Source organism: Burkholderiales bacterium (assembly GCA_035560005.1).
Classification (GTDB): domain Bacteria; phylum Pseudomonadota; class Gammaproteobacteria; order Burkholderiales; family Eutrophovitaceae; genus DASRFY01.
Genome location: DATMAN010000009.1, coordinates 1 through 55,670 on the forward strand (window position 1 = coordinate 1; position 55,670 = coordinate 55,670).

Consider the following 55,670-nt stretch of genomic DNA (forward strand, 5'->3'; position numbering starts at 1 on the left):
GCCGACCCGCCAGCTGGTGTGCTTGCACATCGGCTCGTTGGCGAGCAGTCTGCCGCGCAGCAGCTCCGGTCCTTGCATATCGGCCATGTCCATGTCAGCCCTTGAGCAGGAAACCCGGCACGCCGCTGATCGACCCGGCCCCCATGGTAATCACGACATCGCCCGCCTTGGCAGTGGCCAGAATCGCCGTGGGCAGTTCCTGAATCGATTCGACGAAGATCGGTTCCACCTTGCCGGTCACGCGCACAGCGCGCGCCAGAGCCCGGCCGTCGGCCGCGACGATGGGCATCTCGCCGGCGGCATAGACCTCGGTGAGCAGTAGCACGTCGACCGAAGAGAGCACCTTGACAAAGTCCTCGAAGCAGTCACGCGTTCGCGTGTAGCGGTGCGGCTGAAAGGCGAGCACGATACGTCGGCCGGGAAAGGCGCCGCGCGCGGCCGCAAGCGTGGCCGCCATCTCGGCCGGGTGATGCCCGTAATCGTCGACCAGCGTGAAACTGCCGCCGCCGGGCAGCCGAAGTTCGCCGTAGCGCTGGAAACGACGTCCTACGCCCCTGAACCCGGCCAGCGCGCGCACGATGGCCTCATCGGTGGCACCCAGCTCCATGCCCACCGCGATCGCGGCGAGCGCGTTCTGCACGTTGTGACGGCCCGGCAGGTTGAGCACGATGGAAAGGTCGGGCAGTGCCTGCTCGTGGCCGTTGGCACCCGTGCGGCGTGTGACCCGGAAGCGCATCTGCCCGCCGGCATCTGTCACGTCGACGGCCCGGACCTGCGCTTGCTCCGAAAGCCCGTACGTGGTTACCGGCTTGGTGATGATGGGAATCAGGCTGCGCACATTGGCGTCGTCCACGCATAGCACCGCCATGCCGTAGAAGGGCAGGTGCTCGACAAACTCGAGAAAGGCGTGGCGCAGCCGCCCGAAGTCGTGGCCGTAGGTCTCCATGTGATCGGCGTCGATGTTGGTCACCACCGCCAACACCGGCTGCAGGTAAAGAAAGGAGGCATCCGACTCGTCGGCCTCGACCACGATGAATTCGCCACTGCCGAGCCTGGCGTGCGAACCGGCCGCCTCGAGCCGGCCTCCAATCACGAAGGTCGGATCCATGCCGGCTTCGGCAAGCACGCTCGCCACGAGACTCGTCGTCGTGGTCTTCCCGTGCGTGCCCGCTACCGCTACGCCCTGCTTGAGCCGCATGAGCTCCGCCAGCATCATGGCGCGCGGCACGACCGGAATGCGCCTGAGCCGAGCGGCCGCAACCTCGGGATTGTCAGGCTTGACCGCGGTGGAGACCACCACGGCATTGGCCGCCGACACGTTCGCCGCGTCGTGACCGACGTGAATCCTGGCCCCCAGTTGCCGTAGTCGCTGCGTGGCCGCGCTCTCCTGCAGGTCCGACCCGCTGACCTCGAAGCCGAGGTTCAGCATCACCTCCGCAATGCCGCTCATCCCGGAACCGCCGATCCCGACGAAGTGCACGCGCTTGACCTTGTACTTCATGCGGCGGCCTCGCAGCAGTCCGCGACCTGGCGTGCGGCGTCCGGCTTGCCCAGCGCCCGCGCCCTAGTGGCCATCTGCAGCAGGCGTTCGCGAGTGAAGCCCAGCAGCAGATCGCACAGGCGGCGGGGCGTGAGTTCGCTTTGCGGCAGCAGCACCGCAGCTCCAGAGTCGGACAGATGGCGCGCATTCGCGGTCTGGTGATCGTCCACCGCGGACGGAAAAGGGACCAGCACGCTGGCCACGCCCGCAGCCGCCAGTTCCGCGACCGTCGTAGCGCCCGCCCGGCAGATCACGAGATCGGCATCGGCATAGGCGCCCGCCATGTTCTCGATGAACGTAACCACCCGCGCCTCGATACCGGCTTCGCGATAGGCCACCTCCAGTTCCTGCAGATGTGCGCGGCCAGACTGATGAGTGAGCCGCGGGCGGACCGATTCGGGCATTAGCGCAACGGCGCGCGGCATCGTCTCATTGAGCACGCGTGCGCCCAGACTGCCGCCGATCACCAGCAGCTGCAGCCGCCCCGAGCGTCCCGCGAAGCGCTGCTCCGGCGGAGCCAGCCCGGCGATCGCCTTGCGCACCGGGTTACCGGTCCAGACGGATTTGGGCAGCACACCCGGAAAAGCAACCAGCACGTGATCGGCGACTTGGGCAAGCACCCGGTTCGCGAGTCCAGCGACCGCATTCTGCTCGTGGATCACCAGCGGGCGCAGAAACAGTGCCGCCATCATTCCTCCGGGAAAGGTGACGTAGCCGCCCATGCCCAGCACGACGTCGGGCCGCACGCGAAATAACACGCGCGCGCTCTGAAAGAAGGCGATCAGGAGATTCAGCGGCAGTAGCGCGAAGCGCAGCAGCCCCTTGCCGCGCAGTCCGCCGAAGCGGATCCACTGCACGGGGTAGCCGTACGACGGCACGATCTGACCCTCCATGCCGCCGCTCGCGCCCAGCCATACCACGCGCCAGCCGCGCGCCGCGAGTTCCTCCGCCACCGCGAGCGCCGGGAAGATATGGCCTCCGGTTCCGCCGGCCATGATGAGAATGGTGCGCGACTGCGGGCGCGACGCGATCACAGCGAGTACCCCTTCATCATCTGCCGATTCTCGTAGTCGACCCGCAACAGCAGGCCGATCGCCATGCAGTTGGCGAGCAGGGCGCTGCCGCCGAACGAGATGAAGGGCAGGGTAAGGCCCTTGGTCGGCAGCAACCCCATGTTGACGCCCATGTTGATAATGGCTTGCGTACCTAGCCAAATGCCAACGCCCTGCGCCACCAGCGCCGAGAAATACCGCTCCAGCCTCGCCGCACGGTTGCCGATCGCAAAAGCGCGCAGCGTAAGCCAGGCGAACAGCGCAATGACCAGGGTCACGCCGACGAGTCCGAGTTCTTCGGCGATCACCGCCAGCACGAAATCGGTATGTGCCTCTGGCAGGTACAGCAGCTTCTCCACGCTCGCGCCGAGCCCCACGCCCCACCACTCGCCGCGTCCGAAGGCAATCAGCGCGTGCGAGAGCTGATAGCCCTTGCCGAACGGATCGGACCAGGGGTCCATGAACCCCAGTACGCGCTGCATGCGATACGGCGAGGTCCAGATGAGCGCGATGAAACCGAGGATCAGCAGGATCTTCAGCACTGCGAAAAGCCGCCAGTTCATGCCACCGAGAAACAGCACGCCCATGGCGATCGCCGTGATCACGGCAAAGGCGCCAAGGTCCGGTTCCTGCAGCAGCAGCGCGCCGGTCAACAGCATGACCAAGAACATGGGCAGGAACCCCTTGCGAAAGCTTGACATGTGCGCTGCCTTGCGCACCGTGTAGTCCGCCGCGTAGAGCACCACGAACAGCTTGGTCAGCTCGGAGGGCTGCAGGTTGAGCGCGCCGAGCGGGATCCAGCGCTGGCTGCCGTTGACCTCGCGCCCTACCCCCGGAATGAGCACAACGACCAGCAGTCCTGCGCCCAGAAGGAACAGATACGGCGCGACCGCCTGCCAGAAGCGCATCGGCAACTGCAGGGCGATCGCACCCGCGGCCACCGCCGCCGACGCGAAGATCGCGTGGCGGACCAGGAAATAGTGCGGGTTGCCGCCGGAGAGCCGACTGCTTTCGGCGATGGCGATGGAGGCCGAATAAACCATTACGAGCCCCAGCGCGAGCAGCAGCGCGCAGATCCAGACCACGACGGCATCGAAGTCGGGCTCCGACGGAGCGTGCTGAACCCGCGCGCCGAGCAACCCATTCACCGCCGCGCCTCCAGGCTTCTCACCGCCTCCAGAAAGACCTGTGCGCGGTGTTCGTAGTTGCGGAACATGTCGAAGCTAGCGCAGGCCGGGGAGAGCAAGACCGCATCCCCTGGACGCGCCAAGCGGAACGCCTGGTGCACCGCTTCGCGCATATCGATCGCCCGCGTGGCGGTGACTCCGCTGCCCTCGATGGCGCGGGCGATGAGCTCACGGTCCCGGCCGATCAGTACGACGGCGCGAGCATGCTTCGCGACCGCCTCCTTGAGCGGCGAGAAATCCTGTCCCTTCCCGTCCCCGCCGAGTATGGGCACGCACGGTTGGGCCATGCCCTGCAGCGCGGCCACGGTGGCGCCGACGTTGGTGCCCTTCGAGTCGTCGTAGAAAGACACGCCAGCGATCTCGGCAATCCTCTGCACTCGGTGCGGCAGACCGCGAAAATCGCGCAGCGCCCTGAGCAGCGGCGGATAGGACAGGCGGATTGCACGGCACAAGGCCAGTGCCGCCAGCGCGTTGGCGGCGTTGTGCAAACCCGCGACCTGCAGCTCCGAGACCCTCATCAAAGTCTGCGTCCCTTGCGCGAGCCAGGTCTGCCCGTCCGCCTCGCGCAGGCCCCAGTCACGTTCTCCCGCGGGCTGGTCCAGTCCGAAGGTGAACACGCAACGCCCTGGCAGCGCCATCGCCCGCGACCATGGGTCCTGGCGATTCACGATCTGCACGCCGCTGCCGAAGTAGACGCGCGACTTGGCCTGCGCGTATTCGCGCATTCCGGGATAACGGTCGAGATGGTCCTCGCTCACGTTGAGCACCACCGCTACGTCGGGATTGAGCGATTGGGTGCTCTCCAACTGGAAGCTCGACAGTTCCAGCACGAACACGTCCGGTCGGCGCCGACGGCCAGTGTCGATTTCGCTGATGGCATCGAGAATCGGCAGTCCGATGTTCCCGGCGATCAGGGTGCGAATGCCAGAGGCCTTGCACATCGCTCCCACCATTTCGGTGACGGTGCTCTTGCCGTTGGAGCCAGTGATGGCGATGACCCGGGCTCCGGCGAACTCCTCGCGAATGCGCGCGAACAGCTCGATGTCGCCGACGATCGGCACGCCACGCTCCTGCGCCTTGCGCACGAGCGGCTCGAACAGCGGCACGCCGGGACTGATCGCGACGATCTCGGCATCCTCGAACGTGCGCGGTTGAAACGGACCGAGGTGCATGGCGACCTCGGGCAGTTCCGCGCGCAGTTGCTCTGCCAATGGAGGAGTTTCGCGCGTGTCGGCGACCGTCACGGAGGCACCTCGGCGGACCGCGAAGCGCGTCATCGACATCCCGCTCGCGCCCAGGCCCAGAACGAGAACCCGCTTATCTTTCAGATCCAGGGCCACGACGCTCCTTCATCGCGGCCTGCAGGCGCAGCAAACGCACCGCCCCGACGTCCTCCTCTTCGTCGGCTGCGATTTCCTCGAGCGCCATCTGTTGCAGCAGCAGTCTCGGGGGTACGTCGGCCTCGCGCCGCAGGAACAATCGACTGAACTGTTCGAAAGTCATGGTTTCCTTAACCTCTTATCGGCGGATGGGTTGTCATGGCCCGGACGCCGCCGGGCGGCGGAACGGCGCCCGGCGCACCCCTAGGCGCCTTGGCCGTTGTGGAAGACGATCCGCATGGCATATCAGCGCAGCTTCAGCGTCGAGAGTCCAACCAGCACCAGCATCATCGTGATGATCCAGAAGCGGACCACGACCTGGTTCTCTTTCCAGCCTTTGAGCTCGTAGTGGTGGTGCAGCGGTGCCATTCGAAAGATGCGCTTTCCGGTGAGCTTGAAAGAGGCGACCTGCAGCATGACCGACAGGGTCTCGATCACGAACACGCCGCCCATGATTAGCAGCACGATTTCCTGCCGCACGATCACTGCGATGGTCCCCAGTGCGGCACCCAGCGCCAAGGCGCCCACGTCTCCCATGAAGACTTCGGCCGGATAGGCGTTGAACCAGAGAAAGGCGAGACCGGCACCGGCCATGGCCGCACACAGGACCGTCAACTCTCCCGCGCCGGGGATGTGGGGAAAGCCCAGATAGCGCGAGAACACCGCGTGCCCCGCCACATAGGCGAAAACCCCGAGTGCGCTGCCGACCATGACGGTGGGCAGAATCGCCAGCCCGTCCAGCCCGTCGGTCAAGTTCACCGCGTTGCTGGTGCCCACGATCACCAGATAGGTGACGATCACGAACCCGGTCATGCCCAGCGGATACGCCACCTGCTTGAAGAAGGGCACGATCAGCTCGGTCTGTGCGGGGACGGTCGCGCTCAGGGACAGGTACAGCGCGGCAGCCAGTCCGAGCACCGATTGCCAGAAGAATTTGGCGCGCGCCGACAGTCCCTTCGAGTTGCGCTGAACCACCTTGCGGTAGTCGTCCACCCAGCCGATGGCCCCGAAACCCAGTGTGACGATGAGCACCACCCAAACGTACTTGTTGGTGAGATCGGCCCACAGCAGCGTGGTGATGGCGATGGACACCAGGATGAGGGCACCGCCCATGGTTGGAGTGCCCGCTTTGGTCAGATGCGTCTGCGGACCGTCGTCGCGCACCGCCTGTCCGATCTTGTACGCGGTGAGCCTGCGGATCATTCCCGGGCCGACGAAGAAAGACATGACCAGCGCCGTGAGCGTGGCTAGGACAGCCCGCAAGGTGATGTAGCTGAAGACATTGAACGCCCGTACGTCCTGCGCCAGCCACTGCGTGAGCCAGAGCAGCATCAGCGTCCCTCGCGCGCGCGCTCGGAGGCGCTGATGAGCGCTTCCACCACGCGCTCCATGCGCATGAAGCGCGAGCCCTTGACGAGTAACACGGTCTGCCCATCGATCGCAGACTTCAGAGCATCGAGCAATGCCTCGACCGAAGCGAAGTGCACCGCGCCCGCTCCGAAGCTGCGCACCGCGGCCTCGCTCGCCTCGCCCAGCGCGAAAAGCCGTTCCACACCGGCGCGTCGGGCGAAGCTGCCCACCTCGGCGTGCATCGCGCCGGCTCCTTCGCCCAGCTCGCCCATGTCGCCCAAGACGAAGAGCCGCCTCGCGCTGTAGGCCCCGAGCACCGTCAGCGCCGCCTTCGTCGATTCCGGATTGGCGTTGTAGGTATCGTCGATCAGCAGCGCGCCGTTGGGCAGTCGACGCAGCTGCAACCGACCCTTGGTTCCCTGGTACCCGGAGAGTCCCGTGGTGATGGCCGGCACGGCAATCTCGAGCGTCCAGGCGGCGGTCGCGGCGGCCAATGCGTTCTTGACGTTGTGCAGGCCGGGTACGGCCAGGCGCACGACGAACTCCTCACGGGGCGTGTTCACGGTGACCAGGCTCCCGCCCTCGCTCAGCTCGTAGCGCGCGCGCACGGTGGCGCGCTTGTCCAGTCCGAAATCGACCACGCGCCGGCCCTTGGCCAGCCCGCGCCAGTAGTCTGCAAACGCGTCATCGCCGTTGATGATCGCCGTGCCTTGCCGCTGCAATCCCGCGAAGATCTCGCCCTTGGCGCGCGCGATGCCTTCCACCGATCCGACCTCTCCGATGTGAGCCGTGCCGGCGTTGTTGATCAGTGCCGCGCTCGGACGCGCCAGCCGGGACAGATAGGCGATCTCGCCAAGGTGGTTCATGCCCATCTCCACCACTGCATAGCGATGTGCAGCGCGCAATCCGAGCAGCGTCAGCGGGACGCCGATATCGTTGTTCAGATTGCCTTGTGTGGCCAGTACGGCGTGTTCGCCGGCGTAAGCGCGCAGCGCGCTGGCGAGCATGTCCTTCACGGTGGTCTTGCCGTTGCTGCCGGTGATCGCGACCAGCGGAATGTGAAACCGTTCGCGCCACCAAGATGCGAGCCGGCCCAGCGCCAAGCGCGTATCGTCTACGATCAGCAGAGTCAAGCCGGCGGCTGCCGGGACCTCGCTCACCATGGCCGCCACCGCGCCCGAGCGCCTCGCCTGCTCCACGAAACGATGACCGTCGAAGCGCGGGCCTTTGAGCGCGACGAAAAGATCGCCTTCGCGGATGTCCCTGCTGTCGGTGCTCACCCGCCTCACCGGCACGTTGCCTCCGACCAGCCGGGCATCGATTGCGCGCGCGGCTTGCGTCAGGTCAAACACGGCGCGCCTTCCTGCGGCCGCGAGCGAGCATCGCCCGCGCGATTTCGGCATCGTCGAATGGCACTCGCTCGCCGCGGATTTCCTGGTAAGTCTCGTGGCCCTTCCCGGCGAGCAGCACGATGTCGCTCGGCCGCGCCTGCGACAGGGCATCGAGGATCGCGCGCTCGCGGTCCGGTTCCGCGTGATAGCCCGCGTGCGCGCCGGCGACGATTTCCTCGATGATGGCGCGCGGGTCCTCCGAGCGCGGATTGTCGCTCGTGATCACGCAGCGGTCGGCAAGCCGCGTGGCGATCTCCCCCATTACGGGGCGCTTGCCTCGGTCGCGATCGCCGCCGCAGCCGAACACGCAGTGCAGCCGTCCTCCCGGCGGCAGCAGGCCGCGCAACGTCTGCAGCACCTTCTCCAGGGCATCGGGCGTATGCGCGTAATCCACCACGACCAGCGGTGCATCGTCGAACCGGACCGTCTGCATTCTTCCGCGCACCGGTTGCAGCCGGCCCAGAGCCGCGATCGCGTCCTCCAGCGCGACTTCACAAGTCATAAGCACGCCCAACACGCCGAGAAGGTTGTGGGCGTTGAAGGCGCCCAGAAGCGGGCTTGCCAACCGCGCCGCGCCCCAAGGCGTGGTGATCTCCAGCTTCAAGCCCTTGCTCGACAGGTCGAGCTTGTGGCCGGCGATCTCCCCACTGTTCATGCCGTAACTGAGGACGTTGATCCGCGTGCGGTCGATGCGCCTCGCGAGCCGCATGCCGAAATCGTCGTCCAGATTCACCACCGCGTGCTTTAGCTCCGGCCATTCGAACAGTCTGGCCTTGGCTTCGCCATAAGCTTCCATGCTGCCGTGATAGTCGAGGTGGTCGCGCGTGAGGTTGGTAAACAGCGCAACGTCGAAACGCACGCCGTTCACGCGCCCCTGTTCGATTCCGTGCGACGAGACTTCGATGGCGACCGCCCGGGCGCCCTGTTCGCGAAAGGCGCACAGTTGGGCCTGCAGAGACACCGGATCCGGCGTCGTCGTCGGACCCGTAGCGACTGCCCCGGGAAAGCCGCTGCCGAGGGTTCCGATTACCGCAGCGCGACGCCCGAGGAATGTCATGGCCTGCGCGATCCAGTGCGAACAGGAAGTCTTGCCGTTGGTGCCGGTGACACCCGCCACCCAGAGTTGCCTGGAGGGCTCGCCGAAGAACTGCGCGGCGACGAAACCCGCGCGATGGCGCAAGCCGGGCACGGGCCAGTTGGGTATCGCGATCGCGGGACGCGTCTGCAGTCCTTCGGGTTCCCACAGCACTGCGCAGGCACCGGCGGCGACGGCTTGCGCGATGAAATGCCTGCCGTCGTATCGTTCCCCGGGATAGGCGAGGAAAAGATCTCCCGGTCTGACCTTGCGGCTGTCGATGGCGATGCCGCCGGGCACGACCCCGAGCGCGCGGAGCGTACCCAAATCGAAGCGATCCTCCGACGCGGTGGACACCGCGGGGCGCTGCGCGTTCATGCCGCCTCGCGTACCAGCCAAGCCGTGCGCGCGGGCAACGTATGCTGCAGCGCATCGGGTGCGATGTCGAGCAGGCGCAGCGCTCCGGCCATGATGCGGCTGAAGACCGGCGCGGCAACTTCGCCGCCGTAGTATTGGCGTCCGGCGGGCTCGTCGATCATCACGGCGATCACCAAGCGCGGGTCGGACACCGGGCCGATGCCCACGAAAGACGAGATATAGCGGTCGGTCGCATAGGCACCGTCGAGCGGCTTGTGCGCCGTTCCGGTCTTGCCGGCGACACGATAACCGGTGACCTGCGCCTGCAACGCCGTGCCTCCCGGCTGAGTGACCGACTCCAGCATCGCGCGCACCGCGCGCGCGGTGCGCGCCGAGAGGACGCGCTGCGCTGTCACGGCGGTTTCGCGCCGAACAAAGGAAATCTGGGGCAGTAGTCCGTCGGTGGCGAATACCGCGTACGCCCTCGCCAGCTGCAACAGGCTGACGGAGATGCCGTGGCCATAGGACACGGTCGCCTGCTCGATCGGTTTCCAGTGCTGATAGGCGCGCAGCCGGCCCGCTACCTCTCCCGGAAAACCCGAGCGCGGCGCCGCTCCGAACCCAACCGCCGTCAGGAGACTCCACAGATCGCGCGGCGGCATCGCCAGCGCGATCTTGGCCGAGCCCACGTTGGAGGATTTCTGGATGACTTGCGAGACGCTGAGCAGTCCCTCCGGATGCGGGTCGCGTATCGTGCGATTACCGATTCTCATCCACCCCGGGGCGGTATCGATCACGCTGCGCGCGCTAACCAGTCCTGCCTCCAGCGCCGCCGCCGCGGTGAACGGTTTGAGCGTGGAGCCCGGTTCGAACAGGTCTACCACCGCCCGGTTACGGGTGCGCTCGGCGCTCAGGGTCTCGCGGTTGTTGGGGTTGAAGCTCGGCCAGTTGGCGAGTGCCAGCACCTCACCCGTCTTTGCATCGAGCACCAATACGCTGCCCGCGCGCGCGCCGTGCTGTGCCACCGCCTCTTTCAGCTCGCGGTATGCCAGATACTGGATGCGTGAATCGACAGCAAGCTGCAGGCTCTTGCCCTGCTGGGGCGCCGCAATGTTTTCCACGTCCTCCACGATGCGCCCCAGCCGGTCTTTGATGACCCTCCGGCTGCCCGGCTTGCCGGCAAGCCACTCCTGATAGGCCAGCTCGATCCCTTCCTGGCCCTTGTCGTCCACGCTGGTAAAGCCGAGCAGATGAGCAGTGACCTCCGCCGCCGGGTAGTAGCGCCGGTATTCCCGCCTGAGAAATATCCCGGGAAGACCGAGGCTGACGATCCTGGCGGCCTCGTCGGGGGGCAGATGGCGCTTCAGATAGACGAAGTCGCGGCTTTCGCTCGAGAGCCGGCGCTGCAGCTCCTTCGGCGCGAGCTTGAGCAGTTTCGAGAGCTTCGCGCGCTGCTCGGCGGAGAGTTTCGCATCGGCTGGGGAGGCCCACACCGACTCCACCGGAGTGCTCATGGCGAGCGGTTCACCGTTGCGGTCCACGATGGCACCCCGGTGCGCCGCGATTTCGATGACGCGGCTGTAGCGCGACTCTCCTTTTTCCTGGAGGAAGTCCTTGTTCAGCCCCTGGAGATAAAAAGCCCGCGCCGCCAATACCATGAAGGCCGCGAATACCAGCAGCAGGAGCAGGCGTGCCCGCCACACGGGCAGGCGCACGCCTAGGGCCGGGTTCACGGAGGCTCTCATGGCTTGGACGGCGCGGGAGGGGGAGGAACGACACGCACCTGCGCGGCCAACGGCACTCGCATCTGCAGAGCGCCGGCGGCAATGCGCTCGACGCGAGAGTGGGTAGCCCAGGTGCTGCTTTCGAGTTGGAGCCGGCCGTATTCGACTTCAAGCTGCTGTGCCACGGACTGCTCCTTCTGTAGTTCGACGTAGAGCTTGCGGCCCTGATGGCGCGAGGCAACCAGCGCCAGCGCGCAGGCAATCAGTATGAGCAGCAGCACGAGATTGACGCGGATCACGCGGCCACCCGCTCGGCAACCCGCATGACCGCGCTGCGCGCGCGCGGATTGGCGCGAATTTCCGCGTCGCCGGGCCTCGTCGCGCGGCCGATCAGCTTCAGTCTGGGCGCGGGCATCTCGCGGGCGCGCAACGGCAAATGCCGGGGCACTTCGGGCTGCGCCTCGGATCGCATGAAGCGCTTGACGATGCGATCTTCGAGCGAGTGGAAGCTGATCACGACCAGCCGCCCACCCACCCTCAGGGCTTCGACGCACTGCGGGAGGGTCACCTCCAGCTCTTCGAGCTCCTGATTGAGGTAAATCCGTATAGCCTGAAAGGTGCGCGTCGCCGGGTTCTGGCGTGGTTCGCGCGTGGGAACGGCTTCTGCCACGATCTGGGCAAGTTGCCGTGTACGGTGAACAGGCTGCCGCGATCGAGCCGCAACAATCGCTCTTGCAATCTGCTTAGCAAACCGTTCTTCGCCATAGCGCCGGATGACCTCCCCAATTTCTTCTTCCCGTGCCTGCCCGAGCCATTGAGCGGCGGACACGCCCGATCCCGGATCCATGCGCATGTCCAGTTCGCCGTCCTGTTGAAAGCTGAAACCGCGCTCGGCATCGTCCAGTTGTGGCGATGACACGCCGAGATCGAGCAGCACGCCGTCCACCAGGGCCGCGTCGTGCTGCTTGAGCACACTGCGCAAGCGGCTGAAGCGTGCATGCACGACGCTCAGGCGCGCGTCGCACAGCGCCTGTCCCGCCGCGACCGCGTGAGGATCACGATCCATGGCGATCAAGCGGCCCCGCGGCCCCAGGCGCGCGAGAATCTCGCGGCTGTGCCCGCCGCGCCCGAAAGTGCAGTCGATGTACACCCCCGCAGGCTGGATCTGAAGCGCCGCGAGCGCTTCGGTGGCGAGTACCGGCTGGTGCGAGGTCATGGCGAGCGCTCACAGCGAGAAGTTCTCCATTCCCGGTGGCAGCTTCTCGGGGGCATTGGCGAGCTGCTCAAGTTGTTGCTCCCAAGCGCTCTGACTCCAGATCTCGAAGTGGCTGCCTTGGCCCACCAACATCAGCTCCTTGTCGAGGTTGGCAAATTTGCGAAGCGCTGGAGAGATCAGCAACCGACCAGCGCCGTCCAGCTCGAGTTCTTCCGCGTAGCCGATCAGAAGCCGCTTCCATAGGGAGAGCTGGGGATCGAAGCTGGGGAAGGCCATGATGCGGCTGCGGATTGGCTCCCACGCCGCGAAGGGATAGAGCAGCAGGCACTTGTGAGGATGTGCAGTGAGCACAAGCTTACCTTCGCTGCCAGCCTGCAAGCGGTCCCGGTGCTTGGTGGGCACCGCCAACCGGCCCTTTGCGTCAAGGCTGAGAGAGGTCGCTCCCTGAAACATGTTCCCCCTGTGCGGGATGCCACGGTTTTTACTGCTTTTCCCACTTTTTCCTACTTTCCCCCACTCTAGTGCAAAGAAACGCCATGGTCAAGCAGTCACTGCTGGGATTTTTTAGGCGGGACAAAGACTTACAAACAGGAGTTGAGTCGTCGGCTGACGACAAGACACTCCTCTTGACGGAACAGTAGCTTAGATCATCAATCTGAAGTGGTTTATAGAAACGAACCGCAGCAACACCCAACCAAAACGGTACGGCGGGAAGCCAGCCTGTAAGCCGGGTTCTGTCCTGCACCTTTCGGCGCAGTGGCAGCCATTCATCTAGGCCGCCGGTTACCCGGCGGCTCGAGCGACCTACCCGGGAGCAGCGCGAGCCACGCTCTCGCTCCCCTATTTGGTCTTGCTCCGGATGGGGTTTGCCTTGCCGTGAGGTGTTACCACCTACGCGGTGAGCTCTTGCCTCACCTTTTCACCCTTGCCCGTACCTGTCGCCAGGCCGTCGGCGGTTTGTTTTCTGTGGCACTTTCCATCGCCTCGCAGCGTCCGGCCGTTAACCGGCATCCTGCTCTGCGGAGCCCGGACTTTCCTCCATACCCGCGCAAGGGGTACGGCGACTGCCCGGCCAGCTTCCCTGCCGCATCCTAATCGACTTCGGACCAGCCCAGGGCCGGGACGTTCCCCCGCGGTCCACTCAAGGGGTAGCTAAATGAGCCGGGGGCCGTTGCGGGAAGCTCCTCTTGAAATCCCGACTGATACGAGCTATTCGGTAAAGCAAAGAAGGCAAAACGGAGCCGCGCAGGCTCTCAGGGAGCCACCGCTTTCGCAAGGAGAGGCCCACCATGAGGCGGAGGTTATATTTCGTACTGCCCGATTTGCCGAGCGCCGAGCAGGCGGTCCGTGACCTGCTGCTCGCGCGTATCGAGTTCCGACGTATCCACTGCCTCGCCAAGCGCGGGGTGTCGCTGGGAGAGCTTCCCGAAGCAGGGGTTCTGCAGAAAACCGACTTGGTCCACGGCGCCGAAATGGGCATCGGATTGGGCGGCCTCGCAGGAGTCGTGCTGGCCGCGCTCGCGATGCTGTTCTCGGCCGAGGCGCGGCAATTGTCGCTGGCATTCATACTCGTAGCCGGTCTCGGTGGCGCCGTTTTCGGAGCCTGGGTCGCAGCCATGGTCGGCGCCGGTGTACCGAATTCAAAGCTGCGTCCGTTTCAGTCGGCGCTCGACTCCGGTCAGATCCTGCTCATGGTCGACGTGCCCTTCACGCGTGCTGACGAGATTCGCGAACTGATCGCCCGGCGTCATCCCGAAGCGGTGCCCGGTGGCATCGAGCCGACGATTCCCGCTTTTCCGTGAATCCGAACCGCGGCAGACTAGCGCCGGGTGGAGTACCGTCATCACGGCACCAGGGGTGCGAGAAAGCTGGATGTGTGCCGCTCCGGGGCCCCGCCCACGGCGGAGCTTCGTCTAAGCGCAGCTCCCCCGAAGGATCGTTCGACCGCGGCGCGAACGCGATGCCGTTCGCGCCGTTGTTCCTTCGCTAGAAGCGCAGCGCCAGCTTGGCGCTGTAGGTCCAGGCATCGCCGGTGCGATCCGCTTCGCCGGCGACGCTGAAGATCCCGAGCGCGACGTTCAGGCCAGCGAAGTACTTGTTCAGCCCGAAGTCCTCTTCGCTCGGCGCTGTCGTCGGCAAGTTCTTCGGCGTGCTGGTCACCCACACTCTGCCCACTCCCGCATAGGGCGTGAGAAACGCAAAACCCTTGGAGATCGACAAGTCCAGCGCGCGGGTGTCGATGTCGAGCTGCTCCACCCCGGTCAATCGGGTCAGGCTGCCGCGCAGCGCCAACGCCGGCAGCGCGGTACCTCCCTTGACAATCGCGTAGCGCAGTTCAACGCCCCAGAGTCTGACATCGACCTCCGGCACCGCGCTGTAGGAAGCTCCCACGTCGAAGCCGAAAGGCAGCCCTTTGTGCACGTGCAGCCTCGCGATCGGGAGGGCGGCGGGCACATCCTCCGAGGTGGCTTGCTCGAGCGCGTCCGCAGCCTGCAGATCGGTCACGCTCACTTCCACGCCGAGGTCGAAGCCGGCAGCTCCCAGCGGCTCGGCCGGCACCAGCGGCTTGTAGGAAAGCGCCGCCCCGAGATCCTCGGACAGGGCGCGGAACTGCGCCTGCTGCAGATTCTGCAATTGATCGATTTCCGCCGCCGCGACGCTTGTAGCCATCATAACAACTGCAATCGCCACCGTGACCCAGCGCATATCCGACCTCCTTCAGTGTGATTGATCCATCAGCCGCCACGCCACCTGCTGGCCCGCGCGCAGCGGCACCAGCTCGCTCTCGCCGAAGACAAGCCGTTCCGGTACCGTCCACGGCTGCTTCTGCAAGGTGATCGTCTCGGCGTTGCGCGGCAGACCGTAGAAATCCGGCCCATGAAGACTGGCAAAGCCTTCCAATCTGTCCAGTGCGCCGGCCGCCTCGAAGGCTTCGGCATACAGTTCGATCGCCGCGTGCGCAGTGTAGATTCCAGCGCAGCCGCATCCGGCTTCCTTCTTTGCGCGCTCGTGCGGAGCACTATCGGTTCCCAGGAAGAACTTGCGGTTGCCGGACACAGCTGCCCGCACGAGCGCCCTGCGGTGTTCTTCCCGCTTCAGCACCGGAAGGCAATAGTGATGCGGCCGCAGCCCACCTTGGAACAGCGCATTGCGGTTGAGCAGGAGATGATGGGCCGTGATCGTGGCCGCGATGTTGGCGGGCGCTGCTTGTACGAATTCCACCGCATGCGCCGTGGTAATGTGCTCGAGAACGATCCTCAGCGCGGGCAGGCGCTCGACAAGTTTGGGAAGCTCGCGCTCGATGAAGACGCGCTCACGATCGAACACATCGACCGACGCATCGGTCACTTCGCCGTGGATGAGCAAAGGCAGACCCTGCACCGCCATTTCCTCCAGTGCGGCGAAGCACTTTCGGATATCGGTCACTCCCCACTCGGAATGCGTGGTGGCGCCTGCAGGATAATACTTCACCGCGTGTACGATACCGCTCGCCTTGGCCCTGCGGATTTCTTCGGGTCGGGTGTTGTCGGTCAGATACAAGGTCATCAGCGGCGCAAACCTGTGCCCGTGCGGAATTGCCTCCAGGATCCGGGCACGGTAGTCCAGCGCCTGAGCGGTGCTCGCGATCGGCGGGTTGAGATTGGGCATTACGACGGCGCGGCCGAAGCGGCGCGCCGTGTCTGCCACCGCGCTGCGCATCGCGGTCCCGTCGCGCAGATGCACGTGCCAGTCATCGGGACGAGTAATGCAGAGCCGATCCATCTTCCTTTGCTCGATGCCGGACTCAGCGAAGGCCTGCCGACCAGTTCGCCAGTTCTTCAGGCTCGCGGCTTGCGCTTCGTTTCGCCATTCGTCGCTCCTCGCTTCTCGTCGCTTTTTATCTCAAGAGCCAGCCTGTACAGCCTTGCTTTCGGGGCTCCGGTGATCTTTGCAACGAGCTTTGCAGCCTGCGTGGTCGAAAGCTCTCCCAGCAGCGCGCGCAGCATGCGCTCGGCATCCGGGTCGATCGACGTTTGCGGGCGTACGTGCGCTCCCTCGACCAGCAACACGAATTCTCCACGGCCACGTTCCCGGTTCTCCGCAATCCAGCCAACGGCCTGCGCCAGCGTGCATTCATGCACTTCCTCGAACAGCTTGGTCAGCTCACGGGCGATCACCACGCGGCGGTCCGCGCCGAACGCGCGTGCCATGTCCTGCAACGTCTCGACGACCCGATGGGGCGCCTCGAAGAACACCATCGCGTCCTGCGCGCTCGCGAGCGCTTCGAGCGACCTCGCGCGCTCGCTCCGCTTGGCTGGCAGGAACCCCGCAAACAAGAACCTCGGCCACGCGATCCCGCAGACCGACAGCGCGGCGGTAAGCGCGCTCGGGCCGGGCACCGGCATGACGCGGAAACCTCGCTTCCTCGCCCATGCGACGACCCGCGCGCCGGGGTCGCTCACGCCCGGAGTCCCCGCGTCGGTCACTAGCGCAACCGATTTGCCGGAGGACAGCAGCTTGCCGATGCCCTCGGCGGCTGCGCGCTCGTTGTGCTGCCGAACGGAAATCGGACGCGCGGAGATTCCGTGCCGGGCGAGCAGCTTCTGCGTCTGGCGCGTATCCTCCGCGGCAATCACGTCGACGCTCGCCAAGACGTCGAGTGCACGAAGCGTGACATCGCGCAGGTTTCCGATGGGCGTAGCGACCACATATAATGTGCCGCCTCTCACCTCGTCTTCAGCGTTATGCAACTTCGCTTGGTCCCGTGGCTGCTGCTCGCGCTACTATACTGGGCGAGCGTTCCGTTCGCCATTCAGCCGGCGGCCGCGCAGGAGGAGCCATCGCGGCCGGATGGCGTTTTGCTCACACAGCCGCACATCGCGATCATTCTGCCTTTGCAGTCCGTATCTTTCGGCAAGCACGCCGACTCGGTGCGGCTGGGCGTGTTCGCCGCGGCCGGCCTGCAACAGGATGCACTGCCGGTGGTGGTGTACGCGACCACCGAGGAACCGGCGCGCATTCTCGACGCGTATCGGCGCGCCATTTCCACCGGGGCGCTGGCCGCGATCGGCCCGCTGACGCGCAACGGCGTCTCCTCGCTCGCCTCGAGCGGGCAGGTCTTGGTGCCGACCATCGCGCTCAATGCGCCGGAAACGGACATCCGCCTTCCGCCGCAACTCTACGTGTTCGGGCTGCAGATCGAATCCGAAGCACGGCAGGTTGCGAGATACGCGCTCAAGCAGGGTGGCAAATCGGTATTTGTCGTCATGCGCGACGCCGCACTGGACCGCCGCATCGCGCAGGCCTTCACCGATGAGTGGAGACGCCTCAGGGGCACGATCGCGGAACAGTTCGTCTACACGACGGAGGTCGCCGCTCTGGCCAAGCTGCGCGAGCGGCTGGCCACCACCTCCGCCGACACCATTTTCTTGACGGTAGACGCCGCCCGCGCCCGCTTTGCGCGTCCCTATCTCGGGAGCCGGCAGAGCATCTATGCCACTTCGCTGGTGTTCGCGTCGAACGCGGATCCGCTGGAACTGTACGATCTGGACGGCGTCCGTTTCCTCGACATGCCCTGGCTGCTGCAGCCCGATCATCCCGCGGTCATGAGCTACCTGCGGCCGGAGATCCAGACCCGGGCACTGGACCAGGAGCGCTTTTACGCCTTGGGGATCGACGCCTATCGCATCGCGCGCGCGCTCCTCGACGATCCGGGCTGGCGCGGACCGCTGGATGGCGTCACGGGTACCATCGCTCTCGAGGCAGGGCAGCACTTTTCGCGTGCGCTCGTTCCGGCCCAGTTCGTAGGCGGCACGGTGCGCCCGCTGCACGCTGCGCCGCAATGAGCGACGCGGGCCAGCAAGCGGAGGACGTCGCGCTCGCCTATCTCGAGCGGCAGGGAATGAAGCTGCTCGAGCGCAATTATCGCTGCCGGCTCGGCGAGATCGATCTGGTGATGCGTGAAGGCTCGGCGCTGGTTTTCGTGGAAGTGCGACTTCGAACCTCCAGCCGGTTCGGTGGGGCGCTCGAAAGCATCACCGCCTTCAAGCGCCGGCGCCTGCTCAGCGCCGCCAAGCATTACATGTCGGCTCGCGGTGCGCTGGCGGAATGCCGTTTCGACGCCGTGTTGCTGGACGGCGACGGCAAGCTGTGCTGGCTGCGAGACGCCATCAGTGAGTGAGCATTCGATTCGGCAGGCCTTGTGCAATAATTCGCCTGCGCAAACGACCTGGCCGTGCAGATGGATCTTCTTGCCCGCATCAACCAGCACTTCGCTGACAGCGCGCACCTGAAGCTCCGCGCCATGGAGCTGCTGTCGGAACCGCTAGCGCGGGCTTCGGAGCGCATGGTCCGATGCCTGATGAAGGAGGGCAAGATCCTGGCTTGCGGCAACGGCGGGTCGGCCGCCGACGCGCAGCACTTCGCGGCAGAACTGCTGAACCGCTTCGAGATGGAGCGGCCGCCGCTTGCCGCGGTCGCACTGACGACCGACACGTCGACCCTGACTTCGATCGCCAACGACTACGACTACAACCAGGTGTTCTCCAAGCAGGTCCGGGGGCTCGGCCATCCGGGCGACGTGCTGCTCGCCATTTCCACCAGCGGCAATTCACCCAACGTGATCGAGGCGATCCGCGCCGCCCACGACCGGCGAATGACGGTGATCGCGCTGACCGGAAAGGGCGGAGGCAGAACATCGGAAGAGCTGAATGCCGACGACATTCACATCTGCGTCCCGGCGGACAAGACGGCGCGTATTCAGGAAGTACACCTGTTGTGCCTGCACTGCTTGTGCGATGCTATCGATTGCCTTCTACTCGGAGCGGAGTAAATGAGAGCCAGCCTGCACGTTCCCCTGCTCGTCGCGACCGCGATCCTTTCTCTTCAGGCTTGCGCGCCGTTACTCATCGGCGCCGGAGTCGGCGCCGGCGTGATGATGGCGGAGGATCGCCGCACTGGCGCGACGATGCTGGAAGACCAGACCATCGAAATCAAGGCTGCGAACCGGATCAAGGAGCGTTTTGACGACCAGGTGCGCGTGAACGTGACCAGCTTCAACCGCTTCGTCCTGCTCACCGGTCAGGTTCCGAGCGAGGAGATCAAGAATGAGGTCGCTCTCCTGGTGCTGGAAGTGCCCAACGTACGCAATGTTCAGAACGAACTGGCGATCGCCGGGGCAACCTCGCTCATGGCCCGCAGCAACGACGGCCTGCTCAGCACGCGCGTCAAGGGTCGCCTGGTTCAGAACAAGAACGTCAGCGCCAACCACGTGAAAGTGGTGACCGAAAGCGGGACCGTGTATCTGATGGGCCTTGTCACCCGAGCCGAAGCGGAAGAAGCGGCTCAGACGGCCGCCACCACCGGAGGCGTGCAGCGGGTAGTCAAGGTGTTTGAATATCTTGACTGACCGACCTGTGCTCGCGCGCCATGCCGTAGATTTCCAGCGTCCGCTGTCGCGCGTGGCTGTGATCGACTAGCGGCGCTGGATAGTCCTTCCCGACGAGGCAGCCTGCCGTGTGCTGCACGTCGCGCGGCATCATCCAAGGTTCGTGGATGTATTCCGCGGGCACCCGGGCGAGCTCCGGAAGATAACGCCGGATGAATTCGCCTTCGGGATCAAACTTCTTCGATTGCAGCACCGGATTGAGGATACGGAAATAGGGCTGCGCGTCGCAGCCGGTGGACGCCACCCACTGCCAGTTGCCGTTGTTGGCCGCCAAGTCGAAGTCGTTCAGGCGGGCGGCAAAGTAGCGTTCGCCCAAGCGCCAGTCCACGTGCAGATCTTTGACCAGAAACGACGCAGCGATCATGCGCAGGCGGTTGTGCATGTAGCCGGTCTGGTTGATTTGGCGCATCGCGGCGTCGACGATGGGGTACCCGGTGCGCGCCTCGCACCAGGCGGCGAAATGGCCAGGCGGGTTGGGGAAGCGCAGCGCCTCGCGGCGCGGCTGAAAAGCCCGTTCGCTGACGTACGGGAAGTGGTGCAGGATCGCGAAATAGAATTCCCGCCAGATCAGCTCGACGAGCCATGCGCGCGCGCCATCGCTGTCGTGCGACCAGGCTGCGCGCACCAGCTCCCGGATCGACGCTGTGCCGAAGCGAAGGTGCACCGACAAGTAGGAAGGACCGTGGAGCGCCGGGTAATCGCGCCGTTGCTGGTAGGCGTCGATCCGCGCGAGAAATTCGTCGAACAGCACCCGCGCACCGGACGTCCCGGCCGGTAGGCCGAGCCGTCCCAGATCGGTCGGCACGAACCCCAGATCCTCGAGTGTCGGCATCCTGGATTCGGGCGCAGGAGCCAGTGCATCCCGGTGGCGCTCGACCGGCCAGGACCTCAAGTACGCCGGCGCGATTCGCGCGAGCCACGCGCGCCTGTATGGCGCAAAGACGGTGAACGGCGTGCCCTGAGTGGTCAGAATCTCGTCGGGATCGAAAATAACCTGATCCTTGAACAGATGCAGCGTGCGCCCGTCGGCCAGGAGCCGCGAGCCCACTGCTTCGTCGCGCGCCCTGGCCGCTGGTTCATAGTCGCGGTTGGCGAACACCGCGCCCGCGGACAGTCGCGCCGCGATGTGCGGAATCGCATCGCGCGCCCGGCCGTGAAGCACGTGCAGGCCGCCTCCGATGCGCTCCAGGGCGAGCTTGAGCTCGCGCACGCTGCTCCAGATGAACTCCACCCTGCGGTCGGCGCGAGCGACCAGCGCGTCGAGAATTTCAGTGTCGAACACGAAGACACAGTGCACGCGGCGCGCGCAGCGCAGCGCCAGGGACAGCGCGGCGTGGTCGTACGCGCGCAAATCCCTGCGAAACCACATCACCACGTCGTCGTAGCGGCTCATCACGCAAGTCTGTGCGGCAGCCTGGCGTAGAGTTCTACGGCGTCCGGATAGTCGTGGCGATGGGTCGCCCTGCCATCGGAGCCGAAGCGCAGTTGGCCGACCCCGCACAACGAGTGTCCCCCGCCCCGCAGCCGCCGGATTGCGAAGCGGAATTCCCAGGGCAGGCACCAGGTCCCCCGCGTTATCCACTGCCCCAACCGAAAACTCGGCTCCGAGATTCGGTTGAACGTGTGCGGGAAAATCCACTCAATCCGTGCCACTTTGCGCATGTCGTGAAACGCATCGCTCTTGGCCATGAGGCTCAGCTTGGATCAGCTCCGCGGCAGGCGGCGCCTGCGCGTGGAACCGGCCGAACCCGAGCCGGGGAGGGAAATTTCCCGGGTTCTTGCCAGATGCTTTCGCACTGACCCAAGCTGAACCAGTATGGGCGCCACGCCCGGTTCGGCCTCTGTTCTTTCTCGGGCAACGCGCGCCCTGCGCGCGTCACTCAGCTCCGAAGCGCACAGACGTCTTGCCCAGGTTGCTTTGACCCGATGCCCTGCACTGGTGCCTGCGCCTCGGCCGGTAGTGCGCCAGCGGACAGCGCCTGCCTATGGAATGCCAAATAGGCCGCGAGGTCGGGCCAAGCCGCGCCATCCGTATGGGGTGGGCTGCCCGATGGCAGACACACCACAGCCAGCAACAACACATCAGTGCGCGCTCGCACATGAGCGTATGTCCTAGTCAGACAGTGAGCATTTCGGTAATATTGAGGCGTTCTTCCGAAGTAGTCAAAAGTTTGTCCAGGACATAATAATGGGTACGGCGCTCAAGGAAGCACTGAGCAGCATCAGCTCGGTGGAACGCGATACCGGCCTAAGCAAGGACACCCTGCGCATGTGGGAACGACGCTACGGTTTCCCGGCTCCGCTGCGCGACGCCAATGGCGAGCGGATTTACCCTTCCACCCAGGTAGAAAAACTCCGTCTGCTGAAGCGTTTGCTCGATCGCGGAGAGCGCCCCGGACGGATCATTTCGATGTCGCTCCAGGAACTCGCGGCACTCGGTGCGCAAACTGCGGAGCGCGCCGTCCCACGTCAGGACATCGAGATCTTCCTGCGGCTGATCAAATCTCATCAGCTCGGCGAACTGCGCCGCCACCTCGCGCAGGCCATGGCCCGGCAAGGCCTCCGGACCTTCGTACTGGACACGGTGGCTGCACTCAACGACGCGGTGGGCGAAGCCTGGATGCGCGGCTATCTCGCCGTGTTCGAGGAACATCTGTACACCGAGGTCATGCAAAGCCTGCTGCGCAACGCGATCGCGGGCGTGCAGACCCAGGGCGGCACGCCGCGGGTGCTGCTGACCACGCTGCCCAACGAGCTGCACGCGCTCGGCCTGCTCATGGTGGAGGCTCTGCTCACGCTCGAAGGTGCCCGGTGCATCGCGCTCGGCACCGGAACCCCGGCGCATGAGATCGTGCAGGCCGCGCAGGCTCATCGCGCGGACATCGTGGCATTGAGCTTCAGCGCGGCCTATCAGGAAACCAGGACCGTGGAAGGCTTGCGGGAGCTGCGCTCGATGCTGCCCGAGACGACCGTTCTTTGCGCCGGCGGTGCATCGGTGAGACGCATTCGCAAGGCGATCGATGGCGTATCGCTTCTGGCCGAACTCCAACAGATCCTCCAACTGGTCCAGACGTGGCGGATACAACACGCATGCGCGGCCATCGAGCAGACTTGACGACCAAGAAGAACGCGATCACCGGGTGGGGCGCGCTCCCCGCAACCGACATACCCGTGTGGTTTTCGTCCGGATATGGTCCCGACCAGCCAGGAACTCGACGCAGTGCGACGCGATTTCGACCCCTCGCTGCGGGTAACGCTGCGCGGCTCGGTGGTGCGGCGAACCGGCGATCCGGGACACCCACGAACTGCCGATCGCGGCACTGCAGGACCTGAACCGGTAGCGCAAATCGCTCGCCACGAAGGCGGCCTGAGCCTCGTCGCCCGGCGCGGGCGCGCCTGTATCATGGCGTCTTCGCACGAACCACCATGCGCCCCCCTTTCGAAGCGAAGATCTGCCCTCCTGCCGAATTGCCCCGGCGCCTTGCCACGCTGCCGCGCCCGCTGGTCTTCACCAACGGCGTGTTCGACATCCTGCATCGCGGCCACGTAACCTACCTCGCCCGCGCCCGCGCGCTGGGTCAAAGCCTGGTGGTGGCGCTCAATACCGATGAATCGGCACGACGGCTGGGCAAAGGTCCCGAACGGCCGATCAACACGCTCGAAGACCGCGTGACCGTCATCGCCGCGCTCGAAATGGTGGACCTGGTCACCTGGTTCGAGCAGGACACCCCGCTCGACTGCATCCGGCAATGCCACCCCGACGTGCTGGTCAAAGGCGGCGACTGGCCGGTCGACAGAATCGTCGGCGCAGGCGAAGTGATGAGCTGGGGCGGGCGCGTGCAGTCGATCCCATTCGAGTTCGAACGCTCCACCACCGCGCTGCTGTCCAGAATCCGCGCCTCGTAAGGTACCGCTTCAAGTCTTCGCAGAAGGGAATGAAAATGCCCGCAAGAGCCAATTTCTGGCGCGACACATGGTCGCTCGTCAAACCCTACTGGCGTTCGGAAGAGAAGTTCTCGGCCTGGCTGCTGCTCGGCGCCGTGATCGGGCTCACGCTTGCCATGGTGTACATGAGCGTGCAATTCAACGAGTGGTACAACCTCTTCTACAACGCGCTGCAGGACAAGAACAAGGATGAGACCTGGAAACAGATCGGCCGTTTCTGCGTGCTTGCGGCGATCTACATCGTGATGGCGGTGTACGCCTTCTATCTGAACCAGATGCTGCAAATCAAATGGCGGCGCTGGATGACCGACAAGTACCTCAAGGAGTGGCTGGCCGAACGCATCTATTACCGCCTGCAACTGACCGGCGCGCCGACGGACAACCCTGATCAGCGCATCGCCGAGGACCTGAAGCTGTTCGTCGACGACACGCTCAGCCTGAGCCTGGGTCTGCTCAATGCGGTCGTCACGCTGGTATCTTTCGTCGGCATCCTGTGGACCGTTTCCGGCCCGCTCACCTTTGCCTACAACGGCGGCGAGATCGTCATCCCCGGATACATGGTCTGGGCCGCGCTGATCTATGCCGTCGGCGGCAGCTGGCTGACGCACCGCATCGGCCGGCCGCTGATCGGGTTGAACTTCAACCAGCAGCGCTACGAGGCGGACTTCCGCTTCGCGCTGGTCCGTTTTCGCGAGAACAGCGAAAGCGTCGCGCTGTACGAAGGCGAACAAGACGAATTGAAGACCTTCGGCGCCCGTTTCGCCAACGTCGTGCAGAACTGGTGGCAGATCATGCGACGCCAGAAGATCCTCATCTCGTTCACCGTCGGCTACAACCAGGTGGCGGTGATTTTTCCCTTCGTCGTGGGTCTGCCGCGCTACCTCTCAGGCAGCATCCAGCTCGGCGGACTGATGCAGATCTCCAATGCGTTTGGTCAGGTGCAGGGCGCGCTTTCCTGGTTCATCGGAGCCTACTCCACCTTTGCCTCCTGGAAGGCAACCTCGGACCGGCTGCTCGGCTTCCACTATGCGATCGAGCAGGCACGCATGGACGCCGCCAGGCCCGGTGGCGTGGCCATCGGCGATGAAGAGCGCGACGAGCTGGTGATCGAGGATGTGGCGCTTAGCCTGCCCAATGGCGAGGCGCTGGTCGCGCCCTCCAGCGCTGCGGTCAAGGCTGGAGAGCGCGTGCTCATCCGCGGACCTTCGGGCTCGGGCAAGACCACGCTGTTCCGTGCGATCGCCGGCATCTGGCCGTTCGGCTCGGGACGGGTACGCCGGCCGAGGAACTTCCGGGTGCTGTTTCTGCCGCAACGTCCCTACGTGCCGATCGGCACGCTCAAGCAGGTCGTGACCTATCCGGAGAACGACGGCGCATTCACTTCCGAGCAGGTCGCCGAGGTGCTGGAAGCGTGCAGCTTGTCGCATCTTGTCGGCAGGCTGGAGGAATCGCGCCATTGGGCGCTAGAGCTATCGCCGGGAGAGCAGCAACGCATCGCGTTCGCGCGCGCATTGCTCATCAAGCCCTCCTGGCTCTTTCTCGACGAGGCCACCTCGGCGGTCGACGAAGTTCTAGAGAACAGGCTCTATCGGTTGCTGCACGAGCGGCTGCCGGACACCACGGTGATCTCGATCGGACACCGCCCTGCGCTGCAGGCGTTTCACTCGCGCAAGCTCGAACTCAAGGAAAACGGCACCGGCCTGCGCCAGTTGGTGCCGGCATGAGCACGGCGCCCAGTCGCGGTGCTCAGGCGGGACAGTTGACGGCTCTGAGCTCGGTTCCCGGAAAAAGCGCGCTCAACTCGAGCAGCCTGGCGGACTCTTCTGCAGTCGGATCGCGGATCACGAATGCGGCCTGATCGATGCGCTGGTCGCGCTGGGTCAGTTGCGCCGAGCGCACGCCCTTCGCTCTGAGCTGCGCCAAGTAGGTACGCGCCGCGTCTTCGCTGCGGAAAAGACCCAGCGAAATCGCGTAGCGCCACTGGCCGGACTCGGTCACCGGATAGAAATCGGTGACTCCGAGATTGCGCAGCTCGCCAGCCTTCCTTTCCATCGCCGCCTGCGAGCCCTGCGGCGGCATGTGCACCCACCACCTCGCCACCGCGCCGACCTCGCGCTCGCTCAGGCGCGGGCCCAGCGCGAGGCGGGCCAGCGCGTCGCGCGCCCTCGGCAGATCCGCGCTGACAAAGCCGCGCCACTCAAGGCAGGCCAAAAGAGTTCGCGCAGGCGGAGGCGCGGGCGGTTGCGACATGATCCGGATCTCCTCGGCGTTGACCTGGCGGTGGATCACCTGCGCATCCGGGTCGACGCGCACGTACCCCAGAAAGAGGTAGCCGGCGAGGCCGACGTTGAGCAACGCGAGTCCGGCAACCAGCCATCTCATTCCGGCGTCCCCGCAATGCGGATCAAGCCCTCGAGCACGAGCCTGTCGCGCACCTGCACCGGGCGGTGCAAATGGCGTGCGAGGAGCTGCGCGCTGCCGCCGCTCACCACGATATCCGGTTCGGATCCGGCTTGCGCCCACAACAGCTCGTGCATGCGTTCGATCGCCCCGCAGATGGCCTGGATCGCGCCGCTGCTGATGGCCTCGGGCGTGCTGCGCGGGAACTCGCGGAACTCGCCGCGCTGTGCGCTTAGCTGTGCGGTACTCGAAGCCAGGACATCGTGCATCAGGTCGAATCCGGGAAGAATGATCCCGCCCGGGAAGGTGCCGTCCTCCAGCAGCGCATCGATGGTCACCGCAGTGCCAGCGCAGATCACCAGGCGCGGCGCGGCGCCGAGCGCCCGCGCCGCGATCAGCGCCGCCCAGCGATCAGCACCGAGCTGGGTCGGGTCGGCATAGCGGCTTTTCACGCCGCACTGCTGGGCACGCGCGGCGACGAATCGCACCTGACGGCCCCAAGGGGCGGCGGCGGCGGCGATCGCGGTCGCCGCGACTTCGCCGGCCACGTTGGCCGAGATCACGGTGTGCGGCGCCGCCAGGCCGGCCCAGTCGTGCCGCAGCTGTTCGGCTTCCGCCAGAACGCGCCGCCCGTCCAGCACGAAATCGCAGCCGTCGTGCAACGCCCACTTCACGCGGCTGTTGCCGGCGTCGATCGCAAGAATCAGCGCATCGCTGGACACGGCAGGATTCGGATCAGGATTTTACGGGTCGCAGCGTGAGCTCCCCGCCGTAGTACTTGCGCGTGCCGGAACGCACGGCGAGCATCAGTGCGCCGTCCGGCGCCACGCCCGCCACGCGTCCTTCCTGCATGGTGTTGTCCGGCATGCGCAACCGCACCATTTTATCGTGGTAGGCATGCGCTCGATTCCATTCCTGTGCAAACGGTGCGAAACCTTGCGTGGAGAACTGCGTCAGGACAGCCTCGATCTGCGCGAGCAGCTCTCCAAGCAGCACGTTGCGATCGACCTCGACGCCGATCTGCGCCAGGTCCACGACCGGCTGGTCGATCTCGTCGATCACCGACCGAGGCAAACGCACGTTGAGACCGACCCCGATCACGGCGGCGGTCGGTCCCACCACGTCGCCGGCCAGCTCGATGAGAATGCCCGCGAGTTTGCGATGACGCCACAGCAGATCGTTGGGCCACTTCAGCATCGCGTCGCTCACGCCGTGCCGCCTAACCACTCGCAGCAGTGCGACACCGACCGCCAGCGACAACCCTGAGAGCAGACCCGCCCCTTGCGCGAAGCGCCACAGGATCGAGAACGTCAGGGCACCGCCCAGCCCCGCGTGCCAGCGTCTGCCGCGACGCCCGCGACCGTGGGTCTGCAATTCCGCCACCCGCACCAGACCGGACCCCGCGCCCCGGGCGAGCGCGGCGAGCAGATCGTCGTTGGTCGACGCGGTCTGGTCGACCAGTTCCAAGGACAGTCGCTCGGCACTGGCGCCCATGGCTGCCGTGATGCGCGTGGCATCGAGCCACTGGACTGGCGTGAGCAGCCGATAGCCACGGCCGCGCACGCGCTCCAGCTTCAGCCCGTGCTGCTCCACGTCGTCGAGCGCATTGGACACCGACTCGCGCGAGATCCGCAGCGCGCGACCGAGATCCTCTCCCGAATGGAACTCGCCGTCCTGGAGCAGCCTGAGCACCTGGAGCGTGTACGAGGTCATCGCAGTCAACGGGAAAACCGCCGCACTATAACCGAAGCGCGGACCGCCGCCGCCCTTTGATCGAAATCAATGGCCGGCACCCGTCCGGCAGGCACACTGAAATCCCGTGCAGGAGGAACCAACCATGTACCGTCACATCTTGCTGCCAACCGACGGATCGGCGTTGTCGAAGAAGGCGGTGAAAGCCGGAATCGCCCTTGCGAGCAAGCTTGGCGCCAGGGTCACCGGATTCTATTCACCGGAGCAATACGAAGTGCTGAGTTACGGCGAGTATTTCCCGCCGGAGCTGGTGTCGCGCGCACAGTGGGAGAAACAGAGCAAGCGCATCACCGAGAGGATTCTGGGCCATGCGGCGAAGGAAGCCGCACGTCGCCGCGTGCGCTACGACCAGTACGCTCTGCCCAGCCTCGCGCCCTGGCAGGCGATCGTCGAGGCTGCCCGCAGGAAAAAGTGCGATCTCATCTTCATGGCCTCGCATGGGCGCACCGGGATCGCCGGCGTGCTGCTGGGCAGCCAGGCAGCCAAAGTGCTGGCGCATTCCAGAGTGCCGGTTTTGGTGCACAAGTAGCCCCCGGTTGCGGCCTGCACTGCGGTTAGAATGCGCGCTTGATCCCGATCGGGGAAAGCATGCGCGTTTTGCTGGGCGGCATGGCAGCCGTGCTGCTGCTCTGCGCCGCGGCCTGCTCCGAGGAATCCGCCTACCCATCGCGGCCGGTTCGCCTCATCGTTCCATTTCCCGCCGGAGGCTCCTCCGACCTGATTGCGCGCACCGTCTCGGAGCGAGCGGCCAGGGCGCTCGGCCACCAGATCGTGATCGACAACCGTCCGGGAGCCGGCGGCAACATCGGTACTGAAGCGGCGGCGCGTGCGCCCGCCGACGGTTACACCCTGGTGGAATGCACCATCGGGACCTGCGCCATCAATCTGGCGATCTACAAGAACACGGGCTACAACCTGGAGCGGGATTTCGAACCGATCGTACTGCTCGGCTCGTTGGCCAACGTGCTCACCGTTCATCCGGAAGTGCCGGCACGCACGGTGCGGGAGTTGGTTGGACTGGCGAAGAAATCTCCGGGAAAGATCACGTTCGGGTCCTCGGGTTACGGCTCTTCGCCGCATCTTTGCGGCGAAATGCTCAAGCTGATGGCCGGCATCGACATCGTGCACGTACCCTACAAAGGTTCCGCTCCGGCCATCACCGATCTGCGCGGCGGGCAGATCGACCTGTTCTTCGACAACACGCCTTCGATCCTTCCGCACGTGCAGGCCGGCGCGCTGCGCGCGCTGGCAGTCACCAGCGCGCGCCGCCTCGGCACCTTGCCCGAGGTGCCGACCATGGAGGAAGCGGGATTTCCCAGCTTCGTCGTCACGCCCTGGTTCGGCGTGCTCGCTCCGAAACACACGCCCCGCCCCATCGTGGAAAAACTCAACCGCGCGTACAACGAAGCGCTCGCCGATCCGCAGGTGCTCGACCGGCTGGCGGAAATGGAAGTCGTCCCCGGCGGCGGCACGCCGGAAGTCTTCGGCCTGCACATCCGCACCGAGGTAAAACGCTGGGCCGAGGTCGTCGCGGCGCGCGCAATCAAGGCCCACGAGGTGCAATAGGCGCTCATGCGAATCACCGCCTTCGAGACAGTTCGGCTGCCCGACCGGCCCAACCTGCTGTCAGGCGCATACCAATCAAGGGCCGCCCGGTCTCGGCGAGACTTCGCGCGGGGCTCAAGCCGTCGAGGCGCAGATCCACGAGCGCAATCGCGCCTTAGCGCCGACGCGCCGCACCGCGAAGGTCCGTACCACGACCAGATCGCCTCCCTCCACCACGCCGACGAAGTGGTGCTGCTCGACGAAGGCCTCGCAGCGGAGAACCCGATACGGATGTGCGACGTCCAGAGCGCGCCTACTGCTCCACCGGGTAGCGGGACGTGCTCACCGGACCGCCGAAGGTGGAACATGGCGATATCCGACCGCGGGACGGCCCGGGCCAGGGCACGCGCCTTTGCCCGACCGGCTGCGGCGGGAAGCTGTGCAGCTTTGCGGCGGCCGGCTTTGAACCGATCAGCGTGGCGCGCGCTGAAACAGCGCTCTGAGCTGCTCGAGGCGCTGCGGGTCGTTGACCCGGCCGCCGGCCACCATCAACGCGAAATTGTCCGCCAGGATTTCCTCGGGATGAATCAGGTAGGAAGTGTTCGTGCCCACACGCTCGAAGAACCCACCCACTTCGTGCAGCGCGTAGAGCACCGGCGAGCCTTCCGCGACCACGGGTTGCACGCCGCCCCGGCCATCGGGCTCGACGGCAAGGAAGCGCAACTGCCAGTAATCGCTCAGTTCCACGCCGACCTGCAGGCTGAAATCCTCTCCGGCCAGCAACACCGGGGCGGCCAGCAACGGCCTGCCGTTGACCGTCAGCTCGACATAAGTGTCGAGCCCGGGCGCATCCGGGTTGCCGATACGGCGCTCCGCCAGCGCCGCGGGCAGCGCGATCTGCGGGCTCAGACGAAAACCGATCAGCGCGTAGGCCCGTTCGCGGAAGGCGGGATCGCGGCGAGTCATCAAGTGAAACAGCTCGTGCGCCAGCAGGTCCAGCAGCTTTTCCGGCACGGCGCCGCTGTTGCGCGCTGGGAGCACGATGGCGTTGGCCCGCGTGTAGGCATCGCCCTCCTCTCCCGCACCGGTGGTCCTGATCAGCAGGACGCGAGGCGGCAGCGGCAGATCAAGACCTTGCAGCCGCGCGGAGAGTTTTTCCACCACTGCGGCCACGTGCTGCTGCTCCTCCGCCGGCCAGGCCGTTACTTGGCTCTGGATAAAGTTCAGATAATCGGCCTCGCCCAGCGCGTCTTCGCGATCGAGCCGCAGCTTGCGGTCGAAAGCGTTCATTCCCCGGACGTATTCGTCCACCCGGCCGAGGATCGCGCGGCCCTGGGCAACCGAGGCGAAGTCGACGGCGCTTCGCGCGGTGATGCGCAGCTCGGCCGCGATCGAGAAGGAACAGCGCAACGCACCCGCGCACACCAGCGCGAGCAACGCGGCCGAGAACATGGCACGGGGCATGCAGAAAGTCTGCCATGCCTGCGGGTACCTGCCCAACGCCGCTGCACCCGACGGAACTTGCGACCGGCGCCGGGCTCTGACGTGTGACAATCTTCCCGATGCGCCCATTGCGACTTCTTCCCGTCATCCTGTGTCTCGGGGTGGCCACAGCCGTGCAGGCCAATCCGGTGCGGCGTCCCCATATCGAGGCCGAGCTCATTCCGGAGAGCACCGCAGTCGCGCCAGGGCAGGCGCTCACCGTGGCGCTGCGGCTGAAGATGGAAGAGCGCTGGCATACCTACTGGAAGAATCCCGGCGACTCGGGGTTGCCCACCCGCATCGAGTGGAAACTGCCGCCCGGCTTCGAGGCCGGGCCGATTCAGTGGCCGGCTCCCAAGCGCATCGACGTCGGGCCGCTGGCCAATTACGGTTATGAGGGCGAGGTCCTGCTGCTCACCGACATCCGCACGCCGCCATCGCTTTCCGGCAGCGTGCCGCTCGAGGCCAAAGCGCACTGGCTGGTGTGCGAAGAGATCTGCATTCCGGGCGACGCGCAGTTCTCCGTCGTCCTGCCGGTTGGCAATGCTGCGCCCGATCCGCGGTGGGCGAACCGCTTCCGCGAAACCCGCGCCGCATTGCCGCGCGAAGTGGAGAGATTGCGCGCCTCCGCGACGCTGGCCGGCAACGAATGGCTGATCGCGCTGCCGCGCACCGCCGCGCCCGCCCTCACGCGCCTGACCTTCTTTCCCGAGGAAGACGGGTGGATCCGCTACTCGTCGCGCCAGCGGCTGAGCTTCGAGGGCGGGAACTGGCGATTGCGCCTTGACGCGGCGCCGGAGGCTCGCGCGAGGCAGGGCGAGCTGAAAGGCATCCTGGTCGCCGAGCCGGAGCTGGCAGGTGGCGTGCGCGCTGCCGCGGTAGCGCTCCAGTTTACCGTCGTGCCGGCGCTGCCCGTGCCGGCGCCGGAACAATCCGGTGCGGCGCTCTCGCTGGTGACCGCGCTCGCGTTCGCCTTTGCCGGCGGACTGCTGCTCAACCTCATGCCCTGCGTGTTTCCGGTGGTGTCGATCAAAGTGCTGAGCTTCTTCGAACGGGCGGGCGGAGACCGGGCGAGCCTGCGTGGTCACGGTCTGTTGTTCGCGTCCGGCGTGCTGGTCTGCTTCTGGGTCGTTGCCGGCCTGCTGCTCGCGCTGCGCGCTGCAGGCGCGGCGCTGGGCTGGGGTTACCAGCTGCAGTCGCCGGTGGTCGTCTCGGCGCTCTCCGCGCTGTTTTTCGCGCTCGCGCTCAATCTGTCGGGCGTCTTCCACTTCGGCGACTCGATGCAACGCATCGCCGGCAGCTTGCGTGCGCGTTCGGGATACCTCGATGCTTTCCTGTCCGGCCTGCTGGCCACGGTCATCGCCACCCCCTGCACCGCGCCGTTCATGGGTGCCGCGCTCGGTTTTGCGCTCACGCAGCCGGTTGGCGACGCCATGCTCACTTTCACGTCGCTCGCGCTCGGCATGGCGGCGCCGTACGTCGTGCTTTCGTTCTCGCCGCGCCTGATGGAAAAGCTGCCTCGACCAGGCCCGTGGATGGAAACGCTGAAGCAGTTGCTCGCCTTTCCGTTGTATCTGACGGTGGTCTGGCTGGTTTGGGTGCTCGGCAGGCAGACCGGTCTGGACGGGGCGATCAGGCTGCTGGCCGGCCTCGTGCTGCTCGGCGCGGCGCTGTGGGCGTTTGGCCGCTTCCGTCACGCCGCTGTCTACGGCGCGCGCAGGGCCGCGTTCGTCAGCGCGGCGTTGCTCTTCGCCGGTGGGCTCGCGATTGCCTGGCCGCAGGCACCGGGCGGCCGGAACTCGGCCTCGGCCGAAGGCCACTGGCAACCGTGGTCGCGCGCAGCGTTGGTGCAGGCGCAGGCGGCCGGCAAGGCAGTCTTTGTGGACTTCACCGCTGCCTGGTGCGTGACCTGCCAGGTCAACAAGCGGCTGGTGCTGGAGCGCGAGTCGGTGCTACGCCACTTCACCGAGCGCGGCGTGGTGCTGATGCGCGCGGACTGGACCAGCCAGGACCCGGAGATCACCATGGCGCTCAAGGAACTCGGACGCAGCGGCGTGCCGGTGTACGCATTGTATCCGCCCCGCGCTGGCGCGCCGTTGTTGCTTCCGGAGCTGCTCACCGAAGCGCGGGTGATTGCCGCCATCGATGTCGTGACCGCAACACGGACCGCAGCCTCGCAGTGAACGGGAATTCGCACTCGCCAACAAGGAGGAACAATGATCGGTATCGTTCGCGACGCCCTGGTCGCATGCATCGCCCTCGGACTCGTCGGTGCGGCGTACGCCGCGGTGGCACCGGGCCGGCCCGCCCCGGATTTCGCCCTCACCGGCATCGACGGCAAGCCCTACCGGCTGTCTGATTTCCGCGGCAAGTACGTCGTCTTGGAGTGGTTCAACTCCGAGTGCCCGTTCGTGCAAAAGCACTACGAAAGCGGGAACATGCAGTCGCTGCAGGCGAAGTACTCGGCGAAGGACGTGGTCTGGATCGGCATCAACTCCACCAGCCCTCGGCACAGCAACTACCGCGATCCCGCTCGTTCGCAGGCCATTCTGAAGGAGTGGAAGTCGAATCCCAGCGCCTTCCTGCTCGACCCGGCGGGCAGTGTCGGTCAGACCTACGGCGCGCGCACCACGCCGCACATGTACATCGTCGATCCGTCCGGCAATCTGGTCTACATGGGCGGCATCGACGACAAGCCCTCGATCAGCGCGCGCGACATCCCCGGCGCGAAAAACTACGTCGCTAAGGCGCTGGACGAATTGCTCGCCGGCAAGCCGGTGTCCGAGAACAGCACCCGGCCCTACGGCTGCTCGATCAAGTACGCGGACTGACGCGGACTGCGTCGAACCGCCGGGGCACCATGGGCACCGAGAAGGACAAGAACAATCCGTGGCGGCCCGAGCGCGCGAGAACTCGACTGCCCACAGTGCTGCGGTGAACAGCGCGGTGCGTGTTTCGGCTCGTCTCGTTTCTGATTGTTTGGTGGTCCACGTCGTTCTTGTTTCACGCGGCCGCGCTGCCGGGAATCTCGAGCGCGGGCGAATCGTCTTCGTGGGCGGCGGTTCCACCCGGCCGCAAGGTGGCGCTGGAGGCGCACAACGCTTCGATCAGCACGACGCCGTCGGTTTCCAGCCGCACGGAGGATCCTGGCGGCAGGAGATCATCGCGGGGGACGCCCTCTTGAGTAATCCACAGCACGCCCGCGCGGCAGGTCACGCACGCGCCCTTGGCACCGCGCAGCTTCACGATGTTCAGCCGATCCAGGCTCAGCGTGGCCTCGTCCAGATCCACTTTCATGATCCGCTCCAGAAAGGCAAACCGGCGCTCATCGTAGGCAAGCACCGCTGTCCGTAACAGTCTCACGATCGCGGAATTGTGTACATTACAGTTTGCGGCTTCGACGACTGTTACGGTCGAATCGGCGGGCAGCTGTGCCTGCCCGAGCCGTCCCGCTTGTCGCAGTATCCCGCTGCCATGAACGAACAGGGCGTGCTCTACGAAACCGTCGCGGCCTCCATCTCGGGGATGATCGCCTCCGGCACCTTGCGTCCCGGCGAGCGCGTGCCTTCCGTGCGCAGGCTCTCCAGCCAGCGCAAGGTATCGATTGCCACGGTGTTGAAGGCCTACGAGGTGCTGGAAACCCGTGGTCTGATCGAAGCGCGGCCGAACGCGGGCTACTACGTGCGCCCGCGCGGGCCGGTGGCTGCCGAGCCGTCGGTTTCCAGCCCACCTTCCGCGCCGCAGCTGGTGGGCGTAAGCGCGCTGGTGCAGGATGTCCTGGATGCGCGCAAGCCCGACGTCGTGTCCTTCGGCGCGGCTTGCCCGAGCCACGAGCTGATGCCCACGCAGCGGCTGCGGCGTGCGCTGTCGTCCATCGCCCGGCGCAGGCCCACGGCTCTGACCCAGTACGTGCTTCCGCCGGGAAACGAGGAGCTGCGCCGGCAGATCGCTCGCCATTCGCTGGATCTGGGCTGCAACCTCGCGGCCCGCGACATCATCATCACGCATGGCGCGATGGAAGCCTTGAACCTGTGCGTGCGCGCGGTGGCCAAGGCCGGCGACACCATTGCGCTGGAGTCTCCGACCTACTTCGGGTTGCTGCAGATCTGTGAGACGCTCGGCGTCAAGGCGCTCGAGATCCCGACCCATCCGCGCGACGGCATCTCGCTCGAGGCACTGGAGTTCGCGCTCGAGCGCTCGAAGATCGCAGCGGTCGTGGTCATGGCCAACGCGCAGAATCCGCTCGGCTTCACGATGCCCGACGAAAACAAGAAGCGCCTCACGCGCATGCTGGAAAAGCGCGGCATACCCCTGATCGAAGACGACGTGTACGGCGACCTTTACTACGGCGAAGCCCGGCCGCTGCCGGTCAAGGCGTTCGACCGCGGCGGCAACGTCATGCTCTGCTCGTCGTTCACCAAGACCGTCGCGCCCGGCTTTCGTCTGGGCTGGGTGGCGCCCGGCAAGTGGCACGCTCAGGTGCAGATGCTGAAGTTCATCAATTCGGTGGGCAGCCCCGAGGCCTTGCAGTTGACGCTGGCGGAGTTTCTCGCCAGCGGAGGTTACGAGCGGCAGTTGCGCCATCTGCGCCGCGCCTTCCGCGATCAAACCGCCCGCGTTTCGGCCGCGGTGGCGGAACACTTTCCATCCGGCACACGGATCACACGCCCCGCAGGAGGCTTCATTCTCTGGCTGGAGCTGCCCGAAGGCATGGACTCGGTGGAACTGTTCCGCCAGGCGATGAAGCACGGTATCTCGCTCAGCCCGGGCGTGCTCTTCTCCGCCTCCGGCCGTTACCGCAATTGCATTCGCATGGGCTGCGCCGAACCGTGGTCGCCGCGCATCGAACAGGCGGTCGCCAAACTCGGCGAGCTTGCCAGGAAGCAGCGCTAGACTCTGGCCTTGTCGCCGGCCGGCGACAGCGTTCCGGCCTTCTTACGCGCGATTCGCTGTGGTCGAGTCTTGCCCGCGAACCTTGTCCGCTGTTTCATGGTCTGTCTGAAACTGTTTCAGGCGGCGGGAGCTTTGCCCGCCTGTTTTCCTTCATACTCAGGAGGCGTTCATGAAGCGACTGCTCATCGCGTTGGCCGCGCCGGCCGTGTTGTTCTGCTCATCGGCCATGGCGCAAGGCGTCGAACCGTTGATGTTCGGCGGCAAGCTGGGGTTCTTCAAACCGCACGGGTCGGACAACGACGCCGGCCTCAACGTCGGCGCTGTCCTCGGCAAACGCATCCAGGGCAACGTCTCGTGGGAAGCCGAGCTGAACCTCGGGCTGACCGACGGCCAGATCGGGCGCAACAACGACTACAAGATCAACTCCGTGGCCGGCTATGCGGTGTATCGCACGCCGGGCAACACGCACCTGAAGGCCAAGCTCGGCATCGCGTACTGGGATGACGACTTCGACAACGACACCAACCTCACCGCAGGCATCGGTCTGGGCTTCGCGCTGGGCCGCGGCACGCTGGACGTCGAATATACCCAGATCAACGACTACGTCGATTACATTACGGTGGGATACCTCCTGCCGTTCTGATCTTTCTCTCAGGCACGACGGGGCCCGCGCGGCGCAAGCCGCGCGGGCCCCGCTTTTCCGGGCGCACCCCCATCCAGTGTTGGGGCGCGCGGAACCTTTTGCCCTCGCTCATCGTGTAGGAACAGGATGGGCAAGTTCGTCCGGTTCCTGAAACGGAGCCTCGGCCAAGACCCCTTCGCGCTGTTGCTGGGGCCGTACGTAGACAGCCTCTACCGTGCGGCCTACCGCTTCACCGGGCGGGTCGAGGATGCTGAAGACCTCGTGCAGTCGCTGCTGCTGCGCCTGTATTCGAAGCGAGAAGAACTCGCGCGCGTCAAGGACCTGCGGCCCTGGCTCGTGCGTGCACTCTACAACCTGTTCGTCGACACCGTGCGCCGCAACGGTCGCGAGCCGGCCGCCGATGCAACCGGAGAGGAAGCCATTTCGCAACTTCACGGTCCAGGCCCCGAACCGGTGGAAACAGCGGCGCGAGCGCAGTTGGAGGCGCAGATCGCGGCCGCGCTGGAACGGCTCAACGTCGAACAGCGGGTGGTCGTTACGCTGCACGACATGGAGGGTTACAACCTCGCGGAGATCTCTCAAGTCCTTGATCTGCCGATCGGGACCGTAAAGTCTCGCCTGCACCGAGCACGCGCCCGGTTGCGCGAGTGCCTTCGGCGGGAACTCTTTTGCGTCACCCAACGTGTTAGCAAGCAGGGGTAAGACGGTGACGGCATGAATTGCGACGCAGTGACCGAACGTCTGGAGGATTTCGTGGACCGCCTGCTTCCGCTGCCGGAAGCGGATGCTGTCGAGCGGCATGTCGCGCTGTGCAGGAGCTGCCGCCGCGCGCTCGAGGCCGAGCGCGGTTTTCGTGCGTTGTTGCGCGCGCATCCCGTCCAGGGCCCGAGTCGGGGATTTGCGCGCCGCGCGCTGGCCGAGGCAGACCACACCGATCGCAAACTGCATCGGCGCGGCTTTGTCGCCGGTTTCGCCAGCGCGGCTGCGCTCGCGCTCGCAACGTGGTTCGTGCTCATGCCGGCGCAGCGGACGGCAGAGCCGGACGCGGATCTTCACGAAGTCAGAATGGCATTAAAGCAGGTGAAGTCGGTGCACTTGGTGTTTCACGTTCCCCGCGACATTCCGGACGGGACGATGTCGCTCGAACTGCCAGAACACGTGGAACTCAGCGGACACCCCGGACGACGATCGCTGACGTGGCATACCGCGCTCGCGAGCGGCACAAACAATCTCACCCTGCCGATCGTGGCGCGGAAAGTGGCGAGCGCAGACCTCAGGGTACGCATCAGCTACGGAGAAAAGCAGCAGATCTTCAAGGTCAGATTGAGCGTTTATCCCGGCGACGCTGCCGGTGGCCGGACACTGGACAGCAAGAATCGGGCAGCCGAAGCTTGAGAAAGGAGGTTGGTCATGATGGGAACCTTGCAACGATCCGCGATCGCAGCGTGCCTTGCGATCGCATCGGGAACGAGCCTGGCACAGGACGCCGACATCACCATGCAAGTGATCGAGGACGAGCTGCCGGAGGCCGTAACCAAGCAGATCGTGCTTCCACCGGAGGCGGATCCGCAGGCGGTCATCGACTCGGAGTTCGGCCTGTCCACGGCAAACGAAGCACGCCAGCGTCGCGAGCAGGGTCTGTCGACCGCGCGCGAGGCCATGGAGCGTAACGCCAACGAACGGCGCGATGCCCTGGAACGCGCGCGCTCCCTGTCGGAGCACCGCTCGCAAACCGGGGGGATTCCGCCCTTCGTGACTCCGAATCCATGAGCCGCTCCGAGCGGCAGTGGCACGCGCCGATGGGCGCGCGGGGTAGGGCCTTCCCTCGCGCGCCCATCGGTTTTTCTTGGTTCCGACCGACGCATGCCGGAGGAGCAGAGTCTGATGTTCCTGTTGCGCAGAACACTTCCCATTCTGACGGCGCTGTTTCTCGCCGAAGGACCCGCAGCCACTCGCGGGTTTGCTGCGACCGAGGGCGACGCGGCCTTCGAAGCGGGTATCCGCGCCTCGCGCGCTGGACGGCACGAGGAAGCGCTGCGTCAGTTCCAGCGCGCCCGGGCGGCGGGACTCGATCGGGCGGCGTTGCACTACAACCTGGGCGTGACCTATTACCGGCTCGGCCGTTACGCGGAAGCACGCGCCAGCTTTCGGCGCGTCGCGGAGCACGAAACGCTCGGAGCCCTGGTGCATTACAACCTCGGTCTGCTCGCGCTCAGACTCGAAGAGCGTGAGCAGGCGCGACGCCAGTTCCTGATCGCGCACCGTCTGGCCAAGGATGAAAAACTCAGACGACTGGCGGCGGTGCAGCTATCCCGGCTTTCCAGGGTGGCTGGAGCCGAACCGCGGCACAGCGCGACGATCGCAGCCGGCGCGGGCTACGACGACAACCTCGTGGTGGAGGACATTGGCGGGGCCGCCCGAGGAGGGGATTCGTTCTTCGAACTCTTCCTGGCCGGTTCCGCCACGGTTCATGGCACTCCCCGCGACGGCATCAAGCTCCACGGCTCCGCCTATCTGGTCGAATACGTTGACCAGAATGCCTTCAGCATGACCATCCTGCGAGGCGGCGCCGCGCAGGTGACCACCTGGGGCGGATGGCGTGCCGAGGCGGGCGGCGACCTCGAACTCAGCACGCTCGGCAACCGCGACTATCTGCGCACCCTGACTGCCAGCGTCGCTGGAAAACGGGCGATCGCGCCGACCGCCACGTTCGAGCTGCGCTATCGCTTCAGCGACATTGACGCGCGCGATTCGCTGTTTTCGCAGTTGAACGGCTACCAGCATCGCCTAAGCGTCGACGCGATGCACTCGCGCACGGACGGCTGGCTGAGCGGGCGTGCCTTTACCGAGTACAACGATCGCGAAGACCTGCACGGCGCTGGCATCTTCACCAGCTTCTCGCCGGTTCGGATGGGATTGCGTGCGGAGTACGGCCGGCGCCTGGCCGCCGACTGGGAGGTATCGGCATCGCTCGCACTGACATTGAGCAGCTACCGCGACGCCGACGTTCTGGAGGGCGGTGTCGAGCAACGCCGCAAGGACCAGCAGCTGCGTGTCGGTCTCGGACTGGCCCGCAATCTCGGCGAACGCTGGCAGGTTGGAGCCGAATACCAATACTACGACAACGACTCCAATATCGCGGCCTTCGCTTACCGCCGGAACGTTTATGCCCTGCGCGTGATCGGCATCTTCTGAGAAAACCCGCACGGCGAACCGTGCGGGTTTCTTCGCTCTCGCCCGGACGGCCGGCTCAGGTGAGCGTGCCGCCGCGGGTTTCGACGTAGACCGCGTACAGGGAAGTGCTCGCCGCCATGAACAGGCGGTTGCGTTTGGTTCCGCCGAAGCAGATGTTGCCCACGATCTCGGGCATGCGGATCTGGCCGATGCGGGTGCCGTCGGGCGCGAAGATGTGCACGCCGTCGTAGCCGTCGCCGACCCATCCCATTCCCGCCCACACGTTGCCGTCTTCGTCGCAGCGGATGCCGTCGGCGAAGCCGATCTTGCCGTTCAGCTCCATGCTCGCGAACACGCGCGGGTTGCGCAGCCGCCTGCTGCTGTCGACGTCGTACACCCAGATCACACTCTTGGCATTCGGGTAGTGCGACAGACCGGTGTCCGCCACGTACACCTTCTTGAAGTCGGGCGAAAAGCACAGCCCGTTGGGCTTGAACGGCTCGTCCGCGACCTTGGCCACCTTGCCGGGAGCGTCGATGCGGTAAATTGCTTCCTTCTGGATCGGCTGCGGGCTGCCGGTATTGAGCCGCACTCCCTCGTAGTTCATCAGCCCGCCGTAGCCCGGGTCGGTGAAGAACAGCCACCCATCGGGATGCGCCGCGCCGTCGTTCGGGGCATTGAACTCCTTGCCGTTGTCGGCCTTGTCGGCAAGCACCGTGTAGCTGCCGTCGATCTCATAGCGTCCGACCCGGCGCGTGCCGTGCTCGAACGAAATCTGCCGCCCCTGGTAGTCGAACGTGTTGCCGTTCGAGTTTCCCGCCGGATAGTGGAAGCGGCGACCCACATGGCCGTCTTCTTCGCACCAGCGCAGTTGCTCGTTAGCCGGGATGTCGCTCCACACCACGTAGCGGCCCACGCCGCTCCACGCGCAGCCCTCGGCCCACATCGTCCCGCGATACAGGCGCACGATCGGCGTGTTGCCGAGCTTGTACTTGAAGCGCTTGTCCAGAACGATGACGTCCGGATTCGGATAGCGCGCGATCGGGCCGTCGGGGTCGTACTGGTCGATGAAGTTGCGGGCAAAGGCCTGCGGCGCCATCGCAGTGATCGCCGCGATGCCTGAGACCTTCGCGAGGAAATTGCGGCGCGTGTTTTCATCCGGCTTGCGTTCGACCGGTTTGGACAGATCGATGAATTCGTGCTCTTGGATTCTTGGCATGGTTCCTCCGCTTCAGATGTTCTTCGGAAGAGGCCGATTCTGGTCGGCCCTGCACAGATCAATCGCTCCCGGGGTGCCCGTACGCGATGTCGGGGCACCCTTGGAAGCGAGGCTGCGACATTAGCGCGATGCACCGCACAAAAGCAAATGCACCTTCCAGGGATTCGATACACTTCGCGAAAGACCCCACGCTTCCGGCCGAGCGCGCTTCCGGGCAAGTCGAGCGGGCCGGGCGATTTGCGGCCGGCGTGGATGCGGCGCTATGGTTGGATTCTGCGACGGGAGTACCAGCGATGAAGTTCGTCGGCCAGCTGTTGGGACACCACTTGAAGCGTTACCCGCTGATGCAGCTCGATGATGTCTACAAACTGCTGCATCAGGCGGCGCTCGGCAGCGGACATGCGGTGGACGATCCCCAAGCAGCACGCCGCCGGCTGGAGCAGGAAGCGGCCGTACTCGGCACCGGGCCCGAGGAGCCGATCGCCGACGTGATCTCGCCCGACGGCAAGCTCGCGCGCATTCACCTGCGTGCCTATCTGGATGCCGGCCACGACCTCTCCGCGCTCGCCGACGCTTTCATCCAGACCGCGGTTGCCTATCGCGGCTCCAGGGACAAGCTCTCCAAGTTCTGCGCCTGCCTGGGCGATCTGGCAGGCGCCGGGGCGATACCGTTTACCCGCGAGACCGTTGTCGACTACTTCGACCGCATTGCGCGCTCCGGCTATCCGGTGGTCAGGCATTCACAGCCCTACCGCGACGCCTATCGCCCGGCCTACCGGGTGGTCGCGCTGGAGTTTCTCCCGGCAGTTGAGCCCACAAGTCCGTCGTGAGCCCAGTGTCAGGCGGACAGTGACGAGTGACGCGCGACGGAGGACAGCCGACCGAGGTCGAGCGGCTCTCGGTTTGCGAAAGAAAAAATAGAGGAGAGGAAATCCATGGCGGGCGCCCGAGCCGTGCTGCGACCGACGCTGCGCATCCGCGAGGTGCGCGCCTATCCCACTTCGTTTCCGGTCGATCCGGACAACAGCGTCACGCTCGGCATCGGGCGCACAGTCAAGCGCGATGCGGTGATCGTGAAGGTGACGACCGAGGACGGGCTCATCGGCTGGGGCGAGGCGCATCACGGCCGCTGCCCCGGCGCGGTGGCGCACATCATCAACACCACGCTCAAGAGCCTCGTGGTGGGACAGCTCGCCGACGACGTGACCGGAATCTGGAAGCGTATGTACGACAAGCAGCTCGCCAGCCACGGGATGGGCGCCGGGGCATGCCTCGGGATTTCCGGCATCGACATGGCGCTCTGGGATCTGCGCGCCAAGGCACTGGGGATACCGCTCTATCGCCTGCTGGGCGGAAGCGCGCGGCCGATTCCGGCCTATGCCGGCGGCGTCTCGCTCGGCTACCAAGATCCGACGAAACTGGTGGAAGAGACGCGAGTGCACGTAGAAGCCGGCTACAAGGCGGTCAAGCTACGCATCGGCGATAGCGTGCAACGCGATCTGGAACGCGTCTCCGCGGTCAGGAAGGCGTTCGCCGATTCGCTCGTCATTCTCACCGACGCCAACACCGGTTACCGGCTGGCGGATGCGCGCGCCGCGATGCCCGGGCTGGAAGCGAACCGCGTCGGCTGGCTCGAGGAACCGTTTCCCGCCCACGACTGGCGCAGCTACCGCGAAGCGAAGGGGCTGGGCCGCGTACCGCTCGCCGCGGGCGAGAACCACTACACGCGCTTCGAATTCGATCGCATCATCGATGACGGTGCCATCACGATTCTCCAGCCCGATCTGTCCAAGAGCGGCGGCATCACCGAGGGGTTGCGCATCGCGGCGCTCGCCGGCACCTGGAAGCTGCCAATCCACCCGCACACCTCGATGACCGCGCTCAACATGGCGGCGAGCGTGCATTTCCTCTGCGCCATCGACAACGCCGGCTATTTCGAGGCGGATGTGTCCAAGGCCAATCTGTTCCGCGACAAGCTGGTCGATCGCCCCCCGTACGCAATCGACGGTGATGGCTGCGTGCGGCCGCTCGAAGCTCCGGGCATCGGACTGGAAGTCGACGAGGAATTTCTCGCCGCGCATCCCGTCATCGAGGGCCCGGCTTACGTGTGAGAGAAAGGCAAGAGCGAAACACGAAGGCAAAACAGAGAGACGGAAGTCAAGGGAGAGTCACAACGTCATCCACGCAAGGAAGAGCGGGCCAGCCACTTCGATGCGGGGGCACTGTGCGGGTGTTGTGTCTAAACCGCCCGGCCTTTTCCTCGTGTCTTCGCCTGTCGCTCTCTTACCTGGGGATTGCGCGGGAGATGGCGCGCAGCCTGGCGTCTGAAGGGTTGTAGCCGAACAGATGCACGCCATCGGGCGCGACGAACCAGATCGAGCAAAGGCGCTGGTTCATCTGTTTGTCGAGCATCAGGCAGAGCGAGCCACCGCGCTGGCCGGTGACGCTGAAGGTGCCGCTGTCGATGAGGCTGCTGCCCGCGCGCAACTCGATGCGCCCGTCCGCGCCATAATGCGCGACGTAGTTCTCGCCCCGGCTGTTGCGCTCCTCGCGCGCGCCGGTGAACTCGGTCTTGAGCCGCTCGGTCGCCAGCCTTTGCAGCCCGGCCGCCCCGGCTGCGGCCGCGTCCGCCGGCGCAGGAGGAAAGTCGGCCGCCGCGCCCGGACCGGCCACCAGCAGCGCGGCGGCGCCCAGGAAAAGAAGGACGAGGCGCATGACGGACGTGCTCCCGGTTCAGTTGACCGAAGAATTGTAGACGACACCGACAACAGGAGACCCCTGCTTGCACTCCCCCCTGGACATCGAAAAGCGCGAAGCCGTGGCGATTGTGACGCTGAACCGGCCCGAGTCGCTGAACGCCATCAACCGCGAACTGCGCACACGGCTGACCGGCGCGATGCAGACGCTGGGCTCGGACGACGGCGTGCGCGCGGTCGTCATCACCGGCGCAGGCGAGCGCGCGTTCTGCTCGGGCCAGGATCTGACCGAAACAGCAGGTTACGATGTGGAGGACGTCGAAGCATGGCTGACCGAAAATCATGCGATGTACCGCGCACTGCGCAACCTCGACGTCCCGGCGATCGCCGCTTTCAACGGCGTTGCGGCCGGTGCGGGATTCCAGATCGGCTTGTGCTGCGATCTGCGCGTGGGCTATCCCGAGATGAAAATCGGCCAACCAGAAATCAAGGCCGGGCTCGCTTCGATCGTCGGCAGCCAGCTCATGACCGCATATGTGGGCGTAGGGCATAACCTGGAGTTGTCGCTCACTGGCGAGCTGATCTCCGGAAGCCGGGCGTACGAGATCGGATTGCTCAATCGCCTGGTGTCACGCGAGAAAGTCCTCGAAACCGCGCTTGCTCTCAGTCAGAGCCTCGCTCGATTGCCGCCCACGGCGATGCGGCTCACCAAACAACGGTTGCGCGCGTTGACCGACCCGGGATTCGAGGCGGCGCTCGCCGCCGCCATCGCGGCGCAAAAGGCAGCCTACGCCAGCGGCGAGCCGCGGCAAGCCATGCGTCGCTTCCTGGAAAAGCGAAAACGGGACTGACCGCCAAGCGCACAGGGGACGTCCACGACAACGCGGGGCTGGGAAGAAATGAGTTTCGATCAGACTCCAGGCCGCCACGCGGTGTGCACGAAGGAGCGCAGCTTCGCCAGAGCGCCTGGTCGCAAACCCGCTGCGAACTTCTCGGTTCTTCTCGGAGTCTTCGCTGTCCTCGGCGGTTCGCTGCTTTGGTGCTTGACGTGTGCGTGGACGGGAAGTCAGGCGCGGGCTGCGGCAACGCAGTTTCCGAACAAGTCGATCAGGATCGTGGTGCCGTATCCGCCGGGGGGATTCAACGACGCCCTGGCGCGAACGCTCGCCGAAAAACTGCACGCATCCTGGGGCCGGACCGTCGTCGTCGACAACCGTCCCGGCGGGGGCACCACGATCGGAACCAATCTGGTTGCCAAGGCGGCGCCCGACGGACATACGCTGCTGATCGTCTCATTCGCTTTCGCGGTCAATCCCGCGCTGTACCGCAAGCTGCCCTACGACACGCTCTCGGATTTCGCCCCGGTCGTGCTCGCCGCCAGCACGCCCAACCTCCTGGTCGTGAATCCGGCGCTGCCGGTGAGGTCGGTAAAAGAGCTGATCGCGCTGTCCAGATCGCGCCCCCGCGGCCTGAGCTACGCCTCGGCGGGCAGCGGCGCCTCGAACCATCTGTCCATGGAGTTGTTCAAGTCCCTCACCGGCGCGAATCTGGTGCACGTCTCCTACCGGGGAAGCACGCCCGCGGTCATCGATCTGATCGGCGGCCAGGTGGACGTCATGTTCGACAACACCCCGAACGTGTGGCCCCACGTCAAAGCGGGCAAGCTGCGCGCGCTGGCGGTTTCCAGCGCCACGCGCTCCCCCTTCACCGCCGAGCTGCCCACCGTAGCCGAGGCCGGCGTGCCCGGATTCGACGTGTCAGTCTGGTTCGGCGTGGTCGCACCCGGCCGGACACCGCGGCCGCTGGTCGATCGGCTCAACGCGGAAATCAACCGCATCCTGAAGCTGCCCGACGTCCAGGCAGGTTTCCGCAGCCAGGGCGTGGAACCGCTGGGTGGCTCGCCTGCCGGATTCGCCGATTTCATCCGCGCCCAGATCGCGAAGTGGGCGCCGGTAGCCAAGTCGTCCGGCGCGCGCGCCGAGTAGGGCCGATCGAATCAACCACGGAGACACTGAAGCGGAGAGCAATCTGGAGGAAGATCCGAGCCCGAGGGATTACCGACAGGCAACGATTGGTGACGCATGAGTGTCTTCGTGTTCGACCTCCAGTTTTTCTCTGTGTCTGTGTCGTTCATGCCAACGCCGAAAGGGCTGCAGCGGCGAGAGCACTCAGCACCACGACGATCGCCGGACTCACTTTCCACAAGGCGAGCAGCGCAAAGGCGCCAAGTGCGATCGCCACATCGGTCGGCGAACGGATCGCGCTCGTGACGACCGGATCGTAGAACGCCGCGAGCAGCAGCCCGACCACGGCTGCATTCACGCCGGCCAGCGCCGACTGCGCGCGGCCATCCGCGCGCAGCCGCTGCCAGAAGGGCAGCGCCGCGATCACCAGCAGGCAAGCGGGCAGGAAGATCGCAGCCGTGCAGAAGATCGCGCCAGCGACGCCGCCCATCGCGGCGCCCAGATACGCGGCGAACGTGAACAGTGGGCCGGGAACCGCCTGGGCGGCGCCATAACCCGCGAGAAACGTGTCCTTGCCCACCCATCCGGGCGGCACGACTTCGGCCTGCAGCAGGGGAAGGACTACGTGGCCGCCGCCGAACACGAGCGCACCGGCACGGTAGAACGCGTCGAACACCGCGATCGCCCGGCCCGCGCCCGCCCCGACTCCGAGCGGCAGGATCACCAGCAGCGCCAAGAACAACGCCAGCGCACTCAGTGCGCCCCGCTTCGACACGCCGGACAGTACCCCCTCGGCCTTTGCGACGGGCGCGCCGGAGAGTCCTGCAAGTCCGGCGACCGCGCCAAGCGCGATGACGAGGACCTGGGACCATCCGCTCGACGCGAGCAGCATGCACATCGCCGCGAGCACCGCGATGGTCGCACGTGGTGCGTCCGGGCACAGCGCTCGGCCCATCGACCACACCGCCTGGGCCACCACCGCCACGGCTGCGATCTTCAGCCCGTGCAGCCAGGCGGCATCGGGAGAGACATTCGATCCTTGCAGCAGGAGAGCAAAGGCCGCGAGCGCCACCGCCGACGGAGCGGTGAATCCGAGCCAGGCGGCGAAGCCCCCCGGAAATCCGGCCCGCATCAGTCCGAGCGCGATGCCCACCTGACTGCTCGCAGGGCCCGGCAGAAACTGGCACAGCGCAACCAGGTCGGCGTACGCCTGGGGCGATATCCAGCGGCGGCGATCGACGAACTCATCGCGAAAGAAGGCGATGTGCGCCACCGGCCCGCCGAACGAGGTGAGGCCGAGCTTCAGGAATGCTCCGAATACCTCGCTGACGCCGGACCTGGATTCGCTCATCGCGGGGAGGGGCCATGCACGCCGCCCCGCATGTTACCGACCTGCAGTCAAAACACAAACTCCCGCCGCGCAGTACGCGCAGCAAGAGCAAATGCCGAATAACCACCGAGGGCTCCAAGAGAATCAGGCATGAGTTGGCTTTCTCTTCCTTCCTGCTTCTTTGTGACTTTGTGATGAGCTTTGCGGGTTTTCTCCGCGCCCTCGGCGTCCTCGGCGTCCTCCGCGATGGGAGTTTCTTTGTTGCACGGTTACCAGGTGTAGCGGACGGTGTAGCGCACGGTGGTTTCGCCGTTGGACGGAACCTCGACCGGGAAGTGGATGGTTCGCGAGTCCTGCCTTTCCCACGAATGGTTGGCCTGAGTGATCTTCCAGTTGGTCCAGCGATACAGGTTCTCTTTCACGATCACCCGCACCGGCTGATCCTTGCTGTTGCGCAGCTTGACTTCGATCTCCTCGGTCATCGTGTTGCGATTCGAGTCGACCCTGAAATCCATCTGGCGCCGGCTGCCGACCACGTCGAACGCATTGCCGAGCATCAGCTGGATAGTCTCGTTCTTCGGCGTGTGGTCGATGCGGTCCTCGCCGATGAATTCGAGCGAACCGTCGGCGTCGTCGGCTTTTGCCACGCGTACGCGACCGGCGGGCAAGGGCACGCCCATGCCGTTCGCCTCGCTGTTCTTGAAGCGCAGATAAACGTCGACCTTGGTGTTGGCAGTGAAACCGAGGTTGCGGTCGGTGAGCACAGATCCATGTCCGTAGTGAAGCCCGGCCTGGCCGTAATAGACCAGGGTCTTGTCGCAGACGACATTCTTTGCCGCGGGAAACAGCTCGATCTGCTTTGTCGAGTTGTCGGGAAGCGTGGTGCTGCGTCCGAGCGTATAGAGGTGATATTCGAAGAACTGCTTCTCCTCGAAGCCGCGCATCTCGTCGTCGGCTTCGCGCGTGGCTTGGGCCATGGCGGCCATCGGCACCTGCTGTTTGAACTCGGCGCGATGCACGTCGCCCGCGACCAGCTTGACTTTCGCGTCCGTATAGGTCGCGCCCGATTGATTGAGGATGCTGACCCACGCGCCGACGTCGAGCCGGCATCCGCCTGCCTCCGACAGTGTCAGGTTATAGTCGGTCCACCAGCCCAGGCCGGCGGTCTGGTAGGTCACGCGGGCGCGGTGCGCACCGGGCTGTCTGGTCGCCACGTCCCACACCAGCGTGGGGCGGGTGATCAGCCCGCCGGGCAGATTGGGAAGCTTGACGCCAGCGTTGTACGGCACGGTGCGCACGGCCCCGTCGGCTTCGCGCAGCGTGATCCCTCCGCGCGCCGAGAGCAGCGTGCCCTCGATCGTCTCGATGCGGTCGCCAACCAGGCGTTCGACCGCGATTTCGCGATCCAGGAAGCGCTCGAGAAGTTTTTCCGTGCTGACCAGGTCGAACTGGAAACTCTGCTCGATGACCCGCGTGCCTTCGGGATCGGTCAGGGAACTGAACCAGACCGTGGTCGGATCAATCTGGGCCGCAACGTCGGTAAACTTCAATTCGTTGCGCCCGGCCTTCAGCTCGACCGGGCGGTCGTGGCGAACCACGGCATACCCCGGCGCTGCGTTCCGGCCGCCGTGGCGACCGACCTGCGTCACGGCCGTGCTGTAGATGGTGATTGCGTCCTCGGCGAACACCGGGAGCGATCCGAGCGAAGCGAGAGCGGCGAGCGTTGCAGGCAGGCGGTGGCCCATTTTGAGTTCTCCTTTCGGGATAACGCGCGTTGATCGTTTGAACGAACGGAAGGCCGCGGTGGGGTTAACCGGCACTCCTTCCCTGTTGAACCTGGGTATCGACATGGTGAACATGTATCGCGCTAAGGCGATCGTCCTGTTTCTGCTGGCGGCCTGCGCACTGCCGGCGCGCGCGGATGAACCCCTGGGCATTGGCCTGGAAGGGTTTCCCTACCCCCACGACGTGCGCTACCTGCCGCTGCTCATGAACGGCGAGCCGGTGCGCATGGCTTACATGGACGTCGCGCCGACCGGCACTGCGAACGGCCGCACGGCGCTCCTGTTGCACGGGCGCCATTTCTTCGGCGAGTACTGGAAGGACACGATCGCCTTTCTCGCCGCCGCCGGCTGGCGCGTCGTCGTGCCCGACCAGATCGGATTCGGCAAGTCCTCCAAGCCGGATGTCGCCTTGTCATTCCACGGGCTGGCGCGCAATACCAGGGCGCTGCTGGACAGCCTCGGCGTCGGGCGCGCCGATCTGATCGCCCATTCCATGGGTTGCATGCTGGCCGTGCGCTTCGCGCTGATGTATCCGGAGGCGGCCGATCGGCTGGTGCTGGAGGGGCCGATCGGACTCGAAGACTACCGGCTCAAGGTGCCGTATTCCACGCGCGAGGAGCTGATCGCCGCATCCCGCGCTCAGACCAGGGAAAGCATCGAGCGCTTTTTCCGCGGGTACTTCGTGCACTGGCAGGAACGTTTCCAGGTTTACCCGGACGTCGCCTGGCGCTGGACGCTGGGACCGGAAGCCGAACGGCTGCACCGCGTGTCTGCCCACAGCTATGCCATGGCCTACGAGCAACCGGTGGTGTACGAGCTGGCGCGGCTGCGGGCGCGCACGCTCATCGTGGTCGGCGAGCGGGACCGTTCCGCCATCGGCCGCAATCTCGTCACACCGGAAATCCGGGAAACATTGGGCAGACTCCCCGAGCTGGCACATGAAGCGTGCGAGGTGATAGCGGACTGCACCGCGGTAACGCTCAATGAGACCGGCCATATTCCGCACCTCGAGACCCCGGATCGTTTTCATGCAGTGCTGTTTTCCTTCCTCGCCCTGCCGCCGGGCGGGAGCCTGGACTCCGGATTCTCGCCGGCAAGGCCGGCAAGCACTAAAATGAACGCCACGCCGCGCTAGGGGATGCCAGGGGGATGGCGCGCGGCCGCACACGTCCGCGTCACACCAACACCGTTCGCAAACGATGGCACTGCGTCGAAGCGTGCTGGCAACCGTCGCCTTGTGGTTCGCGTGGGCGGGCCCGGTTGGGGCCGGGCTCGCGCTGGACCCTGCGGCCGGAGTTCACCTGCCGCAAGTCGCCTATCTCGAGGATCCCTCGGGAGCGCTGTCCGTAGCCGAAGTCGCTGCCCGCCACGCGCAGTTCAAGCCTGCCGCCGGCAGCGCGCCAAATTTCGGCTTTACCGATTCGACCTACTGGTTTCGCATCGAGCTCACCCGCGGCGCCGACGACCCGACGGCCTGGTATCTGGAGGTCGGCTATCCGCCCCTCGATCATCTGGAGCTGTACTGGCGTGCGGCAAGCTTGCCAGCCGCCGAGTTCGAGCGCGCCGTCTCGGGCGACCTGCTTCCGTTTCACGCGCGCAGCGTGCGCGAGCCGCAGTTCCTTTTCCCGCTCGAGCTGCCGGCCGGACAGTTGCGCGAGTTCTACCTCAAGGTGCGCACGGTAGGTGCAGTCACCGTCCCCCTCAGAGTGCTCTCCGCGGACGCGCTGGAGCAAAGCCGCAGCCGGGCGCACATTATCCACGGTCTGTTTTTCGGCACCCTCGCGGCGCTTGCGCTGTACAACTTGCTGCTGTTTCTGTCGATCCGGGACGTGAGCTATCTGTACTACGTCTCCTACGTGGTGACGGCAGGGCTGGCTTACCTCGGCTACGACGGGCTGGCGTATCAGTATCTGTGGCCCGAAGCGGTCGGGTGGAATCAGCGGGCGCACGTCGTGCTGGGCTTCACCGCGCTCGCGTTTGCGTTGCTGTTCACGCGCAGTTTCCTCGCGCTGGCAACCAGCCACCGTTTGTTGGATCGCTCGCTGTTCGCGCTGGCCGGCGCTGCCGGCCTGTTGGCGCTGTTGTCGATCTGGCCCCTGTCCTTCTGGGCCAGCGCGCGGCTGTTCGTCGCGATCGGCCTGCCCGGCGCCTTGGCGGTGCTGGCGAGCGGGCTGCTCGCCTGGTACGCCGGATACAAGCCGGCGAGATGGTTCCTGCTCGCCTGGGCGACCCTGATCGTGGGGCTCGCGGCGTATTCGTTGCGCTTTCTCGAGCTCGCGCCGGCCAACTTCTTCACGATCTATGGCCTGCAGATCGGCACCGGCGTGGAGATGGTATTGCTTTCGATCGCGCTGGCCGATCGCATCAACACGATGAAGCGGGAGAAGGAGCAAGCGCAGGCTGCACTGCTCGACGCGGCGCGGCGCTCCGAGCGCGAACTCGAATCGATCGTGCAGGAGCGGCTGCGCGAACTGAACGAGGTCAACAAGATCCTGGAACAGGAAATCGCCGAACGGCGGCGTGCCGAGGAAGCACTGTTCGAGATGGCGCACCACGACGCCCTGACCGGGCTGCCCAACCGCCTGTTGCTGAAGGACCGCTTCGAGGTCACCGCGTCGCAGACCGACCGCGTCAGCGGCACGCTCGCCCTTCTGATGGTCGATCTGGACGACTTCAAGCGCGTCAACGACACCCTCGGCCACCAGGTGGGAGACGGACTGCTGGTCAAGGTCACGGAACTGATCCGCGGCTGCGTGCGCGCCTCCGACACCATCGCCCGCTTCGGCGGCGACGAGTTCGTGATCCTGCTGGGAAGCCTGCGCGACGCGGCCGAGGCGGCGCTCGTGGCCGACAAGATCGCGCGCGCACTGGCCAGGCCGATCGCACTCGACCAGCACCGGCTGCGCACCAGCACCAGCATCGGCATCGCGCTCTATCCTCAGGATGGCTCCACCATGGAAAGCCTGCTCAGATGCGCAGACGTGGCGATGTACCGAGCCAAACAGGCGGGCGGTAATACCTTCTACTTTTTTCTCGAAGGTGCGCAGCGTCAGCTTTCGCTGCCCGCCGTGCGTCCGGAGTAAACTGCGGGGCGGCGGGCGCGACCGCCGTTCCGATGCATGCACAGCCGATCAGAGTGAACAAGCCAGCTCACCCCACCGCCGCCTCGTCCAGCAATTTCATCCGCGTGATCATCGAAGCCGATCTCGCTGCGGGCAAGTACGCCTCGCGGACCTGGTGTGGACGCCCCGGACCGGCCAGGGTGCACGAAGGCGCGCCGAAGGATCCGGCCCGGATCCGCACCCGCTTCCCGCCCGAGCCCAACGGCTACCTGCACATCGGTCACGCCAAGTCGATCTGCCTGAACTTCGGTCTGGCCCGTGACTACGGTGGCCAGTGCCACATGCGTTTCGACGACACCAACCCGGTCACCGAGGAAACCGAGTACGTGGAGTCGATCCTCGACTCGGTGCGATGGCTGGGCTTCGATTGGGGGCCGCACCTGTACTACGCGTCGGACTACTTCGACCTGCTGTACGAGTTCGCCGAAGCATTCGTGCGCCACGGGCTGGCCTATGTCGACTCGCTCTCCGCCGAGCAGATGCGCCAGTACCGCGGGACGCTCATCGAGCCCGGCCGCAACTCCCCGTACCGCAATCGTTCGGTCGAAGAGAACCTGGCGTTGCTGCGCGAGATGCGCGCGGGCAAGCACCCCGACGGCGCGCATGTGCTGCGCCTGAAGATCGACATGGCGAGCCCCAACATCAACCTGCGTGACCCGGTGGCCTACCGCATCCGACATGCGCGTCACCATCGCACCGGCGACAAGTGGTGCATCTATCCGAGCTACGACTACACACACGGGATCTCGGACGCGCTGGAGAACATCACCCACTCGATCTGCACCCTGGAGTTCGAAGACCATCGGCCGTTGTACAACTGGATCAACGAGCGGCTGCGCGACTTCGGCATCCTCAAGGACCCGCTCCCGCAACAGATCGAGTTCGCCCGGCTCAACCTCACCTATGTCGTGCTCTCCAAGCGCAAGCTGATCCAGCTCGTGGAAGAGAGACACGTGGACGGATGGGACGACCCGCGCATGCCCACGCTGGTCGGAGCCCGGCGGCGCGGCTACACGCCGGAGGGCTTCCAGCTCTTCGCCGAGCGAATCGGTGTGGCCAAGGCCGATTCCTGGATCGATTACACCGTGCTGGAAGATTGCATGCGCGAAGTGCTCAACGAATCGGCCCCGCGGCGCGTGGCCGTGCTCGATCCCCTGCGGCTGATCATCGACAACTATCCCGCCGGCAAGGAAGAGCTGAGCGAAGCCCCGAACCATCCGCAGAAACCTGAATGGGGCCACCGCCCGCTGCCGTTTTCGCGCGAGCTGTGGATCGAGCGCGAGGACTTCATGGAGAATCCGCCGAAAGGCTACTTTCGGCTCTTCCCCGGCAACGAAGTGCGGCTGCGCTACGGATACGTCGTCCGGTGCACCGGTTGCGACAAGGACGCTGCGGGCCGGATCATCGCGGTGCACTGCGAGTTTTATCCGGATTCGAAGTCCGGCACCCCGGGCGCCGAAAAATACAGGGTGAAAGGCAACATCCACTGGCTCTCGGCGCGGCACGCCGTCCGCACGGAAGTGAGGATCTTCGACCGGCTGTTTCGCGTTCCTCAGCCCGGCGCGCAGCGCGACTTCCTGGAAGACCTCAATCCCGACTCGAAGAAGACCATCGTTGCGTACGGGGAACCGTCGCTCAGGGACGCGAAGCCGGAGGAGCGCTTCCAGTTCGAACGGCACGGCTACTTCGTCGCCGACCGCATCGACTCCACGCCCGGCTCGCCGGTGTTCAACCGCACAGTGACGCTACGCGACTCCTGGGCGAAGCAGCGGTAGGCGGCAGGCTCTCGCCACGGGGGACCTGCCCTCTCCCCGGGCCGCTTTGCCCGCTTCGTGAGTTCCGTAAGTCTTTGTGACGTATAAGTTTTATGGACGCTGTCGCCGTTCAGCGTCCGTTCAGCGTGTCCTCCGTAATCTGCGCTCGACCAGGACGGAACCTGGCTTTGTGCGAAAGGAGGTTTGCAATGAAGACGAAGAAACTGGTCGCATCGGCGCTCGGCGCAATCCTGCTGACCGGCAGCACCCTGGCGCTGGCCGGAGACTGGAAGTCGCGAAGCGTCGAACGATGGGATGAGCGGCCGCGGCACGAGCGCAGCTGGTCCGATCACGGCCGGCACGACTGGGAGCGTGACTACCGGAATCCTCGGGGCCACGGTTACTACCGCGGGCGTGGTCACTGGAAGCCGTACTGGCACCACCATTATCGCCATCACCATCATCACTTCCATCATCACCACTACGGCTACTGGCGGCCTTACGGGTACGACAGCGACGGCGTGACCATCATCTTTCGCGGCACGTTCCATTGATGCGATCGAGAACAGGAGGAATGAACATGAAGACCAACATGAAACTGTCGGCGCTCGTCGCGGGATTCGCGCTCGCCTTCAACGCTCCCGCGCTGCTGGCGGGCAACTCGTTCGAAGACTACGCCAAGGTGACCGAAGTCACGCCCGAGTACGAAAAGGTGAACTATCCGCGCAAGGAGTGCGTTTCGGAATATGTGCCGGAGCGTGTTCCGCAACGCGGGTCCATGGCCGGCCCCCTGATCGGCGGCATCGCCGGCGGCATCCTCGGTGCGCAGGTCGGCAAGGGCAACGGGCGCGTGGCCTCTTCGGCCGCGGGGGCCGCGATCGGCGCCATCGTCGGCGACCGGCTCTCGCAGCGGCCCGCCGACGAGTACTACGAGCGCGAGGTGCGTCGCTGCCGCATGGTCGATCACTGGGAAAAGCGCCTGGCGGGTTATCGCGTGGCCTACGTTTACCAGGGTCACGAGTACGAAACCTTCCTCTCCTACGATCCGGGTCCCCGGCTGCCGGTGCGCGTGAGCGTGGCGCCGCTGGGGGGTAGCGGCCGCGATGACAACTGGGATGAATGATGGCGGGACGCGGCGCCGCGCCGGGTTGCATGCGACCTTGGCATCGGAGATCATCGGCCTCGAATCGGCAAGCCATGAAATCCGCCATGTCGAAGCATCTGCTCCTGGCGCTGGCGCTCGGTGTCCTGACGCTCGCGGCGCCGGCCGAAGCCCAGCGCAATCGCGCGCCTCGCGACCAGTTGTGGCCCGACGCCTCCACTCAGCGCCGCGACGAGGGCGAGCGCCGCAGGATATCGATCGAACAGGCGATCGACTCGGTCCGTAGCGCCACCGGCGGCCGGGTGCTGGACGTCCGGGACCGGGGCGACGAATACCGCATCAAGGTCCTCACGCGCGACGGCGAGGTGCGCACGGTCCGGGTCGATGCCTACAGCGGCGCCCTGCGCTAGCGCTTCCTGAAAAGCGAAACACGAAGTCACGAAGAGAAAACACACCATCGAATTACCAGGGACACCAAGCAAGCTGAGGGTCGCGTCGAGAATCTCGGGAGTCTTTGTCTGCCTTCGTTGCGCTCCTATGCATTGCTTGGGTCGCGCTTGTCCTTGCTTTCGTCTTTTCTTCGTGCCTTCGTGTTCCGCTCTTCGGGTCTGATTCTTTTTCTTTGGAGCTTCTTCAACGGCCGACCATGCGCATACTGGTTGTCGAGGACGAGCCGGTTCTGCAGAAACAGCTTCGCGCCGAGCTGGAGTCGCAGGGCTACACGGTGGATGCTACCGGCGAGGGCAAAGAAGCGCTCTATTTCGCCACCGAGTACCCCTACGACGCCGCGATCATCGATCTGGGTCTGCCCGGGATATCCGGACTGGAAGTGATCGGCCAGCTGCGCAAGCACGGCAGTCGCCTGCCCATCCTGGTGCTCACCGCCCGCGCGCGCTGGCAGGACAAGGTCACGGGGCTGGAGACCGGGGCCGACGACTACCTCACCAAACCGTTCCAGCCCGAGGAGCTGCAGGCGCGGCTCAAGGCGCTGCTGCGGCGGGCGGCGGGTGCGACGCGCGACCGGCTGCGCTGCGGGCGGCTCGAAATCGACTTCGGCGCGCAAAAGGTCCTGGTCGACGGCCGGGAAATCGAACTCACTTCGTTCGAATATCGCCTGCTCGAGCATCTGGCTCGCGCGCGGCCGCGGGTGCTTTCCAAGGAAGAACTG

Annotated in this window: 55 protein-coding genes and 1 other RNA gene (1 of these 56 running past the window's edge); 29 read left to right on the forward strand and 27 right to left on the reverse strand. The window is 65.5% G+C overall.

Translation table 11 applies throughout. From position 1 onward, the window contains the following. Positions 1-94 precede the first annotated feature (94 nt). From murC to rnpB, 13 genes are all read right to left on the reverse strand, one after another. On the reverse strand, positions 95-1,501 hold the full coding sequence (murC, locus tag VNM24_00655) for a UDP-N-acetylmuramate--L-alanine ligase (GenBank protein HWQ37108.1): 1,407 nt from the start codon (positions 1,499-1,501) through the stop codon (positions 95-97). Next, positions 1,498-2,574: an undecaprenyldiphospho-muramoylpentapeptide beta-N-acetylglucosaminyltransferase gene (gene murG / locus VNM24_00660; protein HWQ37109.1), complete on the reverse strand. Its 1,077-nt coding sequence runs from the start codon at positions 2,572-2,574 to the stop codon at positions 1,498-1,500. Before murG ends, murC begins: the two co-directional genes overlap by 4 nt. Beyond that, entirely contained in the window at positions 2,571-3,740 is a 1,170-nt protein-coding gene (gene ftsW, locus VNM24_00665) for a putative lipid II flippase FtsW (GenBank protein HWQ37110.1), read from the reverse strand. Before ftsW ends, murG begins: the two co-directional genes overlap by 4 nt. Next, positions 3,737-5,119 carry a UDP-N-acetylmuramoyl-L-alanine--D-glutamate ligase gene (gene murD, locus VNM24_00670; protein HWQ37111.1) on the reverse strand — a complete coding sequence of 461 codons (1,383 nt, stop codon included), beginning with the start codon at positions 5,117-5,119 and terminating at the stop codon, positions 3,737-3,739. The genes ftsW and murD overlap by 4 nt, the downstream gene beginning before the upstream one ends. Continuing rightward, positions 5,097-5,282 carry a hypothetical protein gene (locus tag VNM24_00675; protein HWQ37112.1) on the reverse strand — a complete coding sequence of 62 codons (186 nt, stop codon included), beginning with the start codon at positions 5,280-5,282 and terminating at the stop codon, positions 5,097-5,099. Before VNM24_00675 ends, murD begins: the two co-directional genes overlap by 23 nt. A gap of 122 nt (positions 5,283-5,404) precedes the next feature. Continuing rightward, positions 5,405-6,490: a phospho-N-acetylmuramoyl-pentapeptide-transferase gene (gene mraY / locus VNM24_00680; GenBank protein HWQ37113.1), complete on the reverse strand. Its 1,086-nt coding sequence runs from the start codon at positions 6,488-6,490 to the stop codon at positions 5,405-5,407. Beyond that, positions 6,490-7,860: a UDP-N-acetylmuramoyl-tripeptide--D-alanyl-D-alanine ligase gene (gene murF / locus VNM24_00685; GenBank protein ID HWQ37114.1), complete on the reverse strand. Its 1,371-nt coding sequence runs from the start codon at positions 7,858-7,860 to the stop codon at positions 6,490-6,492. Before murF ends, mraY begins: the two co-directional genes overlap by 1 nt. After that, positions 7,853-9,352 carry a UDP-N-acetylmuramoyl-L-alanyl-D-glutamate--2,6-diaminopimelate ligase gene (locus VNM24_00690; GenBank protein HWQ37115.1) on the reverse strand — a complete coding sequence of 500 codons (1,500 nt, stop codon included), beginning with the start codon at positions 9,350-9,352 and terminating at the stop codon, positions 7,853-7,855. Before VNM24_00690 ends, murF begins: the two co-directional genes overlap by 8 nt. Continuing rightward, positions 9,349-11,064, reverse strand: coding sequence for a penicillin-binding protein 2 (locus tag VNM24_00695; protein ID HWQ37116.1), 1,716 nt, complete (start codon positions 11,062-11,064; stop codon positions 9,349-9,351). The genes VNM24_00690 and VNM24_00695 overlap by 4 nt, the downstream gene beginning before the upstream one ends. Positions 11,065-11,072: 8 nt before the next feature. Then, the gene (gene ftsL, locus VNM24_00700) at positions 11,073-11,354 is read right to left on the reverse strand and encodes a cell division protein FtsL (GenBank protein HWQ37117.1); all 282 of its coding nucleotides are present in this window, start codon (positions 11,352-11,354) and stop codon (positions 11,073-11,075) included. Next, on the reverse strand, positions 11,351-12,271 hold the full coding sequence (rsmH, locus tag VNM24_00705) for a 16S rRNA (cytosine(1402)-N(4))-methyltransferase RsmH (protein HWQ37118.1): 921 nt from the start codon (positions 12,269-12,271) through the stop codon (positions 11,351-11,353). The genes ftsL and rsmH overlap by 4 nt, the downstream gene beginning before the upstream one ends. 9 nt (positions 12,272-12,280) lie before the next feature. After that, positions 12,281-12,724 carry a division/cell wall cluster transcriptional repressor MraZ gene (gene mraZ / locus VNM24_00710; protein HWQ37119.1) on the reverse strand — a complete coding sequence of 148 codons (444 nt, stop codon included), beginning with the start codon at positions 12,722-12,724 and terminating at the stop codon, positions 12,281-12,283. A 254-nt stretch (positions 12,725-12,978) separates the two neighbouring features. Continuing rightward, an RNA gene (gene rnpB, locus VNM24_00715) (RNase P RNA component class A) lies at positions 12,979-13,351 on the reverse strand. 209 nt (positions 13,352-13,560) lie between these two features. Here rnpB and VNM24_00720 point away from each other — a divergent pair. Next, on the forward strand, positions 13,561-14,073 hold the full coding sequence (locus VNM24_00720; protein ID HWQ37120.1) for a DUF1269 domain-containing protein: 513 nt from the start codon (positions 13,561-13,563) through the stop codon (positions 14,071-14,073). Between the two features lie 184 nt (positions 14,074-14,257). On the opposite strand, the gene VNM24_00725 is transcribed toward VNM24_00720, so the two are convergent. Genes VNM24_00725 through rsmI form a run of 3 tightly spaced genes read right to left on the reverse strand, consistent with a single transcriptional unit; the run spans position 14,258 to position 17,001 of the window. Beyond that, positions 14,258-14,977: a hypothetical protein gene (locus tag VNM24_00725; protein HWQ37121.1), complete on the reverse strand. Its 720-nt coding sequence runs from the start codon at positions 14,975-14,977 to the stop codon at positions 14,258-14,260. Between the two features lie 12 nt (positions 14,978-14,989). Then, entirely contained in the window at positions 14,990-16,033 is a 1,044-nt protein-coding gene (gene pyrC / locus VNM24_00730) for a dihydroorotase (protein HWQ37122.1), read from the reverse strand. 56 nt (positions 16,034-16,089) lie between these two features. After that, positions 16,090-17,001, reverse strand: a complete 912-nt coding sequence (gene rsmI, locus VNM24_00735; GenBank protein ID HWQ37123.1) for a 16S rRNA (cytidine(1402)-2'-O)-methyltransferase — start codon at positions 16,999-17,001, stop codon at positions 16,090-16,092. Between rsmI and VNM24_00740 the strand changes: the two genes are divergently transcribed. The 4 genes from VNM24_00740 to VNM24_00755 are packed head-to-tail and all read left to right on the forward strand — an operon-like array spanning position 16,996 to position 19,658. Continuing rightward, on the forward strand, positions 16,996-18,096 hold the full coding sequence (locus VNM24_00740) for a penicillin-binding protein activator (protein HWQ37124.1): 1,101 nt from the start codon (positions 16,996-16,998) through the stop codon (positions 18,094-18,096). The two genes, rsmI and VNM24_00740, sit on opposite strands and share 6 nt — an antisense overlap. Beyond that, positions 18,093-18,431, forward strand: a complete 339-nt coding sequence (locus VNM24_00745; protein HWQ37125.1) for a YraN family protein — start codon at positions 18,093-18,095, stop codon at positions 18,429-18,431. Before VNM24_00740 ends, VNM24_00745 begins: the two co-directional genes overlap by 4 nt. A 60-nt stretch (positions 18,432-18,491) precedes the next feature. Then, positions 18,492-19,082: a phosphoheptose isomerase gene (locus tag VNM24_00750; GenBank protein ID HWQ37126.1), complete on the forward strand. Its 591-nt coding sequence runs from the start codon at positions 18,492-18,494 to the stop codon at positions 19,080-19,082. Beyond that, positions 19,083-19,658 (forward strand): BON domain-containing protein, encoded by a 576-nt coding sequence (locus tag VNM24_00755; GenBank protein HWQ37127.1) that lies wholly within the window; start codon positions 19,083-19,085, stop codon positions 19,656-19,658. On the opposite strand, the gene VNM24_00760 is transcribed toward VNM24_00755, so the two are convergent. After that, a complete protein-coding gene (locus VNM24_00760; protein HWQ37128.1) occupies positions 19,633-21,090 on the reverse strand; it encodes a deoxyribodipyrimidine photo-lyase in 1,458 nt (485 codons plus the stop codon). The two genes, VNM24_00755 and VNM24_00760, sit on opposite strands and share 26 nt — an antisense overlap. Next, complete coding sequence (locus VNM24_00765; GenBank protein ID HWQ37129.1) at positions 21,090-21,386, reverse strand: hypothetical protein; 297 nt, start codon at positions 21,384-21,386, stop codon at positions 21,090-21,092. Before VNM24_00765 ends, VNM24_00760 begins: the two co-directional genes overlap by 1 nt. A 499-nt stretch (positions 21,387-21,885) precedes the next feature. Here VNM24_00765 and VNM24_00770 point away from each other — a divergent pair, with 499 nt between their 5' ends. From VNM24_00770 to VNM24_00780, 3 genes are all read left to right on the forward strand, one after another. Next, positions 21,886-22,812, forward strand: a complete 927-nt coding sequence (locus VNM24_00770) for a cobalamin B12-binding domain-containing protein (GenBank protein HWQ37130.1) — start codon at positions 21,886-21,888, stop codon at positions 22,810-22,812. A gap of 311 nt (positions 22,813-23,123) precedes the next feature. Then, entirely contained in the window at positions 23,124-23,603 is a 480-nt protein-coding gene (gene rfaE2 / locus VNM24_00775; GenBank protein ID HWQ37131.1) for a D-glycero-beta-D-manno-heptose 1-phosphate adenylyltransferase, read from the forward strand. A 35-nt stretch (positions 23,604-23,638) separates the two neighbouring features. After that, complete coding sequence (locus VNM24_00780; GenBank protein ID HWQ37132.1) at positions 23,639-25,366, forward strand: ABC transporter ATP-binding protein/permease; 1,728 nt, start codon at positions 23,639-23,641, stop codon at positions 25,364-25,366. A 22-nt stretch (positions 25,367-25,388) separates the two neighbouring features. On the opposite strand, the gene VNM24_00785 is transcribed toward VNM24_00780, so the two are convergent. The 3 genes from VNM24_00785 to VNM24_00795 are packed head-to-tail and all read right to left on the reverse strand — an operon-like array spanning position 25,389 to position 27,755. Beyond that, on the reverse strand, positions 25,389-26,024 hold the full coding sequence (locus VNM24_00785) for an SPOR domain-containing protein (GenBank protein ID HWQ37133.1): 636 nt from the start codon (positions 26,022-26,024) through the stop codon (positions 25,389-25,391). Then, positions 26,021-26,764 carry a type III pantothenate kinase gene (locus VNM24_00790; protein HWQ37134.1) on the reverse strand — a complete coding sequence of 248 codons (744 nt, stop codon included), beginning with the start codon at positions 26,762-26,764 and terminating at the stop codon, positions 26,021-26,023. Before VNM24_00790 ends, VNM24_00785 begins: the two co-directional genes overlap by 4 nt. A 13-nt stretch (positions 26,765-26,777) precedes the next feature. After that, on the reverse strand, positions 26,778-27,755 hold the full coding sequence (locus VNM24_00795) for a biotin--[acetyl-CoA-carboxylase] ligase (protein ID HWQ37135.1): 978 nt from the start codon (positions 27,753-27,755) through the stop codon (positions 26,778-26,780). 124 nt (positions 27,756-27,879) lie between these two features. Here VNM24_00795 and VNM24_00800 point away from each other — a divergent pair, with 124 nt between their 5' ends. Together VNM24_00800 and VNM24_00805 are read left to right on the forward strand one after the other, a co-directional pair. Continuing rightward, complete coding sequence (locus VNM24_00800) at positions 27,880-28,323, forward strand: universal stress protein (GenBank protein HWQ37136.1); 444 nt, start codon at positions 27,880-27,882, stop codon at positions 28,321-28,323. Between the two features lie 59 nt (positions 28,324-28,382). Next, positions 28,383-29,360: a tripartite tricarboxylate transporter substrate binding protein gene (locus VNM24_00805; GenBank protein ID HWQ37137.1), complete on the forward strand. Its 978-nt coding sequence runs from the start codon at positions 28,383-28,385 to the stop codon at positions 29,358-29,360. A gap of 450 nt (positions 29,361-29,810) precedes the next feature. Here VNM24_00805 and VNM24_00810 read toward each other — a convergent pair whose 3' ends face one another. Next, the gene (locus tag VNM24_00810; GenBank protein ID HWQ37138.1) at positions 29,811-30,803 is read right to left on the reverse strand and encodes a hypothetical protein; all 993 of its coding nucleotides are present in this window, start codon (positions 30,801-30,803) and stop codon (positions 29,811-29,813) included. A gap of 107 nt (positions 30,804-30,910) precedes the next feature. Between VNM24_00810 and VNM24_00815 the strand changes: the two genes are divergently transcribed. Next, positions 30,911-33,004, forward strand: coding sequence for a thioredoxin family protein (locus VNM24_00815; GenBank protein HWQ37139.1), 2,094 nt, complete (start codon positions 30,911-30,913; stop codon positions 33,002-33,004). Positions 33,005-33,037: 33 nt separating this feature from the next. Next, a complete protein-coding gene (locus VNM24_00820; GenBank protein ID HWQ37140.1) occupies positions 33,038-33,652 on the forward strand; it encodes a thioredoxin family protein in 615 nt (204 codons plus the stop codon). A 172-nt stretch (positions 33,653-33,824) separates the two neighbouring features. On the opposite strand, the gene VNM24_00825 is transcribed toward VNM24_00820, so the two are convergent. After that, positions 33,825-34,184 carry a DUF2917 domain-containing protein gene (locus VNM24_00825; protein HWQ37141.1) on the reverse strand — a complete coding sequence of 120 codons (360 nt, stop codon included), beginning with the start codon at positions 34,182-34,184 and terminating at the stop codon, positions 33,825-33,827. Between the two features lie 111 nt (positions 34,185-34,295). On the opposite strand from VNM24_00825, the gene VNM24_00830 reads away from it, so the two are divergent. From VNM24_00830 to VNM24_00855, 6 genes are all read left to right on the forward strand, one after another. After that, on the forward strand, positions 34,296-35,714 hold the full coding sequence (locus VNM24_00830; GenBank protein ID HWQ37142.1) for a PLP-dependent aminotransferase family protein: 1,419 nt from the start codon (positions 34,296-34,298) through the stop codon (positions 35,712-35,714). A 169-nt stretch (positions 35,715-35,883) separates the two neighbouring features. Next, complete coding sequence (locus VNM24_00835) at positions 35,884-36,357, forward strand: outer membrane beta-barrel protein (GenBank protein ID HWQ37143.1); 474 nt, start codon at positions 35,884-35,886, stop codon at positions 36,355-36,357. A 126-nt stretch (positions 36,358-36,483) separates the two neighbouring features. Next, entirely contained in the window at positions 36,484-37,059 is a 576-nt protein-coding gene (locus tag VNM24_00840; GenBank protein HWQ37144.1) for an RNA polymerase sigma factor, read from the forward strand. A gap of 12 nt (positions 37,060-37,071) precedes the next feature. Further along, positions 37,072-37,752: a zf-HC2 domain-containing protein gene (locus VNM24_00845; protein ID HWQ37145.1), complete on the forward strand. Its 681-nt coding sequence runs from the start codon at positions 37,072-37,074 to the stop codon at positions 37,750-37,752. 15 nt (positions 37,753-37,767) lie between these two features. Beyond that, positions 37,768-38,127: a hypothetical protein gene (locus tag VNM24_00850; protein HWQ37146.1), complete on the forward strand. Its 360-nt coding sequence runs from the start codon at positions 37,768-37,770 to the stop codon at positions 38,125-38,127. A gap of 93 nt (positions 38,128-38,220) precedes the next feature. Continuing rightward, a complete protein-coding gene (locus tag VNM24_00855) occupies positions 38,221-39,552 on the forward strand; it encodes a tetratricopeptide repeat protein (GenBank protein ID HWQ37147.1) in 1,332 nt (443 codons plus the stop codon). Positions 39,553-39,607: 55 nt separating this feature from the next. Here VNM24_00855 and VNM24_00860 read toward each other — a convergent pair whose 3' ends face one another. Continuing rightward, the gene (locus VNM24_00860) at positions 39,608-40,750 is read right to left on the reverse strand and encodes an SMP-30/gluconolactonase/LRE family protein (protein ID HWQ37148.1); all 1,143 of its coding nucleotides are present in this window, start codon (positions 40,748-40,750) and stop codon (positions 39,608-39,610) included. Between the two features lie 293 nt (positions 40,751-41,043). On the opposite strand from VNM24_00860, the gene VNM24_00865 reads away from it, so the two are divergent. Together VNM24_00865 and VNM24_00870 are read left to right on the forward strand one after the other, a co-directional pair. Continuing rightward, positions 41,044-41,580 (forward strand): hypothetical protein, encoded by a 537-nt coding sequence (locus VNM24_00865; GenBank protein ID HWQ37149.1) that lies wholly within the window; start codon positions 41,044-41,046, stop codon positions 41,578-41,580. A 105-nt stretch (positions 41,581-41,685) separates the two neighbouring features. After that, entirely contained in the window at positions 41,686-42,861 is a 1,176-nt protein-coding gene (locus VNM24_00870; GenBank protein HWQ37150.1) for a mandelate racemase/muconate lactonizing enzyme family protein, read from the forward strand. A gap of 172 nt (positions 42,862-43,033) precedes the next feature. Here VNM24_00870 and VNM24_00875 read toward each other — a convergent pair whose 3' ends face one another. Further along, complete coding sequence (locus tag VNM24_00875) at positions 43,034-43,465, reverse strand: hypothetical protein (protein ID HWQ37151.1); 432 nt, start codon at positions 43,463-43,465, stop codon at positions 43,034-43,036. 67 nt (positions 43,466-43,532) lie between these two features. Here VNM24_00875 and VNM24_00880 point away from each other — a divergent pair, with 67 nt between their 5' ends. Together VNM24_00880 and VNM24_00885 are read left to right on the forward strand one after the other, a co-directional pair. Continuing rightward, on the forward strand, positions 43,533-44,297 hold the full coding sequence (locus VNM24_00880) for an enoyl-CoA hydratase/isomerase family protein (protein ID HWQ37152.1): 765 nt from the start codon (positions 43,533-43,535) through the stop codon (positions 44,295-44,297). Positions 44,298-44,561: 264 nt separating this feature from the next. Continuing rightward, a complete protein-coding gene (locus tag VNM24_00885) occupies positions 44,562-45,431 on the forward strand; it encodes a tripartite tricarboxylate transporter substrate binding protein (protein ID HWQ37153.1) in 870 nt (289 codons plus the stop codon). A gap of 145 nt (positions 45,432-45,576) precedes the next feature. Here the strand turns inward: VNM24_00885 and chrA are convergent, their stop codons facing one another. Both chrA and VNM24_00895 read right to left on the reverse strand, forming a co-directional pair. Further along, entirely contained in the window at positions 45,577-46,761 is a 1,185-nt protein-coding gene (chrA, locus tag VNM24_00890) for a chromate efflux transporter (GenBank protein ID HWQ37154.1), read from the reverse strand. Between the two features lie 248 nt (positions 46,762-47,009). Next, a complete protein-coding gene (locus VNM24_00895) occupies positions 47,010-48,485 on the reverse strand; it encodes a hypothetical protein (GenBank protein HWQ37155.1) in 1,476 nt (491 codons plus the stop codon). 58 nt (positions 48,486-48,543) lie between these two features. Between VNM24_00895 and VNM24_00900 the strand changes: the two genes are divergently transcribed. From VNM24_00900 to VNM24_00930, 7 genes are all read left to right on the forward strand, one after another. Then, a complete protein-coding gene (locus tag VNM24_00900; protein ID HWQ37156.1) occupies positions 48,544-49,659 on the forward strand; it encodes an alpha/beta hydrolase in 1,116 nt (371 codons plus the stop codon). Between the two features lie 64 nt (positions 49,660-49,723). Then, positions 49,724-51,607 carry a 7TM diverse intracellular signaling domain-containing protein gene (locus VNM24_00905; GenBank protein HWQ37157.1) on the forward strand — a complete coding sequence of 628 codons (1,884 nt, stop codon included), beginning with the start codon at positions 49,724-49,726 and terminating at the stop codon, positions 51,605-51,607. Positions 51,608-51,660: 53 nt separating this feature from the next. Continuing rightward, positions 51,661-53,421: a glutamine--tRNA ligase/YqeY domain fusion protein gene (locus tag VNM24_00910; GenBank protein HWQ37158.1), complete on the forward strand. Its 1,761-nt coding sequence runs from the start codon at positions 51,661-51,663 to the stop codon at positions 53,419-53,421. Between the two features lie 188 nt (positions 53,422-53,609). Beyond that, positions 53,610-53,954 (forward strand): hypothetical protein, encoded by a 345-nt coding sequence (locus VNM24_00915; protein HWQ37159.1) that lies wholly within the window; start codon positions 53,610-53,612, stop codon positions 53,952-53,954. Positions 53,955-53,980: 26 nt separating this feature from the next. Beyond that, the gene (locus VNM24_00920; protein HWQ37160.1) at positions 53,981-54,523 is read left to right on the forward strand and encodes a glycine zipper 2TM domain-containing protein; all 543 of its coding nucleotides are present in this window, start codon (positions 53,981-53,983) and stop codon (positions 54,521-54,523) included. Between the two features lie 74 nt (positions 54,524-54,597). Continuing rightward, positions 54,598-54,912 carry a hypothetical protein gene (locus VNM24_00925; protein HWQ37161.1) on the forward strand — a complete coding sequence of 105 codons (315 nt, stop codon included), beginning with the start codon at positions 54,598-54,600 and terminating at the stop codon, positions 54,910-54,912. A gap of 236 nt (positions 54,913-55,148) precedes the next feature. Further along, positions 55,149-55,670 carry the 5' portion of a response regulator transcription factor gene (locus VNM24_00930; protein ID HWQ37162.1) on the forward strand. 156 nt of this gene lie beyond the right edge of the window, so only the first 522 of its 678 coding nucleotides appear in the window; its start codon is at positions 55,149-55,151; the stop codon falls past the right edge of the window.

Excerpts from the sequence above, each read along its gene's own strand:
- murC (HWQ37108.1), bottom strand. The coding sequence starts at position 1,501 with ATGAAGTACAAGGTCAAGCGCGTGCACTTCGTCGGGATCGGCGGTTCC.
- rfaE2 (HWQ37131.1), top strand. The coding sequence starts at position 23,124 with ATGCGCCCCCCTTTCGAAGCGAAGATCTGCCCTCCTGCCGAATTGCCC.
- VNM24_00800 (HWQ37136.1), top strand. The coding sequence starts at position 27,880 with ATGTACCGTCACATCTTGCTGCCAACCGACGGATCGGCGTTGTCGAAG.
- VNM24_00750 (HWQ37126.1), top strand. The coding sequence starts at position 18,492 with ATGGATCTTCTTGCCCGCATCAACCAGCACTTCGCTGACAGCGCGCAC.
- VNM24_00765 (HWQ37129.1), bottom strand. The coding sequence starts at position 21,386 with ATGGCCAAGAGCGATGCGTTTCACGACATGCGCAAAGTGGCACGGATT.
- VNM24_00920 (HWQ37160.1), top strand. The coding sequence starts at position 53,981 with ATGAAGACCAACATGAAACTGTCGGCGCTCGTCGCGGGATTCGCGCTC.
- VNM24_00745 (HWQ37125.1), top strand. The coding sequence starts at position 18,093 with ATGAGCGACGCGGGCCAGCAAGCGGAGGACGTCGCGCTCGCCTATCTC.
- pyrC (HWQ37122.1), bottom strand. The coding sequence starts at position 16,033 with ATGGATCGGCTCTGCATTACTCGTCCCGATGACTGGCACGTGCATCTG.
- VNM24_00870 (HWQ37150.1), top strand. The coding sequence starts at position 41,686 with ATGGCGGGCGCCCGAGCCGTGCTGCGACCGACGCTGCGCATCCGCGAG.
- VNM24_00855 (HWQ37147.1), top strand. The coding sequence starts at position 38,221 with ATGCCGGAGGAGCAGAGTCTGATGTTCCTGTTGCGCAGAACACTTCCC.
- mraY (HWQ37113.1), bottom strand. The coding sequence starts at position 6,490 with ATGCTGCTCTGGCTCACGCAGTGGCTGGCGCAGGACGTACGGGCGTTC.
- VNM24_00865 (HWQ37149.1), top strand. The coding sequence starts at position 41,044 with ATGAAGTTCGTCGGCCAGCTGTTGGGACACCACTTGAAGCGTTACCCG.
- VNM24_00840 (HWQ37144.1), top strand. The coding sequence starts at position 36,484 with ATGGGCAAGTTCGTCCGGTTCCTGAAACGGAGCCTCGGCCAAGACCCC.
- VNM24_00875 (HWQ37151.1), bottom strand. The coding sequence starts at position 43,465 with ATGCGCCTCGTCCTTCTTTTCCTGGGCGCCGCCGCGCTGCTGGTGGCC.
- VNM24_00845 (HWQ37145.1), top strand. The coding sequence starts at position 37,072 with ATGAATTGCGACGCAGTGACCGAACGTCTGGAGGATTTCGTGGACCGC.
- VNM24_00850 (HWQ37146.1), top strand. The coding sequence starts at position 37,768 with ATGATGGGAACCTTGCAACGATCCGCGATCGCAGCGTGCCTTGCGATC.
- VNM24_00675 (HWQ37112.1), bottom strand. The coding sequence starts at position 5,282 with ATGACTTTCGAACAGTTCAGTCGATTGTTCCTGCGGCGCGAGGCCGAC.
- VNM24_00905 (HWQ37157.1), top strand. The coding sequence starts at position 49,724 with ATGGCACTGCGTCGAAGCGTGCTGGCAACCGTCGCCTTGTGGTTCGCG.
- VNM24_00720 (HWQ37120.1), top strand. The coding sequence starts at position 13,561 with ATGAGGCGGAGGTTATATTTCGTACTGCCCGATTTGCCGAGCGCCGAG.
- VNM24_00835 (HWQ37143.1), top strand. The coding sequence starts at position 35,884 with ATGAAGCGACTGCTCATCGCGTTGGCCGCGCCGGCCGTGTTGTTCTGC.
- chrA (HWQ37154.1), bottom strand. The coding sequence starts at position 46,761 with ATGAGCGAATCCAGGTCCGGCGTCAGCGAGGTATTCGGAGCATTCCTG.
- rsmH (HWQ37118.1), bottom strand. The coding sequence starts at position 12,271 with ATGACCTCGCACCAGCCGGTACTCGCCACCGAAGCGCTCGCGGCGCTT.
- VNM24_00770 (HWQ37130.1), top strand. The coding sequence starts at position 21,886 with ATGGGTACGGCGCTCAAGGAAGCACTGAGCAGCATCAGCTCGGTGGAA.
- VNM24_00810 (HWQ37138.1), bottom strand. The coding sequence starts at position 30,803 with ATGCCCCGTGCCATGTTCTCGGCCGCGTTGCTCGCGCTGGTGTGCGCG.
- VNM24_00805 (HWQ37137.1), top strand. The coding sequence starts at position 28,383 with ATGCGCGTTTTGCTGGGCGGCATGGCAGCCGTGCTGCTGCTCTGCGCC.
- VNM24_00895 (HWQ37155.1), bottom strand. The coding sequence starts at position 48,485 with ATGGGCCACCGCCTGCCTGCAACGCTCGCCGCTCTCGCTTCGCTCGGA.
- VNM24_00760 (HWQ37128.1), bottom strand. The coding sequence starts at position 21,090 with ATGAGCCGCTACGACGACGTGGTGATGTGGTTTCGCAGGGATTTGCGC.
- VNM24_00755 (HWQ37127.1), top strand. The coding sequence starts at position 19,083 with ATGAGAGCCAGCCTGCACGTTCCCCTGCTCGTCGCGACCGCGATCCTT.
- VNM24_00690 (HWQ37115.1), bottom strand. The coding sequence starts at position 9,352 with ATGAACGCGCAGCGCCCCGCGGTGTCCACCGCGTCGGAGGATCGCTTC.
- VNM24_00915 (HWQ37159.1), top strand. The coding sequence starts at position 53,610 with ATGAAGACGAAGAAACTGGTCGCATCGGCGCTCGGCGCAATCCTGCTG.
- mraZ (HWQ37119.1), bottom strand. The coding sequence starts at position 12,724 with ATGTTTCAGGGAGCGACCTCTCTCAGCCTTGACGCAAAGGGCCGGTTG.
- VNM24_00785 (HWQ37133.1), bottom strand. The coding sequence starts at position 26,024 with ATGAGATGGCTGGTTGCCGGACTCGCGTTGCTCAACGTCGGCCTCGCC.
- VNM24_00725 (HWQ37121.1), bottom strand. The coding sequence starts at position 14,977 with ATGCGCTGGGTCACGGTGGCGATTGCAGTTGTTATGATGGCTACAAGC.
- VNM24_00860 (HWQ37148.1), bottom strand. The coding sequence starts at position 40,750 with ATGCCAAGAATCCAAGAGCACGAATTCATCGATCTGTCCAAACCGGTC.
- VNM24_00820 (HWQ37140.1), top strand. The coding sequence starts at position 33,038 with ATGATCGGTATCGTTCGCGACGCCCTGGTCGCATGCATCGCCCTCGGA.
- VNM24_00740 (HWQ37124.1), top strand. The coding sequence starts at position 16,996 with ATGCAACTTCGCTTGGTCCCGTGGCTGCTGCTCGCGCTACTATACTGG.
- VNM24_00830 (HWQ37142.1), top strand. The coding sequence starts at position 34,296 with ATGAACGAACAGGGCGTGCTCTACGAAACCGTCGCGGCCTCCATCTCG.
- VNM24_00925 (HWQ37161.1), top strand. The coding sequence starts at position 54,598 with ATGAAATCCGCCATGTCGAAGCATCTGCTCCTGGCGCTGGCGCTCGGT.
- VNM24_00795 (HWQ37135.1), bottom strand. The coding sequence starts at position 27,755 with ATGACCTCGTACACGCTCCAGGTGCTCAGGCTGCTCCAGGACGGCGAG.
- VNM24_00780 (HWQ37132.1), top strand. The coding sequence starts at position 23,639 with ATGCCCGCAAGAGCCAATTTCTGGCGCGACACATGGTCGCTCGTCAAA.